The sequence below is a fragment of the Actinomycetota bacterium genome (genome assembly GCA_041658625.1).
Taxonomy (GTDB): Bacteria; Actinomycetota; JAHEXW01; order JAHEXW01; family JAHEXW01; genus JBAZZW01.
In genome coordinates, this window is sequence record JBAZZW010000001.1 from 573,101 (window position 1) to 629,219 (window position 56,119).

67 protein-coding genes and 1 tRNA gene (2 of these 68 cut by a window edge) are annotated in these 56,119 nt (G+C 53.6%); 38 read left to right on the top strand and 30 right to left on the bottom strand.

What is annotated here, in order from left to right:
* The 29 genes from WC891_02920 to WC891_03060 all read left to right on the top strand — a co-directional run.
* Positions 1-34: the 3' end of a hypothetical protein gene (locus WC891_02920; protein ID MFA5866899.1), read on the top strand. It extends 128 nt beyond the left edge of the window; the window shows 34 of its 162 coding nt (coding positions 129-162); the start codon falls outside the window, past its left edge; it ends in the stop codon at positions 32-34.
* A 2-nt stretch (positions 35-36) separates the two neighbouring features.
* Positions 37-366, top strand: coding sequence for an HNH endonuclease (locus WC891_02925; protein ID MFA5866900.1), 330 nt, complete (start codon positions 37-39; stop codon positions 364-366).
* Positions 363-617 (top strand): hypothetical protein, encoded by a 255-nt coding sequence (locus WC891_02930; protein ID MFA5866901.1) that lies wholly within the window; start codon positions 363-365, stop codon positions 615-617. Before WC891_02925 ends, WC891_02930 begins: the two co-directional genes overlap by 4 nt.
* A gap of 602 nt (positions 618-1,219) precedes the next feature.
* Positions 1,220-1,714, top strand: coding sequence for a phage terminase small subunit P27 family (locus WC891_02935; GenBank protein ID MFA5866902.1), 495 nt, complete (start codon positions 1,220-1,222; stop codon positions 1,712-1,714).
* Position 1,715: 1 nt separating this feature from the next.
* Positions 1,716-3,302, top strand: a complete 1,587-nt coding sequence (locus WC891_02940) for a terminase TerL endonuclease subunit (protein ID MFA5866903.1) — start codon at positions 1,716-1,718, stop codon at positions 3,300-3,302.
* Entirely contained in the window at positions 3,299-5,221 is a 1,923-nt protein-coding gene (locus WC891_02945) for a phage portal protein (GenBank protein MFA5866904.1), read from the top strand. Before WC891_02940 ends, WC891_02945 begins: the two co-directional genes overlap by 4 nt.
* Positions 5,221-5,448 (top strand): hypothetical protein, encoded by a 228-nt coding sequence (locus WC891_02950; GenBank protein MFA5866905.1) that lies wholly within the window; start codon positions 5,221-5,223, stop codon positions 5,446-5,448. Before WC891_02945 ends, WC891_02950 begins: the two co-directional genes overlap by 1 nt.
* Positions 5,449-5,486: 38 nt before the next feature.
* The gene (locus WC891_02955; protein MFA5866906.1) at positions 5,487-6,266 is read left to right on the top strand and encodes a hypothetical protein; all 780 of its coding nucleotides are present in this window, start codon (positions 5,487-5,489) and stop codon (positions 6,264-6,266) included.
* A 118-nt stretch (positions 6,267-6,384) separates the two neighbouring features.
* Positions 6,385-7,107, top strand: coding sequence for an HK97 family phage prohead protease (locus tag WC891_02960; GenBank protein MFA5866907.1), 723 nt, complete (start codon positions 6,385-6,387; stop codon positions 7,105-7,107).
* Positions 7,108-7,149: 42 nt separating this feature from the next.
* A complete protein-coding gene (locus tag WC891_02965) occupies positions 7,150-8,376 on the top strand; it encodes a phage major capsid protein (GenBank protein MFA5866908.1) in 1,227 nt (408 codons plus the stop codon).
* 30 nt (positions 8,377-8,406) lie between these two features.
* Positions 8,407-8,823: a hypothetical protein gene (locus WC891_02970; GenBank protein ID MFA5866909.1), complete on the top strand. Its 417-nt coding sequence runs from the start codon at positions 8,407-8,409 to the stop codon at positions 8,821-8,823.
* A 78-nt stretch (positions 8,824-8,901) separates the two neighbouring features.
* Positions 8,902-9,177, top strand: coding sequence for a hypothetical protein (locus tag WC891_02975; GenBank protein MFA5866910.1), 276 nt, complete (start codon positions 8,902-8,904; stop codon positions 9,175-9,177).
* A gap of 8 nt (positions 9,178-9,185) precedes the next feature.
* On the top strand, positions 9,186-9,551 hold the full coding sequence (locus WC891_02980) for a hypothetical protein (GenBank protein MFA5866911.1): 366 nt from the start codon (positions 9,186-9,188) through the stop codon (positions 9,549-9,551).
* 6 nt (positions 9,552-9,557) lie between these two features.
* Complete coding sequence (locus tag WC891_02985) at positions 9,558-9,884, top strand: hypothetical protein (protein ID MFA5866912.1); 327 nt, start codon at positions 9,558-9,560, stop codon at positions 9,882-9,884.
* Between the two features lie 56 nt (positions 9,885-9,940).
* Complete coding sequence (locus WC891_02990) at positions 9,941-10,087, top strand: hypothetical protein (protein MFA5866913.1); 147 nt, start codon at positions 9,941-9,943, stop codon at positions 10,085-10,087.
* Positions 10,068-10,652, top strand: coding sequence for a head-tail connector protein (locus WC891_02995; GenBank protein MFA5866914.1), 585 nt, complete (start codon positions 10,068-10,070; stop codon positions 10,650-10,652). The genes WC891_02990 and WC891_02995 overlap by 20 nt, the downstream gene beginning before the upstream one ends.
* Positions 10,649-10,969: a phage head closure protein gene (locus WC891_03000; GenBank protein ID MFA5866915.1), complete on the top strand. Its 321-nt coding sequence runs from the start codon at positions 10,649-10,651 to the stop codon at positions 10,967-10,969. The genes WC891_02995 and WC891_03000 overlap by 4 nt, the downstream gene beginning before the upstream one ends.
* Positions 10,966-11,352, top strand: coding sequence for an HK97-gp10 family putative phage morphogenesis protein (locus WC891_03005; protein MFA5866916.1), 387 nt, complete (start codon positions 10,966-10,968; stop codon positions 11,350-11,352). The genes WC891_03000 and WC891_03005 overlap by 4 nt, the downstream gene beginning before the upstream one ends.
* Positions 11,349-11,723, top strand: a complete 375-nt coding sequence (locus WC891_03010; protein MFA5866917.1) for a DUF3168 domain-containing protein — start codon at positions 11,349-11,351, stop codon at positions 11,721-11,723. Before WC891_03005 ends, WC891_03010 begins: the two co-directional genes overlap by 4 nt.
* A gap of 17 nt (positions 11,724-11,740) precedes the next feature.
* Positions 11,741-12,472 carry a hypothetical protein gene (locus WC891_03015; protein MFA5866918.1) on the top strand — a complete coding sequence of 244 codons (732 nt, stop codon included), beginning with the start codon at positions 11,741-11,743 and terminating at the stop codon, positions 12,470-12,472.
* Positions 12,473-12,562: 90 nt separating this feature from the next.
* Complete coding sequence (locus tag WC891_03020; protein MFA5866919.1) at positions 12,563-12,982, top strand: radical SAM protein; 420 nt, start codon at positions 12,563-12,565, stop codon at positions 12,980-12,982.
* A 13-nt stretch (positions 12,983-12,995) separates the two neighbouring features.
* Entirely contained in the window at positions 12,996-13,424 is a 429-nt protein-coding gene (locus WC891_03025; protein MFA5866920.1) for a hypothetical protein, read from the top strand.
* Between the two features lie 156 nt (positions 13,425-13,580).
* Complete coding sequence (locus tag WC891_03030; GenBank protein MFA5866921.1) at positions 13,581-15,797, top strand: phage tail tape measure protein; 2,217 nt, start codon at positions 13,581-13,583, stop codon at positions 15,795-15,797.
* Positions 15,790-17,622 (top strand): hypothetical protein, encoded by a 1,833-nt coding sequence (locus WC891_03035; GenBank protein ID MFA5866922.1) that lies wholly within the window; start codon positions 15,790-15,792, stop codon positions 17,620-17,622. The genes WC891_03030 and WC891_03035 overlap by 8 nt, the downstream gene beginning before the upstream one ends.
* Entirely contained in the window at positions 17,623-19,200 is a 1,578-nt protein-coding gene (locus tag WC891_03040; protein MFA5866923.1) for a hypothetical protein, read from the top strand.
* Positions 19,201-19,830 (top strand): hypothetical protein, encoded by a 630-nt coding sequence (locus tag WC891_03045; protein ID MFA5866924.1) that lies wholly within the window; start codon positions 19,201-19,203, stop codon positions 19,828-19,830. It begins immediately after the preceding gene.
* A 50-nt stretch (positions 19,831-19,880) separates the two neighbouring features.
* The gene (locus WC891_03050; protein ID MFA5866925.1) at positions 19,881-20,168 is read left to right on the top strand and encodes a hypothetical protein; all 288 of its coding nucleotides are present in this window, start codon (positions 19,881-19,883) and stop codon (positions 20,166-20,168) included.
* A complete protein-coding gene (locus WC891_03055; protein ID MFA5866926.1) occupies positions 20,168-20,941 on the top strand; it encodes a M23 family metallopeptidase in 774 nt (257 codons plus the stop codon). The genes WC891_03050 and WC891_03055 overlap by 1 nt, the downstream gene beginning before the upstream one ends.
* A 347-nt stretch (positions 20,942-21,288) precedes the next feature.
* Positions 21,289-21,597, top strand: coding sequence for a hypothetical protein (locus WC891_03060; protein MFA5866927.1), 309 nt, complete (start codon positions 21,289-21,291; stop codon positions 21,595-21,597).
* Positions 21,598-21,741: 144 nt separating this feature from the next.
* On the opposite strand, the gene WC891_03065 is transcribed toward WC891_03060, so the two are convergent.
* The 14 genes from WC891_03065 to WC891_03130 all read right to left on the bottom strand — a co-directional run bounded on the left by WC891_03065 (position 21,742) and on the right by WC891_03130 (position 32,928).
* Positions 21,742-21,818 (bottom strand) — tRNA-Ile (locus WC891_03065).
* Between the two features lie 104 nt (positions 21,819-21,922).
* Positions 21,923-23,128, bottom strand: coding sequence for an ABC transporter permease (locus WC891_03070; GenBank protein MFA5866928.1), 1,206 nt, complete (start codon positions 23,126-23,128; stop codon positions 21,923-21,925).
* Entirely contained in the window at positions 23,121-24,326 is a 1,206-nt protein-coding gene (locus tag WC891_03075; protein MFA5866929.1) for an ABC transporter permease, read from the bottom strand. The genes WC891_03070 and WC891_03075 overlap by 8 nt, the downstream gene beginning before the upstream one ends.
* Before the next feature lie 7 nt (positions 24,327-24,333).
* Entirely contained in the window at positions 24,334-25,263 is a 930-nt protein-coding gene (locus tag WC891_03080; GenBank protein MFA5866930.1) for an ABC transporter ATP-binding protein, read from the bottom strand.
* A 171-nt stretch (positions 25,264-25,434) separates the two neighbouring features.
* Entirely contained in the window at positions 25,435-26,073 is a 639-nt protein-coding gene (locus WC891_03085; GenBank protein MFA5866931.1) for a hemolysin III family protein, read from the bottom strand.
* 3 nt (positions 26,074-26,076) lie between these two features.
* Entirely contained in the window at positions 26,077-27,276 is a 1,200-nt protein-coding gene (locus WC891_03090) for an ABC transporter permease (protein MFA5866932.1), read from the bottom strand.
* Entirely contained in the window at positions 27,273-27,965 is a 693-nt protein-coding gene (locus tag WC891_03095; GenBank protein MFA5866933.1) for an ABC transporter ATP-binding protein, read from the bottom strand. The genes WC891_03090 and WC891_03095 overlap by 4 nt, the downstream gene beginning before the upstream one ends.
* Positions 27,966-27,970: 5 nt before the next feature.
* Positions 27,971-29,302, bottom strand: coding sequence for an efflux RND transporter periplasmic adaptor subunit (locus WC891_03100; GenBank protein ID MFA5866934.1), 1,332 nt, complete (start codon positions 29,300-29,302; stop codon positions 27,971-27,973).
* Positions 29,303-29,410: 108 nt separating this feature from the next.
* Entirely contained in the window at positions 29,411-29,614 is a 204-nt protein-coding gene (locus WC891_03105; protein MFA5866935.1) for a transcriptional coactivator p15/PC4 family protein, read from the bottom strand.
* A 4-nt stretch (positions 29,615-29,618) separates the two neighbouring features.
* Positions 29,619-30,656, bottom strand: coding sequence for a hypothetical protein (locus WC891_03110; protein MFA5866936.1), 1,038 nt, complete (start codon positions 30,654-30,656; stop codon positions 29,619-29,621).
* Positions 30,657-30,883: 227 nt separating this feature from the next.
* Positions 30,884-31,933: a peptidoglycan DD-metalloendopeptidase family protein gene (locus WC891_03115; protein ID MFA5866937.1), complete on the bottom strand. Its 1,050-nt coding sequence runs from the start codon at positions 31,931-31,933 to the stop codon at positions 30,884-30,886.
* Between the two features lie 52 nt (positions 31,934-31,985).
* Positions 31,986-32,357: an Rv3654c family TadE-like protein gene (locus tag WC891_03120; protein MFA5866938.1), complete on the bottom strand. Its 372-nt coding sequence runs from the start codon at positions 32,355-32,357 to the stop codon at positions 31,986-31,988.
* Positions 32,354-32,758 carry a TadE/TadG family type IV pilus assembly protein gene (locus WC891_03125; protein ID MFA5866939.1) on the bottom strand — a complete coding sequence of 135 codons (405 nt, stop codon included), beginning with the start codon at positions 32,756-32,758 and terminating at the stop codon, positions 32,354-32,356. The genes WC891_03120 and WC891_03125 overlap by 4 nt, the downstream gene beginning before the upstream one ends.
* A complete protein-coding gene (locus tag WC891_03130) occupies positions 32,755-32,928 on the bottom strand; it encodes a DUF4244 domain-containing protein (GenBank protein MFA5866940.1) in 174 nt (57 codons plus the stop codon). The genes WC891_03125 and WC891_03130 overlap by 4 nt, the downstream gene beginning before the upstream one ends.
* A gap of 173 nt (positions 32,929-33,101) precedes the next feature.
* Here WC891_03130 and WC891_03135 point away from each other — a divergent pair, with 173 nt between their 5' ends.
* The 7 genes from WC891_03135 (at position 33,102) to WC891_03165 (ending at position 38,171) form a co-directional block, all read left to right on the top strand.
* Positions 33,102-33,869 carry a class I SAM-dependent methyltransferase gene (locus tag WC891_03135; GenBank protein MFA5866941.1) on the top strand — a complete coding sequence of 256 codons (768 nt, stop codon included), beginning with the start codon at positions 33,102-33,104 and terminating at the stop codon, positions 33,867-33,869.
* A 5-nt stretch (positions 33,870-33,874) separates the two neighbouring features.
* Positions 33,875-34,165: a hypothetical protein gene (locus WC891_03140; GenBank protein MFA5866942.1), complete on the top strand. Its 291-nt coding sequence runs from the start codon at positions 33,875-33,877 to the stop codon at positions 34,163-34,165.
* Positions 34,166-34,243: 78 nt separating this feature from the next.
* Positions 34,244-34,549, top strand: a complete 306-nt coding sequence (locus WC891_03145; protein MFA5866943.1) for a metalloregulator ArsR/SmtB family transcription factor — start codon at positions 34,244-34,246, stop codon at positions 34,547-34,549.
* On the top strand, positions 34,549-34,941 hold the full coding sequence (locus tag WC891_03150; protein ID MFA5866944.1) for a DUF2703 domain-containing protein: 393 nt from the start codon (positions 34,549-34,551) through the stop codon (positions 34,939-34,941). Before WC891_03145 ends, WC891_03150 begins: the two co-directional genes overlap by 1 nt.
* A complete protein-coding gene (arsB, locus tag WC891_03155) occupies positions 34,934-36,010 on the top strand; it encodes an ACR3 family arsenite efflux transporter (GenBank protein MFA5866945.1) in 1,077 nt (358 codons plus the stop codon). Before WC891_03150 ends, arsB begins: the two co-directional genes overlap by 8 nt.
* A 38-nt stretch (positions 36,011-36,048) precedes the next feature.
* Complete coding sequence (gene arsD / locus WC891_03160) at positions 36,049-36,360, top strand: arsenite efflux transporter metallochaperone ArsD (GenBank protein ID MFA5866946.1); 312 nt, start codon at positions 36,049-36,051, stop codon at positions 36,358-36,360.
* Entirely contained in the window at positions 36,357-38,171 is a 1,815-nt protein-coding gene (locus tag WC891_03165; GenBank protein ID MFA5866947.1) for a TRC40/GET3/ArsA family transport-energizing ATPase, read from the top strand. Before arsD ends, WC891_03165 begins: the two co-directional genes overlap by 4 nt.
* Before the next feature lie 3 nt (positions 38,172-38,174).
* Here the strand turns inward: WC891_03165 and WC891_03170 are convergent, their stop codons facing one another.
* The 4 genes from WC891_03170 to WC891_03185 all read right to left on the bottom strand — a co-directional run bounded on the left by WC891_03170 (position 38,175) and on the right by WC891_03185 (position 41,443).
* On the bottom strand, positions 38,175-39,623 hold the full coding sequence (locus WC891_03170; protein MFA5866948.1) for an RtcB family protein: 1,449 nt from the start codon (positions 39,621-39,623) through the stop codon (positions 38,175-38,177).
* Entirely contained in the window at positions 39,616-40,029 is a 414-nt protein-coding gene (locus tag WC891_03175) for an archease (protein MFA5866949.1), read from the bottom strand. Before WC891_03175 ends, WC891_03170 begins: the two co-directional genes overlap by 8 nt.
* Before the next feature lie 86 nt (positions 40,030-40,115).
* Positions 40,116-40,247 (bottom strand): hypothetical protein, encoded by a 132-nt coding sequence (locus WC891_03180; GenBank protein ID MFA5866950.1) that lies wholly within the window; start codon positions 40,245-40,247, stop codon positions 40,116-40,118.
* An 80-nt stretch (positions 40,248-40,327) separates the two neighbouring features.
* Positions 40,328-41,443 carry an AAA family ATPase gene (locus tag WC891_03185; protein ID MFA5866951.1) on the bottom strand — a complete coding sequence of 372 codons (1,116 nt, stop codon included), beginning with the start codon at positions 41,441-41,443 and terminating at the stop codon, positions 40,328-40,330.
* Between the two features lie 199 nt (positions 41,444-41,642).
* On the opposite strand from WC891_03185, the gene corA reads away from it, so the two are divergent.
* Both corA and WC891_03195 read left to right on the top strand, forming a co-directional pair.
* The gene (corA, locus tag WC891_03190) at positions 41,643-42,596 is read left to right on the top strand and encodes a magnesium/cobalt transporter CorA (GenBank protein ID MFA5866952.1); all 954 of its coding nucleotides are present in this window, start codon (positions 41,643-41,645) and stop codon (positions 42,594-42,596) included.
* 242 nt (positions 42,597-42,838) lie between these two features.
* Positions 42,839-43,108 carry a hypothetical protein gene (locus tag WC891_03195; protein ID MFA5866953.1) on the top strand — a complete coding sequence of 90 codons (270 nt, stop codon included), beginning with the start codon at positions 42,839-42,841 and terminating at the stop codon, positions 43,106-43,108.
* Positions 43,109-43,680: 572 nt separating this feature from the next.
* Here WC891_03195 and gyrA read toward each other — a convergent pair.
* The 12 genes from gyrA to WC891_03255 all read right to left on the bottom strand — a co-directional run.
* Positions 43,681-46,203 (bottom strand): DNA gyrase subunit A, encoded by a 2,523-nt coding sequence (gyrA, locus tag WC891_03200; GenBank protein MFA5866954.1) that lies wholly within the window; start codon positions 46,201-46,203, stop codon positions 43,681-43,683.
* A gap of 111 nt (positions 46,204-46,314) precedes the next feature.
* Positions 46,315-48,219 (bottom strand): DNA topoisomerase (ATP-hydrolyzing) subunit B, encoded by a 1,905-nt coding sequence (gene gyrB, locus WC891_03205; GenBank protein MFA5866955.1) that lies wholly within the window; start codon positions 48,217-48,219, stop codon positions 46,315-46,317.
* A 115-nt stretch (positions 48,220-48,334) separates the two neighbouring features.
* Positions 48,335-48,637: a DUF721 domain-containing protein gene (locus tag WC891_03210; protein ID MFA5866956.1), complete on the bottom strand. Its 303-nt coding sequence runs from the start codon at positions 48,635-48,637 to the stop codon at positions 48,335-48,337.
* Complete coding sequence (gene recF / locus WC891_03215) at positions 48,624-49,739, bottom strand: DNA replication/repair protein RecF (protein ID MFA5866957.1); 1,116 nt, start codon at positions 49,737-49,739, stop codon at positions 48,624-48,626. The genes WC891_03210 and recF overlap by 14 nt, the downstream gene beginning before the upstream one ends.
* A 39-nt stretch (positions 49,740-49,778) precedes the next feature.
* Complete coding sequence (locus WC891_03220; GenBank protein MFA5866958.1) at positions 49,779-50,246, bottom strand: YbaK/EbsC family protein; 468 nt, start codon at positions 50,244-50,246, stop codon at positions 49,779-49,781.
* An 18-nt stretch (positions 50,247-50,264) separates the two neighbouring features.
* On the bottom strand, positions 50,265-51,137 hold the full coding sequence (locus WC891_03225) for a mechanosensitive ion channel domain-containing protein (protein MFA5866959.1): 873 nt from the start codon (positions 51,135-51,137) through the stop codon (positions 50,265-50,267).
* A gap of 8 nt (positions 51,138-51,145) precedes the next feature.
* Positions 51,146-51,547 (bottom strand): arsenate reductase ArsC, encoded by a 402-nt coding sequence (locus WC891_03230; GenBank protein ID MFA5866960.1) that lies wholly within the window; start codon positions 51,545-51,547, stop codon positions 51,146-51,148.
* The gene (locus WC891_03235) at positions 51,544-52,314 is read right to left on the bottom strand and encodes a phosphate ABC transporter ATP-binding protein (GenBank protein ID MFA5866961.1); all 771 of its coding nucleotides are present in this window, start codon (positions 52,312-52,314) and stop codon (positions 51,544-51,546) included. Before WC891_03235 ends, WC891_03230 begins: the two co-directional genes overlap by 4 nt.
* The gene (gene pstA / locus WC891_03240; GenBank protein ID MFA5866962.1) at positions 52,311-53,150 is read right to left on the bottom strand and encodes a phosphate ABC transporter permease PstA; all 840 of its coding nucleotides are present in this window, start codon (positions 53,148-53,150) and stop codon (positions 52,311-52,313) included. Before pstA ends, WC891_03235 begins: the two co-directional genes overlap by 4 nt.
* Positions 53,147-53,998, bottom strand: a complete 852-nt coding sequence (pstC, locus tag WC891_03245; protein MFA5866963.1) for a phosphate ABC transporter permease subunit PstC — start codon at positions 53,996-53,998, stop codon at positions 53,147-53,149. The genes pstA and pstC overlap by 4 nt, the downstream gene beginning before the upstream one ends.
* Positions 53,999-54,005: 7 nt before the next feature.
* Positions 54,006-54,845 carry a phosphate ABC transporter substrate-binding protein gene (locus tag WC891_03250; GenBank protein MFA5866964.1) on the bottom strand — a complete coding sequence of 280 codons (840 nt, stop codon included), beginning with the start codon at positions 54,843-54,845 and terminating at the stop codon, positions 54,006-54,008.
* Positions 54,846-54,961: 116 nt separating this feature from the next.
* Positions 54,962-56,119: the 3' portion of an ATP-binding protein gene (locus WC891_03255; GenBank protein MFA5866965.1), read on the bottom strand. It continues 21 nt past the right edge of the window; only the last 1,158 of its 1,179 coding nucleotides appear in the window; the start codon falls outside the window, past its right edge; the stop codon is at positions 54,962-54,964.

The following is a 56,119-nucleotide window of genomic DNA, read 5'->3' on the forward strand; positions in this document are numbered from 1 at the left end:
GGTTGAGGACAACGCTGACCCGTTAGTCGAGTAGATATGCCAAACAAACTGAAGAAGCCATGCCGGCAGCCGGGTTGTCCTAACCTGACACACGACGGCTACTGCGAAGATCATAAGGATCAAGGCAGACAATACGACAGAGACCGCGGCGGATCCACAGAGCGCGGTTATGGGTCACGCTGGCAACGATACAGACGCTGGTATCTGAGGCACAACCCGATATGTGTTAGGTGTGAGCATCCAGCAACGGTTGTAGACCATATCATCCCTTTTAGACCTGGTGATGCTTTCTACGATCCAACTAATCACCAGGCTTTATGTACTACCTGTCATAACAGGAAGACGGCAACGGAGGATAGGCGATGAGTAAACTCGTTATCAAAGGTAAATCACTTACGGCGAACGGTCTTACATTTGAACTGGATGGCGTGCCTTTGAAACATTTAAGGGAACTGGACTTATCTATGAGTACTGAAGATGTGAATACTGTGACCCTAAAGATCCTTATAGACGAAATAGATTTTGATGCCGAGGCGCTTATTACCTTGCAAGCGTTGGTTGAAAAGAAGATGAAAGCCGATGAGGTTGTTAAGGTTTTCGGCATCAAGAAGCCATGAGTGATCTGGAGATTCGATTGGAAGCAAGAGTGAGACGCATGTGGTTAGTCCAGACGTTGATGTCTGTGGCTGTTGTTGTAAAACCATTTCTCAACAAATGTCAGACAACGTGGTTGGTCAATCGGATTGTAAATCTATTAGTAATGGAGATAAGAACAGGTAATACATGGAAGAGGCTAGACAGGCAATGAGCAAGCTGGAGATATTTAATAGAATCTTTCAAATAACAAGCTTCCGTTTATTCAAAGGCTGGAACGATGGCGCTCCTGACAGGATTGTCGTTTGGGGATTACAAGGGCCAGTGGTTCCAGGTACCGGTTGGACAAATGATTATTGTCCAATCTTTGGGCTACCAATAAAGCAGTACATCATATGGAAAAGCAAAGATGTTCTTCTCACACCATAACCAACAGGCGCTAGTCGCCTTAGAGATATAGAGAGTAACAAAGGATATAAGGAGCTGTAGCAATAACGGGTTAGGACAAACCTAAAGGTCACGTAATATAGGGGGGCGGGTAAAATACCTCCTGACCTGCTAACCCTAGACCGTTGGGCAGCTTCGCGCACTAAATCGGGAAATTGAAGTTTCTGAAAGGGATAGAATGAAGGGTCGCAAACCACTACCTACCAAGCTTCATGTGATTAATGGGAATCCATCAAAACTAAAGCTCAAAGAGCGAGAAGAACCAAAACCGGATACTACGATCCCGGCATGCCCGAGGTTCTTGTCAGGACCCGCAAAGTGGGAGTGGAAACGGATAGTACCTGAACTTGTTCGTTTGGGTTTACTTACGCAGGTAGACAAGGCCGCACTCGCCGCATATTGCGAGTCATGGGCTGTATGGAAGAAAGCAACAGATTACCTGGTCAAGAAGAAATGTCAAACGTACCCCATTTATGACGAGTTTGGTCAAGTTAAAGCCTTAAAGCCTTTGCCACAGGTTAAGATCGCCAACGATGCTCTTAAACAACTCCGCGCATTTTGTACTGAATTTGGATTAACTCCTTCAGCCAGAACAAGGCTCGGAACGTTCAACCCGCAGGAAGGAGTCGACCCGCTGGAAGAACTTATGAAGCGAAAGAGGGCGAAGCAATGAGATGCAGTATCCCTATCAAGATGACCCTCGTTACGACAAGGAAGTCGCGGACCATGCTGTCGACTTCATATCTTGCCTGACCCACACGAAGGGCCAATGGGCGGGTAAGCCGTTCAGGCTTCTCGACTGGCAAGAGCATTGTGTCATAAGACCTTTATTCGGGATTCTGAAGTCAGACGGGTTTCGACAATATCGAAAAGTCTATATCGAGATTCCTAAGAAACAAGGCAAAACTGAATTAGGCTCCGCCATCGCTCTTTACTTGTTGGCTGGTGATGGCGAAGAGGGTGCAGAGGTTTATTCCGCGGCCGCGGATCGAGAACAAGCGAGTCTGGTGTTCCGGCCGGCAGCTAAGATGGTGCGGAATTCGCGGTATCTTTCAAAACAGCTAAAGGTCCTTGATTCGCAACGGCGCATTGTTTATTACGGTGCCGATTCGTACTACCAGGTGCTGAGTTCGGATGTTAGGACAAAGCACGGTTTTAATGTCCACGGCTGCGTCTTTGATGAACTTCACGCCCAGCCGAACCGGGATCTGTATGACGTCCTGAGTGACGGGGCCGGCGACGCAAGACGACAGCCGGTGATGGTCTATCTCACTACGGCCGGGTATGACAAGAATTCGGTGTGTTGGGAAGTCCACGATTATGCGATTAAGGTCCGCGACGGGATTATTGATGATTCTGAATTCTTACCCGTCATATTCTCCGCCGGCGAACAAGACGATTGGTCGACTATTGACTGGACCGATGAAGAGATCTGGAAAAAGGCAAATCCGTCTTTAGGGCGCACGTTTGACATTGAGCGTTTAAGGGTCGCGTGCGAAGAGGCTAAGCAGGTCCCTTCGAAAGAAAACATATTCAAGAGGCTTCGTTTGAACATTTGGACCAGCCAAGAGACGAAATGGCTACCGATGAAACTGTGGGATGAGGCGGCCGGGGAGATAGATCTCGATAAGCTGAAAGGGCGGACGTGTTATGGAGGTCTTGATCTCGCATCGAGCATCGACATCGCCGCTTTCGTCCTGGATTTCCCGCTCGATGAGAACAAACATGCATGGCTACCGTTCTTTTGGATCCCGGCTGACAATATCGCGGACCGGGTCAAGAAAGACAAGGTCCCATATGACCAGTGGGTCAAGCGCGGATTTATCAAAGCAACCCCTGGCAACGTCATCAATTACGACACTATCGAAGCTGACATAGCGAAAATCGGCGAATTATACAAGATCAAAGAGATACCTTTCGACCGCTGGGGCGCTACGCAGATCAGTCAGCACTTAGACGATGCAGGATTCACGATGGTCCCGATGGGACAAGGGTTCGCGAGTATGGCTTCGCCAACCAAAGAAGTTGAGACGATGGTCATGCAGAAGCGTCTCATCCACGGCGGTCACCCGGTTCTGCGCTGGATGGCGTCGAACGTGGCCATAAAACAGGACCCGGCGGGGAACATGAAGCCCGACAAGAGCAGATCGAGAGAGCGGATAGATGGTATCGTGGCCGGCATCATGGCGGTCGACCGGGCACTCAGGCACAAGAACAAGAAGAGCGTCTATGACACGCGAGGCGTAAGGAGTATTGGGTGAGAATACAGGTCGGAAGATTCAGTCTCGAGATGCGCAGCCATCCGAGCAACCCGGATGCTAGGCTCTTGGAAATATTAGGATACGCACCATCCGCGTCCGGCAAATCAGTAACCGTCTCGAGCGCGATGGCTCATGCTGCTTTTTCTGCGGGCATCCGGGTTCTCTCCGAAGACATAGCGAGCTTGCCTGTCATAACCTATCGCCGACTCAAGCCTCGAGGCAAAGAACGCGCCTATGACCATCCGCTATATCCAATTCTGCATGATCAGCCGAACCCGGAGATGGACGCGTTCGTATTTCAGCAATTAAAGATTACGCACCTCAACCTTTGGGGCAATTTCTACGCTCAGATTATATGGGGCCGGGACGGATACCCGGCGCAGCTCTGGCCCTTGATGCCTGACCGGATGGAAGTCCGGCGAATCGGTGGGGAACTGACCTATTTCTATCAAAAAGACCCGGCGACAACGACCTATGTTGATCCGAGGACGGGCGAGAAGGTAATAGCTGACCCAAAGACCAGTATTGTTCCGCTACCAGCTGCGAATGTCTTCCACGTGAAGGGGCTGTCTTACAACGGGCTTATCGGGATAAGTCCGATCGGCTTGGCGCGTGAAGCGCTAGGACTGAGCATAGCGGCCGAGGAATACGGGGCGCGTTTCTTCGCCAATGACGCAAGACCCGGCGGTTATCTTGAAACCCCTGAAGCTTTATCTGACGAGGCCTATGAGAGATTGAAAAAAAGCTGGAAGGAGAGCCACGAGGGTTCGGAGAAAGCGCATACCTTCGACATTCTTGAAGAGGGCACAAAATTTCAAGAGGTCGGGATGCCCCCCGGGGATGCCCAGTTTATCGACACACGGCGTTTTCAACTTGAAGAGATCGCTCGGATACTCCGCATCCCGCCTCATCTCTTGCAGGATTTAGAAAGGGCGACCTTCAGTAATATCGAACACCAATCAATAAACTATGTAGTCTATAGCATCCGACCCTGGGCGCGGCGCGACGAGATGGCTATCCTGACCCAGTTGGTGCCGAAAGAACAGCGGACACAGATATTCGCCGAGCTCCTGGTCGATGGGCTCTTGCGCGGCGATACGGTAAGCCGCTATACCGCCTATGCACAAGCTAGGAATGCTGGTTGGATGAGTGCGGACGATATTTGCGAGATCGAGAATAGGAACCCGCTGCCGGATGGCCAGGGGAATATTTATCTCGTGCCGCTCAATATGGTATCGGCTGCCGATCTAGCGAATCCTCCGCCTCCGAAAGCGTCACCCAGTGCCGGGAGGGATGTCCGGAACATCCGAGCTATGACGCCCGATGACTGGGAGGAGCAATATAAAGAGGGAGCTGCTCATTGGGCTACTGATTTGACGCCATCCCTTTTCGCGCAAGAGTATGTCGAAAAGCTAAAAGACGAAGGTGTTAACGGCAAACTCCTGGAAATCGGCTGTGGCAATGGACGCGACTCTATTTTCTTTGCTCGGGCTGGATTCACGGTTACGGCCATCGATGTGGCGCCCAGTGCCATAAAGCTGGCAAAAGACAACGCGAAAGAGGCTGAAGTGGATATAAACTTCCAGGCAGCCAACGCGGAGGACCTGCCATTCGAGGACGGTTCCTTCAATGCTTTGTTCAGTTTGTCTACCTTACATGCCTCGAATTTGGCCAGGAGCATACCGGAAACGGCCCGGGTTCTGGTGAACGGTGGCCTGATGCTGGTTTATATCTACGGTAATACTGAGTCCGTTGACAGTAGTATTGAATTTTATACCACCGCTGACGATTTCATTAACCTGCTAAAGGCTTCCGGCTATGAAATCCTGGACTTCTATTCCGAGCAGGAAGACGAGTACGATGAGGCTGGCGAGAAGCATCAAATCCTGGTCGCACTAGTCAGAAAGGCGGGAGCCTGATGGGTCAATTCTGCAAGCCCAAAAAGGTTGATGGCCGTTACGTCTGCCAGGCGAAAAAGTGTCCGCACCGCATCCAAGACGGGGGCTGCTCGTTGGGCAAGGTATCCTTAAGCTGCGATAACGATTGGTGTAAATGGAACTTTGAGATTGCGCCCGGCAGGGGCGCCTGCCGGTCTATGGTTGCCCATCTCGACGCAGACGGCAAATGCCTGGGGGCCGAGCATTGAACCTGAGGAAAGCAACAGCCCAATTAAGGGTTGCCCGGATGAGTCGTAGGTCGGACACGGCAACCAGAGCCGAGAAGAGAAGTCGCGGCGCGCGCACGCGGTTGCGAAGTGCTTACAAGCCGATGTTCGTTGATGCGGTTACTCGTATTATCAGCCGCGAGGTAAAAGACCTTCGGGGTCTGGCCAAGAAACATCTGTTAAGAGGGAATATCGACGAATTCGACAAAGCATTGAGTCCCTACTATGACGATTTCCGCTCTCATATCGTCAAAGTCATGCTACCGGTCATGAGTTCTTATGGCGAAGCGATCCACGTGGAGGCGTCGGACGAGATAAATTCCGGCGTGAACCAGGGCGAAATCAACACTTTTGTCAGCAAGTATGCGGACATGTATGCGTCTCGTCATGTCGGTCGAAGTATCAAGAAAATACGGACGATACTGGACGATCATAGGAGTATTAGGGCTTCGGTCGATGACCTGAGTGCGATATCAGACGAGCTTGATGGCGAATTCGACGATTGGGAAGAAGAGCGGCCAGACCAAGACGCGATGAACGAGACAGTCCGCGAAGACAACGCCATCGCTAAAGAGACATTCGTCTTGGGCGGGATAACCACACTTGTCTGGCAGGCGAATGCTAACGCTTGTCCGATATGCCAGGAGATGGACGGGAAAGTCGTCGGTATCGACATGAATTTCTTAAGCGCCGGCGACGAGATGGATGTACCCGGCCTGGATTCACCGTTCGCGATAGAGAGTGACGCGGGTCATCCTCCTTTGCATGGAGGTTGTGTTTGTGAAATTTCTCCTGCTTAGAGCAGGGTATCTAGTATCAAAAACCACATAAAAGTCGCTTAGGAGCGATTCTGAAGCGAGTTAAAACGGCCTCTTATCAGGCCGTTTTTATTTTGCCAGGTCAGACAAGGAGGCAGATATGCCTGAATCAAGAAAAGCATCACCAAAAGGACAGATTGAGCGTCGGTTCTTGCCAGCGACTGAAGCCAGGCTTGTCACCGATGACGGTGGCAAGAAGATTATGGGTTATGCGGCCGTATTCAATCAGCTTTCAGAAGGTTTATATGGCTTCAAGGAAAAAATCACTCCCGGAGCATTCGCCAAGACCATCCAGGAAGCCGATATACGCGCCCTTTGGAATCACAATTCCGACAAAGTCCTGGGCCGGAACAAATCGGGGACATTACGGCTGGGCGAGAATGCTCACGGGCTTGCCATCGAAATTAACCCGCCCGAATCCGCTGCGGGCTATGTCGAGTCTATCGAGCGCGGCGATGTTTCACAGATGAGTTTCGGGTTCAGGGCGGTCAATGAGAGCTGGGAGGGTGATCAAGATGAGACGACCCGAACACTTCTTGAGGTCGAATTGTTCGATGTTTCTCCTGTCACTTACCCAGCCTACCCGCAGACGGACGTTGCTGTCCGTAGCAATCTGAAAGAAGTCGGCATCGATCCCTCGATGTTGTCCGGCATAATCTTCCGGGCCGAGAAAGGTTTGGAACTAAGCGATACCGACCACGACATCATCCAGGCTTCGATCGATGTCTTATCCCGCTATGTCAGGCACGAGCCGGGGAGGACTCCACTCGTACCCTTGAGCGTATTGCGGAAGAAGCTCGATTTGATCGAGCTAGACGTCTAGGTCGAGGCAATGATCATGAAAGACAAACAATAAGGAGGAACGATGGACGTAAAAGAATTAAGACGGAAGCGCGCCGGTCTCGTAATCGAGGCTAGGAAACTACTCGACTTGGCCGAGACAGAGAAGCGGGAACTGACCGCTGAGGAAACCGGCAGCTACGACAAGATCATGGCCGACGTGGGTACTATGCGTGCCAAGATCGACCAGGAAGAGAAACTTGCAGATGCCGAGCGTAGCATCGAAGGCATCGATGACAGGCAACCCGCCGTGAAGCCAGACCCGGAGGGTCGGGATGCTGACGGTAAAGGTGAGGTCGAGATGCGGGCGAAAGCCTTGCGCGGTTTCTTCCGTGGCGGCCTCCCGGTACTAAGTTCCGACGAACGTCGGGCGTTAGAGGCCGGTTCCGACCCGGCGGGTGGATATATCGTCACACCGCAACAGTTCATGACCACGCTGATCAAGGCGGTCGACGATGCAGTGCAGGTTCGCTCTCTGGCGACGGTCTATCCGCTCGCAAATGCTGAGAGCCTGGGCGTCCCTACATTGGATGCCGATCCGGCTGACGCGGACTGGACGACAGAGCTCGCAACGGGGTCTGAGGACTCCACGATGTCTTTCGGTAAGCGGGAACTCAAGCCGCATCCGATGGCCAAGCGCATCAAGATCAGCAACAGGCTGCTTAACGTAGCTGCACTGCCGGTCGAGAATATCGTAAGAGACCGGATCGCCTATAAGGTCGGTATCACCCAGGAGAAAGCGTTCATGACCGGGACTGGCGTCAGTCAGCCTTTGGGTCTGTTCACAGCATCGGCTGACGGCATCACGACCGCTCGTGACGTTTCTACAGGCAATACGGCGACTTCGATTCAGGCGGACGGGCTGATCGAGGCCAAATTCAAGGTCAAGGCGGCCTATCATCCGAAAGCGACCTGGCTGTTCCATCCTGACGCGGTCAAGCAGATCACGAAGCTCAAGGACGGAGACGGAGCTTATATCTGGCAGCCGGGGCTTCAGAACGCCCAGCCTGACGTGATCCTGGGACGTCCGTATGTCATGAGCGAATACGCGCCTAACACGTTCACGACCGGTCTGTATGTCGGACTGTTCGGCGACTTCTCTAACTACTGGATCGTCGATGCTCTGAACATGCAGATTCAGCGTCTGATCGAGCTCTACGCCGAAGCCAACCAGGTCGGCTTCATCGCTCGTTACGAGGGTGACGGTATGCCGGTTCTGGCCGAGGCATTTGCCCGCGTCAAGCTGGCATAAACGAACACCCCCTAAAGGAGGGAAAAGAAGATGGAACTTCACGACAATGTAAAAATCCTAAGGGCTATCAGCCCCGTATCCGGTGGTGCCAATGACACGGCATCTGTTAGTCAGGTTATCGACCGGGCCGGGTATGACGGGCTTGAGTTTGTTATTGCTCTCGGTTCACTGGCTGATGTCGACGCGACGTTTACAGTGCTCATCGAAGATGGGGCGACAACGGGTGTCACCGATGGCGCGGTCGCGGATGCATACCTGCTCGGCACAGAAGCCGGAGCCGGTTTTACGTTTGCAGACGATGACGGTGTCCGCAAGATCGGCTACAAGGGCAACAAGCGGTACGTCCGGCTGACGATCACCCCGGCTACTAACACCGGCGCGTGGCTACATTCGGCGGTCGCTGTTCTGTCCGAGCCGAGGAAGGCTCCTATCACGAGTCAGTCATAGTCCGTGCTCAAATGAGCTAGGCGGGGGCGGGGTTTGCCATAACCTCGCCTTCGCTGCAACCAACGGGAGGTAATAAAAATGGCGGATCCAACATATCAACCGAAAGTCTACCGCACCAACAACGGAGACAGGCAGGTCATCGCCAGCGGCGGCGAGCTTAAGGTCGAGACCGGCGGTAAGGTCGTCCCGAACTCGGGGACTCAAGCATCTCATGTTGCGGATGCGAGTGTGGCTCACGCTCTTAATGTGACCTTCAGCGATACTGAGGTCGAAGCGGCTCTCAATGCTCTGGGAACGAACATCAACTTTATCCTGGCTGCTCTTGAGGGCGCCGGCATCTTAGCGTCGAGTTAGGAGTCATCATGACAGTCCAGATAATAGCTAGTCAGCACCGACAGGTCGCAGTCGATATCGTCGAGCCAGCCGCCCAAACAAGCGCGAATGCTTATGCCGCGATCACTGGTGGCGATGTTGACGCCAGGATGTGGAGATCGGTCGCTATGACTGTCTTGGTCGCGACCAACACCATCAAGTGGACGGTCTACGGCGCTAATGCGTCCAACTTTTCTGATGAGGTCGTTGTTCAGGCCGAAGCGGTAGTGGCGGTCGGCGCCGCGGGAACTTACGCGGTAGCACAGGCTCCGTATTCCTACTATAGGGCGAAGATCGCGAGTAATGTCGCTGATACCCACGGCGTTGTGACTTATCGCGCAATCCTGAAAGGATGATGTGAAGTGAAAGTAAAAATGAGGACATTGGCTGCCGGGCCGGACGGTGTCAGACCGGCTGGTTCTGTGATAGATGTCACAGGAGCTGAAGGCCAGTCGCTTATAGATGGCGGCTACGCCGAAGCTCTGAACAAGGTAGTCGAGACCGCAACGGTATCGGCGCCAGAGAACCAGGACCTGCTCGACAAGCTGGAGAAGATGCGGGGCGGCTACTACAAGCTGCCTAACGGCGAGAAAGTGCATGGCAAGCGCAAGGCACTAGAGGTTTTGAGCGACATGGAAGCCGAATCGGTAGAGGAACCAGCCGAGCCGGAAGACGCTGAGGGCGAATAAACAAGTGCAGAGGTAATCGGGAGGGGGCCTAAGGCCCCTTTCCTTTTGGAGGCGATATGCGGATTAAAATGCTGACTACCGGCCCGAACGGTAATTATCGAAAGGGTCAGATAGTCGAGGTCGATGATAAACGAGCGGCTGTCCTGGTCAAGGCGAAGGCCGCAAAATATCTGGACGAGGATAATGAAGCCGACGGCAAGTAGGCTTATCACCGCGCCGACGATCGAGCCGGTCACGCTGATAGAAGCTAAAGCACATCTGCGAGTCACTACGACTGACGATGATACTTATATTTCCAGCCTGATCTCTAGCGTGAGAAGCTACGTCGAGACGACCGCGATCCGCCGCGCTCTTATCACTCAGACATGGGAAGCATATTTCGACGATTTCGACGATGAACTCCTTCTGCCATATCCGAGGTTGCAGAGCGTCACGTCTGTCAAATACAAAGACACCGCCGGTGTCGAAACGACTCTGGCTGCCACCGAATATATCGCTGATATACTTACGGAACCCGGGCGGGTCGTACTTGCTTATGGCAAGAGCTGGCCGAGCACATCGCTCTATCCGGTCAATCCGATCACCATACGATACGTGGCCGGATACGGTGTTGCTGCTACTGCCGTCCCGGAAGAGATCGAGCTGGCCATCAAGATCATGGTCGCCCATTTCTACGAGGCGAGAGAACTCTTTGCGGTCGGGACGATAGTCAGCAAGATCCCATTCTCGGCCAGGAATCTACTGGCGCCCTATAGGATACCGTCGTGAGAGCAGGGCAACTACGTCATAAAATCGTCATCCAGCAAGTGCTCTTATCACAAGACGCCTACGGGGCTTCGGTCGAGACGCTATCTACATTCGCTACAGTCTGGACTTCGATCGAGCCGATAAGCGGACGGGAGTATTTCGATTCCGCGAAGCTGAATGCCGAGATAACGCACCGCATAAGAATCCGTTATACGGCGGGCATCACTCCTGACATGAAAGTCCTTTTCGGAAGCCGGACATTCGACATCCTTAGTATCATCGACCGCGAGGAGCGGAACCGCGAGATGGAACTGATGTGCGCGGAGGTCGTCAAATGAGCACCCAGGTGATAGGCGAAGAGAAGCTGCTTGCTCAGCTGGCGGATATCGCGAAAGCTGTTCAGGGTGACGACTTAGAAGAGGCCGCTCAAGCAGGCGCCGATGTCGTCGAGGCGGGGGCTAAGGGACGTGTACAAGAACGGACAAGAAGGTTGAAAGACAGTATCCACACAGAAGTCTCGAAAAAGACGGAAACGCTCGTCGAGGTCGATGTAGCGCCAGACAAAAAAGAATTCTACGGCCAGTTCGTCGAGTTCGGCACGTCGAAGATGGGGGCCAAGCCTTTCATGCGCCCGGCCATCGACGAAAACGAGGATAAGGTCGCGGAGGCCGTCAAGACCACGCTTAAAAGCAAGATAGACGGCATAGGTGAAGGTTCATGAGCATCGAAGAGACACTTTTTACTCGTTTATCCACACACGCCGGTCTGATCGCGTTGGTGGCTGCGCGCATCTATCCGCTCGTCGCACCCGAGGGCGTAGCAGCCCCATTCGTCATCTACCAGCGGATATCTACCAGGGTTGTCCATGCGATGAGCACCGATCCCTCATTAGAATCTCCGCGCTTTCAGGTGTCGGCACGCGGGTCTAGCTACGCGAGTGCCAAAACGGTTGAGACACAGATACTTGCAGCCCTCAGAGACTACACGGATGCGACTATCCAGCGGGCGTTCTATGAGAATAAGGCTGATCTATACGAGCCGGATACGAAACTCTACCATATCCCGGTTGATTTTATTATTTGGCATATCTGAGAGGAGGTTAGTTAAGTATGGGTTCACCATACGTCCTAAAGAATTGTAAGCTTTATGTCGGCGGATTCAACCTGAGCGGCGACATGAGCAAGATGGCCGTTTCGTCGGGCCGTGATGCAAAAGACAAGACGGTTTTCACTCTCTCGACGAAGATCAGTGAGCCGGGCCTGTTCGAGAACGGTTTCTCGCACGAGGGATTCTGGCAGGCAGGCGACAACCCAGACCTGATAGACCACATTTTGTGGGACAAGATGGGTCTGGCCGACCAGGTCATGACCGTCTGCCCGACGGACGGTGCGCAGGGAGACCCGGCTTTCGTCATGAAGACGCTCCAGGCTCAATATGCTCCGGGTGCATCGGTCGGTGAGATGTTCAACTTCAAGGTGGCCGGTAAAGGCGACGACCTGGTCCGGGCGACTGTTATGGAGACCGGAGCCAAGACAGTCACCGGGAACGGTACGGCCCGGAATCTTGGAGCGGTATCGGCAAGCCAAAAGCTTTATTGTGCGATGCACGTCACGGCGGTATCCGGGACAACTCCGACGCTGAATGTGGTTATCGAATCCGATGACGCGGAGGCATTTACGACACCGATAACACGGGCAACATTCACGCAGGTAACAGCAATAAGCGCCGAGATGTTGGCGGCTGTAGTCGGGCCGATTACGGACACCTGGTTTAGAGCAAAATGCACCATCGCCGGCACGACTCCGAGCTTTACTGTGTTAATCACCGTCGGTATCCAGTAGCCCGAAATAGAACAGGACAAAAGAATACAAGCCAAAGGCACCTGATGGTGTCTTTTTTATTACACAAAAACGAGATGAGGAGGTAAGGAAATGCCAAGTCCATTCGTACTAAAAGACGCGAGCGTAGTCCTCAACGGCGTGGACTTAAGTGACCACGTAAAGCAGGTGGAGACACCTTACGAGGTAGCGGCGCAAGACGCTACCGCGATGGGCAGTAGTACCAAGAAGTCCATCCCCGGGCTCAAGGACGCGAAAGTCTCCCTCACGTTCCTGCAGGATTTCGCCACGGCCAAAGTAGATGCGACTATATGGCCGCTCTACAACGCTGGTACGTCCTTTGTGCTGGTCATCAAACCGACCAGCGCAGCGGTCTCTGCGACCAACCCGAGCTACACGCAGACCGTGTTCGTCAAGAATTACAACCCGATTTCGGGCGCGGTCGGCAGTATAGCCGATGTCAAGATTGATTTCGAGATTTCAAGCGGCGATGTCGTCCGGGCAACCACTTAAGGAGTGAGTGAATATGGCAAAGGTGAAATATCTCACCCGTGAGGATATCCTGGCGGCTGATGACATTCAGATCGAGGAAGTTATTATCCCCGAATGGGGCGGGAAGGTCAGGGTACGCGGGCTTTCCGGTACGGAGCGGGATGCTTTCGAGGCGACAATCCTGGACAACAAATGCAACGTGACAAAGAAGAACATAGAGAATCTTCGCGCGAAACTCGTCTCTCTCTCGGTAGTAGACGAAGCGGGGAATCGCTTGTTCTCCGATAACGACATCGTCGCATTAGGGGCAAAGAGTGCTCGTCCCGTCCAGCGCGTATTCAATATAGCGCAAAAACTCTCAGGGATATCGGAAGAGGATATCGAGGAACTGACAAAAAACTCCGAGAGCGACCAGAACGTATCTTCTATTTCCGACTCGCCAAAGAAATCGGATGCACAGTAGCGGAGCTTCTTGGTCGCATAAGCAGCCGTGAACTCACGGAATGGATAGCGTATCTCAAGCTCGAAGATGAATTAAGGGAAGATGCCGAACAGGACGCACGCCTGAAAATGGAAGCTGAACGGAACGCGAGAGGATAAGTGACTTAAAATCGCCACGTTGGCTACGCTAATTGTGAGGATAGCAGCAGATTCATCGGCATTTCAAACCCAGATGGCTAGCGTCGCCTCGACGACGAAGGCCGTCAGCGCGGGTTTTGCGACCGCCGGCGGTACCATGACCAAGCTTTTCACAGTGCCTCTAATAGCGGTCGGAGCGGTAGCTCTTGCCTCTGCTGTCGATATCGACAAAGCCAACGACATAATCCGCATAGCCACCGGCGCGACCGGGAACGACCTGAAGAAATTGGAGGACTCTTTCAAGACTGTCTTCAAGGGCGTGCCTAATGAGGCCGAGGCGGTAGGTCGCGCCATAGGGGACTTAAGTGTCCGGACGGGACTGACCGGCACCGCACTCGAAGGCATGGCGACACAGATGCTGAACCTGGCTACTATCACCGGGACTGACGTGAACACACTCATCCCGTTGACGACCCGCCTGTTCGGTGACTGGTCAATCGCTACCGAAGACCAATCCAAGACCCTTGACATGCTCTATAAGACCAGCCAGCAGACCGGCATCGGCGTGGCCTCTCTTGCCGAGACGGTCGTGCAGTTCGGTGCGCCTTTGCGCCAGCTTGGGTTCACCATAGAGCAGTCCACGGCGATGCTCGGCAAATGGGAGAAAGAGGGCGTCAATGTATCGACGGTGCTGACCGGTATGAAATTCGCATTGAAGACGTTTGCTAGAGAGGGTATAGACGCGCAAGAGGGCATGAAAAAATATACGCAGGCCATCAAGGATGCCGCGACCCCCGCCGAGGCTACGGGTATCGCCATGAAGATATTCGGGATGCGCGCCGGGCCGGACATGGCGGCGGCCATCCGCGAGGGGCGGTTTGCGACCGACGACCTGATTAAAAGCATAGCCGCCAGCCCGGATACGATAAACAAAGCGGCCTGGGCGACCTTCGATTTCGGCGAGAAGTTCGCAATCCTTAAACATAAGGCAGAGGTGGCCTTAGAACCGATCGGGAAGAAGCTTATGGATGTGCTGGCGTCTCTCGCACCGAAGCTCGAGAAGGCGGCTAAAGGGCTAGAGGGTATCATCGATGCGTTCTCCAAGATGAGTCCGAAGACACAGAACACTATCCTGGCAATCCTCGGAGCGGTGGCTGCTTTTGGGCCGCTTCTTGTGATAATCGGCAAGGTAGCTGGTGGAGTCAGTGTTCTATCGACTATTATCGGGGCCCTGTCGGGTCCAATCGGTTGGGTCATTCTAGCGATTGCTGCTTTGGTCGCAGTGGGTGTTCTCCTTTACAAGAACTGGGACAAGGTCAAGGAAGCGTTAAAGCCGGTCATCGACATGTTCAAGACGTATGTCCTGCCGGTACTCCAGCAGGTATGGGCTGTGATAAAGGGAAGTCTGTTGGCGGCCCTGGACAATCTGAAAAAAGCCTGGCATGACCTACAACCGGCATTGAAGCCATTGTTGCCGGTCCTGAAAGCCATTGCGATTGCCATCGGTATCGGACTGGTAGCTCCCATAGCGATCGGTATCGCCGCCATCATAGCGATCGTCGTGGTGTTTGCGAAGATCGTCGAAGCGGTCACCTGGGTCATTGCTCAGGTCACATATTTCTGTACACATTTCAGTGAGATCATGAATAGCCTGCCAGGGCTGATCGGCGAAGCTCTCGGTAACCTCGTAAGATTCATCATAGAGAAATTCACAGAGTTCGTGGCCGGCGCGATAAATATAGTCAGAAATCTACCGGGCCAGTTCAGCGATTTTATAAACCAGCTTCCTGGTATGGCAAGAGATGCCGGTAGCCAGCTCGTCGAAGGGTTTATGAGCTTTATCTCCTCTCTACCCGACAAGATAAGCGGCATTTGGAGCGGGATTGTGGATACCATTTCTGGCTGGGGTTCGGCTTTGTGGGATTTAGCTAAAGATGTCGCTAGCTCGTTTTGGGAGGGTTTTAAGAGCGGCCTCTATGGCTCACCAAAGACCAAGATCGAGTATGCACTCATCGATATGATCAAGAACAGCGGCAATCTTCTCGAGGGCTTCAAGGCGGACATGACAACGCGCTTTGTAGACTTGAACTTCCCGACTCCGGCATATGCTGGCGGGACCTCGACTATTCGGACTGACCGCGAGATCACTCGTGAGACATTCCCTGTAGACATATCTCTTGAAGTCGATGGGCGGGTGGTCTTGCAAAAACAGGTACAGCGGGCCGACCTCTTAAGGCGGGTGGGTTACCGTGGCTAACCAATATCTGAAACTCGGAGCCATCGACCTGACCCCTTTTATCGACGCTGATAACGGTATCTCATTCCCGGAACCGCCAAAAGTCGTCAACCGTTTTAAATACATCGACGCGCCCGGAAGTAAGGTCGTGAGTTGGTCTTACGACAATGCCGTCCGACAAATCAAGCTCATCCTCTCCGCCAATAGTTCCACGGCACTACTGACTCTCATCCGCTCGATCCTCATTGAGCTTGAAAAAGAGACGACGACATTATACTTCCGCCCGCAAGGGGCAACGGACAGCTACCAGACGACTGTCTATGGTTCTTCGACCTCGATGACTCGATACGATTATTTCTTTGTCAAGGCGAACCTAACTAAGATGGACTTGGTTCTCGAGACCGAACCGTTCTGGCAGATCCCCGATTCCTGGGAGACCCTCCACCCCGATCTCGTAGTACTAGGCGACTTCGAGGCCGGATATGGGTTTGCTCCGTTCGGCTGGAGCAGTTACGGTGCAGGCAACCCCTCGGAGAGGATCCAGACGAGCGGGGCGAAATACGGGGATTATTGCATGAAGATGACCTGGGTCGCGCAGACCGCCGAGAACGGGATGCAGCCGCAGATACAGATCCCCGCCACGAATAATTTTGCCGTCGGTGACACGCTCCGACTCTCCGGGTGGATCCATACGAACGGACTCTCGAACATCAAGGTCGTCCTCTATGTCCTTTTCGACAACCCTGGTGCGACGCGTGCCTACGCCGCGAACATCACGGCCAACGTGGCCGACTGGACTCAATACTCGGTCGATGTCGTAGTCCCGACCGGGGCTACGGTCGTGGATGTGCGCTGGGGCATGGAGCCCAACCCGACCAATGCCAGTGGCACCGCCTATTTCGACCGGGTAAAACTCATCAATCTGACCCAGAACTACTGGCGCTTCGACGACTCGCCGGCGCAGATCAATCTTAAGGACCTGACCGGGGACGGTGACTCATTCCCCTTGGTCCGTATATGGATAAAACCAAGGACCGGGCAGGGCAGCGTCTGGAAGGTCGGGACAAGGTCTGTTTTCAACGATGCTTTTCAAGGAGTCCTGAACAAGAGCATGACCTCAAGCGGGGTCGTAACCGATGTCACCTGCCATAGCGACGACAAGGTCGGCTACGGCGTGTTCGGGGACACTGTCGTGCCTAACACCGGGTTCGTCACCGTCTTCGACGCGAACCCGGATTATGTCTCCGACCGTTTCGGGCTCGAGACGCTGAAAAGCGTCTATCATGTATATGCCCGTCTCAGGTCCGCCGACACGGACCCGGACGGCGTGACCGTGAGATTGCAGCATCATTATAATCTCGACGCGTCGAACTATCTACCCAGCTCGGCGGGGAAACTGCTGGCGAACACGAACGAATGGCAGATCGTCTATCTCGGCCAGGTGGGCCTGCCGACCCCGGAGGGCCCGGTCACCGACAAGATGTGGGATGACTACTACCTGTGCCTCGAGGCCAAAGGCAGCGCGTTAGGGGCGGCGGGCACCTTTTATACGGATTACTTGCTTCTGATGCCGGATGACCGCTCATACCTCGAAGCCGCGCATGTCCTGGTCGCCGCCGGGCGGGCCGTACTGATCGATTCTCAGACCGCCAAGGCATACGACGTGAGCAATCTCGGCATGAACGACGGCACGGCCAAACCCATCGTCGTCGGGAACTTCCCCGATATGGGGCAGCAGGATGCCCACGTCATCATCCAGAGCTACGCCGCCGAGACCGCCGTACATGGGATCGACGTGATGATCAAAGTGGCCCGGCGCTTTGTCGGATTCAAGGGCGTGATCTAGGTGGCCCTGTCTGTCCAGGTCACAGGCATAGATGGGCGGGTATATCGCTGGGAGGAAGAGATATCGACCCTGAATTTCAGCAAGGGCGTCCCCGGCGGCTGCCTGACCGTCACGGCCGACCTACCTATCGCCAAACTTGCGAGACGTGATGATGCCCGCCTGTTCCAGGAGCTCAAGATATCCGAGGGAGCCGATTCCGTCTGGGAGGGCCGGATAGAGGGCGTGCCCCGGACATCATCGGCCGAGAACAGGAACATCACGGTGAACGCGCTCGGCTGGTGGGCGCACGCGAAAGACGAGATGGCGCCGAAGCGATACCTCGACGCGGATCTCGAGCACTGGGAGGACACCGGCTATGCGTCGGACTATTTCGGGGTCGACAAGGGCGACGACGACGACCCGATGCTGAAGATATGGCTGAACGGCGGTGTCACACCTCCGAACCTGTCAGCCCGGTCATACCGCTATCAGATGCCGAAATATTACTACAGCGACACGTTCCCTTCAGAGGAATGGCCGCGGTCCATCTCGTTCGACTACGTGACTAATTACGACAACGCACGGGTGACACTCCGTCTGATCGCTCTCCGCCCCGGTTATTTCTCGACGGAGGTCTGGCGTAACAACGTCTACGGGTCCTCGTCGGGGTCGGCCACGGTCGCCCTGCCGGATCACACGCGCCAGATCTGGGTGGAGTTCTTTGTCCACAGTGGCTCGTTCTTGTACCCGTATCCAACGGGCGAATGGTACGGGCTCATCAAGAACGTCAAGGTATGCGGCCTGACTACGGGTGCGACGACAACAGTCTCCAACGTCATCTCGAACCTTCTGGCGCTGTGCCCGAAATGGTCGACCGACTACTCGAAGATCGCGAACATAACCCGCGTGGTGAACAACCTCGTCTTCGACGACCCGAAGTACGCCCAGGATATGATCCTGGAGACTATCGGGCTGGACAAGGGCATGTGGAACATCGGTATATGGAAAGATAAGATGTTGGAAGTCGCGCTGCATGACCAGTTGACGGTCCATTACAACATCACGACCGCCGAGGCTGAAATAAGCGACACCGGCGAGAGCTCGGAGCAGACGTACAATAAAGCCTACTGCTCCTTCGAGCATCCACTTTTCGGCAAGGTCTACGCCAAGGCGACGCAGGCACAGCCCGACCTGGATACGCACTCAACGACCCGGGCGGGCATGATATCCAGCTCCTCTCACCTGGCCAGCGAGGTCGCGACCGACTTAGCGACGTTCCTGGCCAATCACAACAGACCCCGCTTCATGGGAGATATCAGCGTCCCCGGGGTGCGAGACGCGAACAACAACTGGGTGCCGTTCTCGAGAATCGAGGTCGGTAGGAACATCAGGATAACCGATCTGGACATACCCGAACCGACCGCGACAAGCGTGCTGGATGGGAAGACGACGTTCCGTATCGTGTTCGCTGAATACGACTATGTGAATCGACGTGTAAAACTCTCACTAGATACTCCGCCGCGATTAGGCATGGGGTTCGCGCCTGTCGCGCCGGACCCGTGGCAAGAGAAACAGGGGTGGCCGTGGTGGTTGTTGTAGATGGCTGATTATATCCATAAGGGTCTTACGATAACGCCGCTGGGCGGGCTGAAAGCCCACATCGAAGCGGGCCGGGTCGTCATCGGCGGCACGGGCTACGATACGGCGGTCGTCCGCGATAAAGTCTTTACCGCGAGCAAAGACATCTATGTCGATGTCGGGACTGATTCGGTCATCGACTACAACGAGGTCGTCAACAATGCGGCTGCGCCGTCGCTTGCTGCGAACCATATCCGCATAGCCAGGGTCGTCACGGGTGCGGACGCGATAACCTTAGGCGGGGTCGTCTATCTTGCGGTGTTGGCCACTGAAGCCTGGATAGCCCCGACACTTACAAACCTCTGGGTTAATTATGGTGGTGGGTTTGCTCCCGCAGGGTTTTATAAAGATGGTTTCGAGAGAGTTTACCTTAGGGGATTGCTAAAAGCCGGGACTCTTGGCCAGGCCGCCCTCACTCTACCTGCTGGTTGCAGGCCGGCCTATGACGAGATTTTAATGGGAGTGTCTGATACTGGCGCGACAGTCGGCTACGGTGAGGTCAGGATTTATACCACAGGTGCCGTTGTCCCGCAGTCAGGGATGGGGAATACCTGGTTTTCGTTAAGTGGCATAACTTTCAGGGCGGCGTAATAACAATAGTCGGGATGGTCATAACGACCGACGCATAAGGGAGGCATCGGATGGCAGAATTCGCAACGATAGCAAATCTAGGTAGTGCCGGCGTCCTGGCTGTCATCTGTTGGATACTCGTCAACGCGAGCATCAAGCGCGAGGGGCGGTTGCAGGAACAGGTGGACATAGCGCAGAAACAGAATGCCGTTCTGCAGGCGACCAACGCCACACAGGTCACCGAGTTCAAGGCGTTCATGGCAGAGCAGTTGGCCGTCACGCGGGAGATGACGGACAAGGTAAGCAAACTCGCGACCTGCATAGATAAGTTGGAGCGCAAGATGAGCAGGGTGGCCTGATGTACCCGCCAGTCACCGTAGCGGTAGACGCTCGATATCTCGCAGAGGTCAACGGCTTCGACAGTAATGGCCGTTCCGACCACGGTGACGGCTATTCTTATGGGCCAATCGAGGACAGGCGGGGCCACGAGGTCTATATCAAAGGCGGGGACGCGCTAGACGTTTATGTTCCGGCTGGTACATTCATTCAATCCGCCATATCCGGCGTCGTCTCAAGCATTGGCATCGACCGCTACGGGACTATGTATATCATCATCGCCGGAGACGAAGGCGAGACGGTCGACGCGCATCTTATGAATCTTACGGTGAACCAGGGCGACACAGTTACCGCCGGTCAGATAATCGGCCAGGTGTCCGGAAAGCTGAACAATCCGCACGACCATGCGGAACGGTTTATAAATGGGCGGTCGCTGATGGCCGCAGAGATATTGGCAAATATAGGAGGAGGAGGAGGAGGAGGAGGAGGAGACATGCCTATTGGCGAAGCAACAATCCGAGCGTTAGCGCGGGAGGAAGTCGACAAGTTCCTCGACGAACCGAACCTCGAGATGCCAAGGAACCCCGATGGCTCTTACAGGAGCATCCGGCAGACAATCAACGATATTCACAATTTCCTCGGTGGCTTGGTTCAGCAGGATAAGAACTTGGCGAAACTCATCGCCGAGGCCGCGGCAAGTCCCGGCACGGTAGACACGGCGGCTATCGCAAAACTCGTCGCCCCGCAAGTGGCGCCGGATGTGCTCTCACTCATCATTAAAAAACTCGGGGTTTAAACCCTCATGGAAAGCGAGGGCGAGATCGATGTCATTATCATCACTTGCCCCGCTTGCGGCTCGAAACTGTTCCGCGAGGTAAGCCCTAGAGATTCCCGCGTCAAGACTTACTATTGCGTCAAATGTATGGAGCTCAACAACCAGCAACGCACATTCCATTTAACGACCGTCGACCCGGAGGACGAGGCCTATGGTCTACCATTGCAAAAAACACGACCAAAGGATAGGTGACGATAAGGCAATTCCGTACTGTACAGTGACGAGAGGATGTCCAGAATTAAGAAAACGTCCCTGGTCACAGAAAGGAAAATGGGGCGATAAGTCTCATCTGAAAAGGAGGTAAAACCATGACCAATGTACAAGCATGGGCGTTCATCGTGGGCTTTGTGTTGCCCTACGTGATCGTGTTCCTCAATCAGGCCGGCTGGTCGAAATGGGCCAACTTCGGCGTGACACTCGTCGCGTGTGTTCTAGCTGGTTTGGGGACCGTGTACTTCGCCGGATCCTTGAGCCTGGCACATCCTGATGTCGGGACTATCGTGCAGACGATCGTTATTGTTCTAACCGCCTCGCAAGCGGTCTACAAAATGTATTTTAAGAATGCCGTCGATTCCTGGCTCAATGTGCCGACGTCGTTTATCAAACCGCCCGGATAGAACATAGATTATCAACGAATCGCGCCCGTCTTTGGTTTCGGCCAGCGGCGGGCGCTTTTTGCGTTTTGAGGCCGCCTTGCATTTACATTGCACTTAAGTTAGTGGCTTCATCGAGGCCTCTATCTTACTTTATGGCCTCTGAAGTGGTGGGCCCAGGTGGACTCGAACCACCGACCTCACCCTTATCAGGGGTGCGCTCTAGCCAACTGAGCTATGGGCCCGCAAGGCAAGATTATAGCATATGGAGTGGGGATTAGGCCTATCTTGCAAGCGGCACCCTCCCTATGTTCCCTCCCCTCAAGGGAGGGAGATTTCTTTATTTCTGTTATTCGAACTTCAGGCGCCAGGCTCCGAGAGAGAGAAACACAGCGGTAAAACCGAGCAGAACGGCAATGGGTAGAAGGACCGCGTCCCAACTATGGCCGCGGATAATCAAATCAACCAAGCCTTGCATGACCCAACCCGTCGGAAGCAACTTCGCGGCGGTTTGCATAAACGGAGGCGTAATCTCGACCGGCCAATAGCAGCCGCCGACCATGGCCATGCTTATGATCAAGATCGGCGCGATGCTCTGCAGTTGCGCATTTGTCCTGACGATTGAGGCTATGAAAACGCCTAGCGCGGCGCCGCAGAGCAAGTAGACGGCCATCAGCGCGATCAACGGCAGGGGCTCTCTGCCCCAGTTGACCCCGAACAGAAAAACGCCCGCGGCGATGAGTATCGTCGCTTGAATAACCCCCGACAAATATATTCCAGTTATCTTGCCGCCAAGAATCGTATATTTGCCGGTCGGCGTGGATAATAGCCTGTAGAGCGTGTTCTTGTGCCGTTCTTCCAGAATCGAAGCACCGCCTTCCACGAGCAAGAAGAGTAGGAACGTCACGGCAAAACCGAGCGACGCCTGGCGAAACCCGAAACCCAGGGTTTTCTTACCGCGCACTCCCGACGCCTTAAGTTCTTTGGCGACGACTTCGACCGGAGGGGGATCCCATTTCTTATCGGCTTCGGTGAACACCTCTCCCCAGGTCTTATCGGCCGAACCCGGCGCAAGCCGGCCGTAATTGTCGAGCTGTTTAACCGTAAGTGAGGCCGCCGCGCTGTCGGTATTATAACGGTTGGCCAAACCGCCGATGATCTCTTGCAACGCCGGGCCGTTCGTGTCTCCCGCGACACTGATTACTTCGATTTTGGTTTTCCCACCGTCGCGAAGAGTTTGTCCGTATGCATTCGGGATTATGACGGCGGCCGTTACCTTGCTGGTCTTTACTAAATCTCTGGCTGGCGCCTCTTCGTACGACTTTATCGAAAAGGATTTCTCCTCCTTGAATTTATCGACGAATTGTTCCGAATACGTCGATTTATCCAGGTCGGCCAGGGCTAGTTTTACTTTGGGCTGAGTCGTACTTCCGCCGAACGCGGCGCCCATGATAAAAGTCAATCCTATCGGCAGAAGTATCAGAGACAACCAGGTTGACCGGTCCCTGGCCATTTCAATCATGAAAACCTTAGCGACGGCGAAGGCCTTACTCATACGTAAACCTCCAGACGCCCAAGGCCATAAAAACGGCCGCGATGATTATTAGAATCAGCGCGGGCTGAACAATCGACTCAAAGCCTTTACCCAGCATCAGGTCGCGGAAACCCGAAATCGCCCAGTAGTTTATCGTGAACTTGCTAACCGTCTGCAGCCAGGGCGGGAAGGCAATCAGGGGAATCATGCTGCCACCCAAAACGGCCATCGGCTGGATGATGAGTTGCGAGATGCCGGCGACGGCGCCTTGCGTCTTGCCGATCGTCGATATGAATATGGCCAATCCGGTTGTCGCCAAGACCGTCGCCGCCATTAATGTCGCAACCTCCGGTAAAGGCCCCCATTTGACGCCGTAGATAACCCTGGTAATCAGAACAAGGACTGAAAACTGAAGAACGCCGATCAAGAAAATGCCGGCCAGCTTGCCTCCCAAAATCGTCAACCGGCTTGTCGGCGTAGACATCAACCGCATCAAGGTGAATTGCCGCCGTTCATCCAATAGGCTAAAAGCGCCGTACATACTGCCGAACATAAGGAACATCACGCTCATGCCGGCGGAATAATACTCGATCGCGGTTAGCTCGCGCTCTCGAGACAGTGAGCCTTTGGCGACGGTGATTTGAGGATTTTCCGACGCTTTCCTGGCCTCCGTAGCCAGCTCCTGGCCGAGGGCGACGGCTCGGTCGGGAGGGACCGCGCCGGCTTGGATCAACGCCCCGACCGGTACGGACGCGCCGATCATTACGGAAGAAAGGCGGCTCGCGTAAGCGTTGGCGATGCTTCGTATGATTCCTGCCCGAACCTCCTGGCCGGGGTCGCCGAACACCTCCATAGTGGCGTTCTGGCCGCTCATAACCTTCTTGGTGAATCCTTCCGGGATTATGACAGCCGCCGCCAAGTCGCCGCTTTCTATCTTGGTGCGCGCCTCCGATTCCGAAACCTCGCTGACGTTAAGCATCTTGGCCATGTCTGGAGACTTAAGTACGTCCGTGATGAAAACCTTGGCGAGCTCTCCTTTGTCCGCATTAACCACGCCAACGTCGAACTTCGAGATGCCCGACTCGCCGGCCCAAACGCTACCTAAGGCCATGCCGAGCAAGCTGATCAATATAAACGGCATCGCGAGCAGGATGGCCAAAGCCTTCCAGTCACGGATAAGGACTTTCGTGTCTTTGATGGCAATGGAAAAGAGTTTCATTATCTGCTTAGTCTCGCAGGCTGCGGCCGGTCAGATGAAGGAACACGCTTTCTAGGTCCGGCTCTTGTACTTCGACGGACGCGATTTTGACGTTGTCGTCGTTCAGCACGGATATCACGTCCGCTAAAACCTTCCGGCCATGCGCGCTTACGATGTCGACTTCCTCTTTCTTCACGACCACGCTGTCAATGTCGCTGAGTTTCTTAACCTTATCGGCGACTGACTGTGAGACTTCAGGCGCCGATACCCGGATCGTATCCTTATTGCCGACAAGCAAACGCAGTTCCTCTTGCGTGCCTTCGGCGATGACTTTTCCATGGTCGACAATGGCGATCCGGTCACAGAGAAACTCGACCTCTTCCATGTAGTGGCTGGTGTAGATAATCGTTAATCCATCCGCGTTAAGCTTCTTCACCATTTCCAGGATGTGGTTGCGGCTTTGCGGATCGATGCCGACGGTCGGTTCGTCCATAAAGAGAACCTTGGGGCTATGCAGCAAACCCGCGGCGATGTTTATCCGTCTTTTCATCCCGCCGGAATAGGTCTCTATCTTCTCGTTCGCCCTGTCGGTCAAGCCCACTATATCCAGGACAGCCGCTTCCCTTTTCTTGATTTCCGAAGGCGACAAGCCATACATAGAGCCCCAGAATCCTAGGTTTTCGCGGGCGGTAAGCGTAGGGTAGAGGGCGATTTCCTGCGGGACGACGCCGATGACCTTCTTGACGACCATCGGTTCTTTGATGGCACTATGGCCGTCTATCATAACGTCGCCCGAAGTGGGCGTAAGCAGGGTTGAAATCATGCCGATCAGGGTTGATTTGCCGGCGCCGTTCGGTCCGAGGAGGCCGAAGACCTCTCCGGCTTCGACCGAGAAACTGACGCCGTCAACGGCTCTATTGGTATCGAAAACTTTTACGAGGTTCTTGACTTCGACAATGGACATGATTGCCTCCGGGACTTCTCGACTCGCTTTACTCGCTCGAAGAATAAAAGGATATATGGAGAGTTTACCGAAACAAAGCCTAAATCACTAGCTGTCTTTAGCTATCCACAAATCATTTTCACTATTCACTTCAACTGTTCACTAATCACTTTTCACTATTCACTGTCAGATTACATATATCGCTATTGCCAGGAAATGAAGCAGGCTTCCCATAAAAACAAAGCCGTGCCAGACTGCGTGAAGATAGGGTACTCGCTTGGACATATAAGCAAGCGTTCCGATCGTGTACGAGAGTCCGCCGGCGATCAGGAGCCAGATTGCCTGCGGGGCAGCCAGGGCCAGCATCGGCTTGATCATGACAACTGATATCCATCCCATGCCCAAGTAGATAATAACGCTCAACCATCTGGGGCGGTTTGCCCACAAGACCTCGGAGAGGATACCCGCAATGGCGATCGTCCACAACAAGGCACACATCCATTCGCCGCCTGAACCGCGCAAAGTAACCAGAGCAAAGGGCGTATAGGAACCGGCTATGAGGACGTAGATTGCGGCATGATCTAAGGTTTGAAAAACAGCTTTGACGCGAGGCCAGGTGAAACTATGATAGAGCGTAGAAATCGTGTAGAGGAGTACGAGCGACGAACCGTATACGATACTGGTAGCCACTCGCCAAGGGTCGCCTGAGGAAACGGCTTTAATAATCAGGTAGATCAGACCGCCGAGGAAGAATATCGCGCCGGCGCCATGGGTTATGGCATGCGCGACTTCCTCGCCGACTGAGTATGCTCGTTTATGAGCCATGGTCTATTCGTATCGTAAAGCTTCTATCGGGTCAAGACGGGCGGCTTTCCAAGCCGGATAAACGCCGAAGAAGATGCCGACGCCGGCCGAGAAAAAGAACGCCAGAGAGACTGACCAGGCGGTAATCTGGGCCGGCAACCAGTTGTTCAATATTAAAGCGATGCCGATGCCCAGCGCGATTCCTACCAGTCCGCCCAAAGCGCTGAGCATGACCGCTTCGATGATGAATTGAATCATGATATCGGTCGTTCTGGCGCCGACTGCTTTCCTGATCCCGATCTCGCGTGTTCGTTCGGTGACGGATACCAGCATGATGTTCATGATCCCTATCCCGCCGACCAGCAACGAGATACTGGCGAGGCCCGCCAGCATTAGTGTCATGACATTGAGGATGTTCTTTAGAAGCGACAGCGTTTCCCCCTGGGTGAATACCGTAAAATCGTCCTTAGTGAATTTCTTTAGCAATATGTTCTCTATTTCTTTCTTGGTTTCGTCGACCCTGTCCGGGTCACTGGCTTTCACAACGATCTCGCTTATTCTTTCATGGCCGACCAATGTATTGGCCAGTGTTATCGGCACCCAAACACCGTCGTCAAAGTCCTGGCCCATCATCATACCTTTGGTAGACATAACCCCGATTACTACGAATTTCTGGTCGCCGACTTTTATCTGCTTTCCAATCGGGCTGGTGCTGCCGAATAGCGCGTTGGCCGTGGTCTTGCCAAGAACAGCGACGCGCCGCCCTGCTTCCAGTTGGGACTTGGTAAAGAAGCGTCCTTCCGCCAAGGGCCTTTCCATGACGATCGGATAAGTTTCGTTGGTGCAAACGCCAATTGTCCGCCGGTTACGGTTCTTGTATGTTACTTTCGTCGGCGCCTCGACAATCCCGATAACGCCGGCCGCAAGGGTGGCTCGTTTCTTGACAATTTCGACGTCCGCCGGCCGCAGTTTGTAGGTCGGTATACCGTTGCCGCCGCCGGAATCACTGGCTGTAAAATCAAAGCGTCCCGGCATAACGAATAGAAGGTTTGAGCCCAGGCCGGAGACTTGGCCCGTTATGTCCTCCTTAACGCCCTGACCCATGCTTATCAGCAAGATAACGGCCATGACCCCGATAATAACTCCGAGCATTGTCAACAGAGCCCGCATTTTGTTGGCCACCAAGGCGTCGAAAGCCAGCCGGAAACTTTCCAGGATACTCATTCGCGCTGCCCGTTCTTCGTTAACGAGTCTTCAACGATTTGACCGTCCAGGAGCCGGATAACACGATCTGTGTAGTCCGCGATATATGGCTCGTGTGTGACCAGAATAATCGTCTTGCCCTGTTTATTAAACCCGGCCAGAATGCCCATGATCTCGTCGCCGCTTTTACTGTCCAGGGCTCCCGTAGGCTCGTCGGCCAGGATAAGAGACGGATTTACTGACAGAGCTCTCGCTATGGCCACGCGTTGCTGTTGTCCGCCGGAAAGCTGATTGGGCCGGTGGTGCAGACGGTCTTCCAAGCCAACGGAGACCAAAGAGGCCTCGGCCCGTTCTCGACGCTCATGCGGCGAGACTCCGGCGTACACTAACGGCAATTCGACATTCTTAAGCGCCGAAGCGCGAGACAGAAGATTGAAATTCTGAAAAACGAAACCGATTTTTTCGTTTCGAACCTTGGCTAGCTGGTTATCGTTTAGATCAGAGGTGAATTGCCCATCCAGAATAATCGCTCCGGCTGTCGGCCGGTCAAGGCAGCCGATTAGATTCATAAGGGTGGATTTGCCGCTGCCCGACTGGCCCATTACTGCCACGAAGTCGCCGTCGCCTACCCGGAAAGAAACTCCGCGGAGCGCTTCGACGTCGATTCCTTCAAGCCGGTAGGTTTTTATCAGGTTGTCTACGACAAGCATTTAGGCTAGGTGCGCTTGGCCTTGACGTCGGCTTTTGTTCTGCCTTTCAGCAGGTCCAATCCTTTAACAACGACCTCATCGCCTTCGGTTAACCCGCCGAGGACCTCATAGTATTCCCCGGACAACAAACCGAGCTTGACGGTCGTCTTCTCCGCGACGTTGTTCTTAACGACGTAAACGATGTCTTTGCCATTATCGGTCGTTACCGCCGTAACCGGCACGCGTAGCGCGTCCTCCTTGGTTTCGACTATGACCTCGACATCAGCGCTCATGCCTAAACGAAGATCGACGTTCTTGGCCTGAGTAACCTGGATTTTTACGGGGAAAGCGGTGCCTCCGGTCGCGGTAGTTGTGGCCACGACGCCGATTTCCTTGATATCGCCTTTCAGTTTCTTGGTAGGATAAGCGTCCAGGACCATTTCCGCTTTCTGCGCGACCTTGATCTTAGAGATATCGGTCTCATCCACGCTGGCGATAACATACGTTGGGTTCATATCGGCAATCGTCATCAATACGGTCGCTACTTGGGTTTGCGCTTGTGCTTGAGTGATCGTTGTCGACGGAGTCGTTGTTGCCGGGGTTTGCGTCTGATCGGTCGGGGTTGTGGTCGTTGGCGCCGTCGGCGTTGTTGGCGTTGTTGGCGTCGGAGTTATGACTGGCGGCGTCGTCCCCCTTACCTCGTCATTGACTTTTACGGTGACATTCACGACCCGGCCGGCAATGGGCGCCGTGACAAAACCGTTGGTCGTCAACTTGACCAGGTTTTGTCCGGCTGTGACCTCGTCGCCTTCGGCTACCAGAACCTCGATGACGGTGTCGTTCTTGACCGGCGTAACCGGAGTCATTTTATTCGCTTCGACCTTCCCGGTGGCGCTGACGACATCCTTAATCTCGCCCCGCAACGACATAGTCGTCGACACTGCGATCGGCTTGTTCTTCAGATAGATATAATATCCGATACCGCCGCCGATAAGCCCGGCCAGAAGGATCAAAGGGATGAGTATCCCGAAAATTCTCTTCCAGGGTATTCTTCGTTTCGGTTTGATGACAACGGGGCCGATATCGGCAAATTCGTCGTGGGCAATTTCTTCCGGCGGAGTGGCGCCCTCATCGGGTTCAACGATATTGAACTCGTCTTTTAATAGATCATCTTGCGTAGCCTGTTCCAGCGATGCCTCGACCGCTTCGATTCCCGGCTCGACTGGCTCGTCTGGCGGCAGCTCGTCGGGCGGCAGCGCTTCCGGTATCAGGTCATCCGCTAGCGGCTCGTTTATCTCTTCTTTCTGCTGCTCGAGCTCGCCATCTTTAGGTTCTTCCTTGCTTTTTCCCTTAGCCATGCTTTCACCTTTCTTAGTTCAAGAAAAATGCAGTTTTGCCAGAGAGATTCATGACCCCCTCTGGCAAAAACCTTACTATCCAGCCAATATTTTATTTTAACATACGAGCTAGCCTTTATTAAGCTGGCCGACTAGTTCAGCGTAAAGATCCGCGGGAATCCTTATCCCTCTTTTCGTAAAACCCTCGAAGGAATCAGCCTTCAGATACTCGCGAATATCGACGAAACTCTTACCCATGAATTCCCCGCGCCGAATGACAATATCGACTTGGTCGTCACGTTTGACGCGTCCTATTTCTAAAGCATTATCCATTAACTCACCTCCCATGTATGATTTTTTTGGACAGCCATACCCCGCCTGACAATATCAAGGCAAGCAGGATGGCCGGCGGTAAATAAGGAAGGAATGCGGCGCCGGTTTGGCCGCCTGATGCGCCTTTTTTTGACGCCGATTCCTTCCCGTAGGCCACCACGTTCCGTTCAATCGTCTGAAAATCACGGTTGTGGTTGACGGCCATTTCTTGCGCGGCTTTGGCCCATACTCTCTCTTGGTCATTCAGCTCGTTCGCCTTCCCCATTTCCGAAACAGCCAGCCGCACGGATTCCTTGGTTATCTTGCCCCGGCCGATCAATCGCGCACGCTCGGAAAGTTTCATGATGAAACTGAAATATGAGCCGCGGTCGCCTGAGTTGTCGTCCGCAGCCAGGGCGGTAGCCGCAGGTAAAAACAATGAGGAAAACCGATCGAGGATATTCGCGAGTTGTCGGCTGGAAGACAACGCGCCGCTCGCAAGTTCGCCGCCAGCCAGCGCGACAGATCTATCAAAAAGGGGACGATAGTCTAGATATTCGTTTTTGACCCCGTCGAACCAAGGTTCATCCCGCATCAATTCCGCTAGATATAGGTTTGTTATCAACCAACCTTCCCATTTCGCGGTCAGGGTTTCCGCGAGCCGGCAACTTATTATGGCGCGCCGCGGAATTCGGCCGCCGGCCGAATTGAAACAGTCAACCGAGGTTTCATGAATCAGCCTGCTCTTATCAGGATTATAGAAATCCGTCTGTCCGCCGAATTCTTCACCGAGAACAATCGCGTCGACGATCAATTCGGTCGCGCCGTGGCCCAGATCGGCGCGATACCTATCCGGTAAGCCGCTGAAGACCGTCTTTGTTACCGAGTAACCTCCCGATCCGTGAACCACGCTGTCGGCCAATTGATGCGCCAGCCAGCCGCGGCCAAAATCCCCGCCTTCTCGGGAAGCCATCAGCTGACCGAACGCGCCCACCGGACCGTTTAGATTGTGCGCGTAATCATAAGCGTCGCTCCCTGTCGTAACGCTGTTTAGCGCAATCATGTCCGGCGAATGGCCGCCCGCTTGAAACTCGGCAGAGGAACTGACATGACGACAAATGGCGACGTGGGTTATGGAACCCCAAGCTTGGGCTTGAGGAGGGCGTATTAGGAGTACAGGGATTACAAGAAGCAAGCAGATGAAGATACGGCACGATGAGATTGCTTCGTCAGAAAAAATCTTCCTCGCAAAGGCAGGTTTCATGTTTCTTATTTTTGATTTCTTATTTATTAGAGGTGCCATCGGACCTCCGCAAGGATGGTGCGAGTGTCACCATCGACGGACCTTATCATGATGCTATAGAGACCGGGTTTAACGATCCGTCCGCTATTGTCGTCGCCGGACCAGTAAACTCCGCCGGCAGGCTGGCTCCATCCCTCAAGCCGTCTTACTAAAACCGCGTTATCGTTGTAGATGTCGATCATTAGCGCGGTCCGGCTGTCCGCCAGTGATATATAGAGACAATTATCGGGGTCGGTGCGGTCGCCGCTCGGATCAAAAACGACTATCTGTCCCGTCCCGATGGTAAGCGGACGACGAAAACCCGAGGTAAACGCGCGGAGAAATGACGGCAGCCGCCATGCCGTCATCCCGCCGCCGAAGCCGCCTATTCCTTTTTTGCCAAACCGCAAGCCCGTTTGGAGCAGGAAGTCAGCCTGGTTCTTTAAAAACGAACCCGTCTTGCCCAAAAAACCCCAAAACCTGGAAAACAGATCGGCGCCGCCGTTTAAAAACCCGACGATCACTGAGATAAAAGGCCAAGTCGATGACTTGCCGGCCGCCGCAAATCCCGAAACATCGCCGACGGGAGGAATGTTGCCGCGCCTTATCAACTTGGTAAGATCCGCTTTATAGTCGCCTGCCAGCAGCGACTCAGGGTCGATATACTCACCGGCAAAGATCGCGCCTAAATGCAGGTGAGAAGCTGAATACGACATGTCGCCTTCGGCCGCGGTCGTTCCAATGGTTTGACCTTGAACCACGGCCTCGCCTCTCGACACTTTGACGGATTCCAGCGGCAAATATGTCGTTTTTATTCCGTTCTTGTGCAGAATGGCGACACACAAGCCGATCGGCGTTTTACCAGCGAAGGTGACTTTACCGTCCGCGGCCGCTTTGACGCGTAATCCGGCCGCGGCTGCGATGTCTATGCCATGATGCGTCCTGGTTTTTCCGGCCGCGTTGTCTCGATACCGGGCGGCGAAACGCACGACAACCGCGCCGGTGACCGGTTTTAGATAATCCAAGCCGGCCGCTGAAGCGCTACCGGCAGCTGCCATTCCGAAAATAATAAAGGACATGACAAGCCAAACAGCGCCGGCCTGATTAAGTTTAGTAATCAAGGCCGGCGACATTTTTCAACTCCGCTTTGCCCTGTCCGCGAACCGGACCTATTTTTATCCCGAACTTGTCGACAAAGGTTAACCGGCAATCAACGGAAGCGGTAATCGTGACCGATTCTTGTTCTAAAACCAAGCCAGCAACATCCGCTCCGTTAAGGCCCGCGTATTTCGCGGCCGCAGCCGAGGGATTGCCGCCGCTGACAAGTTCCTGGGCCGCCGCCAGCGCAGCCGCGTCGGCCGCGTTATGGGCTTTTGCCCTGGCCATGACAACGGCGCCCATATCGATAACAGCAGGGACCATGATCAAAAGTATCGTCATCGCGGCTACGGCTAAAACGCTGGCGCTGCCGGACTCCCTCATGTCCGGTCCTTTTCCAGGCGCATGGTCGTCGCTTCCGATAAACGAAAGCCTTGCGGATAGACAGAAGTCAAACCGGGAAAGAGACAAGGAACTTCGTACGATGCCGTTACCGTTACGGGATTGCCTGCCCGCCAACCATCCGACGCCGTATAGCTAATTGACAACGAGTCGCTATCGATACCGCCCGCGGCACGGCGTGCCGCCCTTTCAATCTCACCATAGTTGTCCGAAGTCGTCGCCTGGCGCGCGCCCTCCCTGGCGGCCTGGGTGACCAGGACGTTTGCCCTCGCGACTATGCCAGCCTGTAGAACAGCCAGCAGAACCAGACAGAATAACGGCATTGTCAAAGCGAATTCTACCGTCATCGAGCCGCGTTCAGCCGCATAGCCGCGCCGTGTCACTTGACGCCCGCCGCGAGTTTGGCGAATACGCCGCTAAGGAATTCCGTCATGCCCTTAACGCCGACCGTGCTCAACACGCCCGCTAAGGCCACGACGGCCAACAAAACTAAGGCGTATTCCGTAGTGCTCTGTCCGATTTCACTCTTTACAAGCTTCTTGAACCTATCCATGTTTGCCACCCTCCCGGGGCGCCCCCTTTACCGGTCAGGGAGCGCCCCCAGCTATATATCTCTTTGGTTTTCCCAAAATATCAAAAGATTTCCAATATGTCAATATATATTTGGCAATATTTGAAAATAAATGAAAAGATTCGTCGGAATCTTTAACTGTTATAATTGTGGGTATGTCTGAACATGAACACCTGAAATGGCAAAACTTCTGGGACGAACAAGCCAAGGTCGACGATTCCTACCAGGCGGTGCGAGGGGACAAGATTATACCCGACGCCGTCCAGGAGTATCACGACCGGAAACTTGTCGAGATGCTTAATCCCGAACCTGGCGACAAGGTTCTGGACGCGGGCTGCGGAGTAGGCGATCAAACCATGCTGATCGCGGGGTTTGTCAATCAGGTTACGGCGATCGACTTCTCCCCCGTCATGGCCGAGCGCTGCGGCGCGCGTTTGAAGCAGGCGGGCGCAACCAACGCGACAACGGCAACAGCCGACGTAACTTCCCTTCCCTACGCGGACAACACTTTTGACAAGACCATGTGTATCGCGGTCCTTGCCTATCTGAATCCTGAAGAAGTGGACCAGGCTATCGCTGAGCTGGCCAGAGTCACCAAGCCGGACGGTTTGCTTGTCCTTCACATCAAAGACCTGTGGTCGGGAACTGGTATAATCGTGACCTTCGGCCGTTTCTTAAGGGCTCTTATTAAAGGTCGCCCGGAGCTTGAATATCAATACCGCACGCATTGGTGGTACAAAAAGAAGTTACGTCTTTATGGGATGATAGAAGAGTCGTATGCTTACGGTACCTGGACGCCGTTCATGCCAAAGAAAATGATGTCGTGGATCGCGTCCATGGAAGTCAGACACCGGTTCTTCCAGAAGCGCTGGCCGCATGGCAAAGAGTATTTTATCCGCACGCGGATTAAAAACGGAGGTTGATTTACATGGTCGTAAAGAAACCGAAAGCCAACGACGAAGCCCCTGACCTTAAGGAAATCGGCGAACAGCTGAAAGCGTTGGGTCAGCGGCTCCTTAAAGCTGTTGACAAAGCAGGGAAAAGTGAAAAGGCCAAACAAATAAATAAAGACGTCGCCGACGCGTATGAAACTTTGAAAACAAGTGTGAAAAGCGGCGAGATGAGCGACAGCGTCAAGCGCGAAGTCAAAGACGCGCTCGTTTTCTTCAACGCCAAACTCGACGAATTCCTCAAAGAAGAGAACGGCAAGAAGAAATAGATAATCACTGAATTTAAATTGACGAAGACCGTTTAACAAGCTAATATATCAACATATGTTGATACAACAGAAGTCGATATGAAAACTGTTGCCGCGTCACAGGAAGACACCGAATTAGCTGACTTCCTAAAAGCCGCCGGCGATCCGCATCGGCTGCAAATTCTCCGCATGCTCCAAAATGGAGAACGGTGCGTTTGTGAAATACACGAACCGTTGTGTCTGCCGCAGAATCTTGCCTCTCATCACCTGAAAGCCTTGAGAGATGCCCGCTTGGTAAAAACCCGAAGAGACGGCCGAAAAATCATCTATTCCTTGAACGCCGCCAGATTCAAGATCATTGCGAAATTGATTGACGACATGGCAAAATGCGAAGGAACCGACTGATGAAGAACCTTGTCATGGAATGGCGGCATTTGGATCTGGAAGGAAAAACATGCGTCCGCTGCTCGGCGACCGGAAAGACTTTGCTTGATGTCGTAGATGAGCTGGCGACGGAGTTAAGGCCGCTCGGCATTAACGTCAGCTTGAAAGAAGTCTTGCTTTCTGAAGAAAAGCTGAACGAGTCAAACATGATCCTTATAAATGGAATTCCGCTGGAGAAGTTGTTGCCGGACGCGGGAACGTCTGAGACCTGTTGCGATTCGTGTTCTTGTTTGACGGGATCAGACGTATATTGCCGCACCGTGGAGTACGGCGGCGTCTCCTACGAGGAGATTCCCGAGTCACTTATCCGGCAGGCAGTCAAGCAAGCGCTAGAGAAAGAGTCAAATGGCTAATAAACAATTGTCTTTTCTCGACCGGTTTCTAACAGTTTGGATATTCTCGGCCATGGCTATCGGCGTGGCCGCTGGCTACTTCTTCAAGGGCGTTCCGTCGCTCATCAATTCATTCCAGGTCGGAACGACCAATATCCCAATTGCCATCGGTCTTATTTTGATGATGTATCCTCCGCTGGCGAAGGTGAAATACGAGGAATTGGGCGAGGTCTTCCGGAACAAGAAAGTTTTGACACTCTCGCTCGTTCAAAACTGGATTGTCGGGCCGATTCTGATGTTTATTCTGGCCATTGTATTTTTGCGAGGTTACCCCGCATATATGGTCGGGTTGATTATGATCGGCTTGGCCCGTTGCATCGCCATGGTTATCGTCTGGAACGATTTGGCTTGCGGAGACAGAGAATACGCGGCCGGACTGGTCGCTTTTAATTCAATCTTCCAGGTTCTTTTCTTTTCAATATATGCCTATGTCTTTATTACGGTCCTGCCTCCGCTGGTCGGTTTGAAGGGCATGGCAGTAAACATCACCGTCTGGCAGATAGCCCAAAGCGTATTGATCTATCTTGGCATACCGTTTTTCGCCGGGATGATGACGCGATTCGCTTTGGTTAAGGCAAAAGGCAAAGACTGGTACGACAACGTTTTCGCGCCGAAAATAAGCCCGTTGACGCTGGTCTTTTTACTTTTTACCATCGTTGTAATGTTCGCGTTAAAGGGTGAATACATCGTCAAACTGCCGCTGGATGTCATACGAATCGCCGTACCCCTGCTTATATATTTCGTCACGATGTTCCTTATCTCTTTCTATATGAGCAAGAAGGTCGGCGCGAATTATGAACAATCGGCAACATTGTCATTTACCGCGGCCAGCAACAACTTCGAGCTGGCCATAGCTGTCGCTGTTGCTGTCTTCGGCATCAGTTCGGGGCAAGCTTTTGCCGCGGTCATCGGCCCTTTGGTGGAAGTACCGGTCTTAATCGGATTGGTCAACGTATCTTTATTCTTCAGGAGGCGATACTTCCCGGCAGATATTTGTGAGATTGAAGAGATTGACGCTGCGCAGGCTTGAGCTGACCATTGCGGCCGACAAAACAAGGGAGAGATGATATGAGAGTTGAGATCTACGACCCGGCAATGTGCTGTTCGTCAGGGCTGTGCGGACCTGGCGTTGATCCTATATTAGTAAAAGTCTACGACACCATGCTGGCGTTAAAAGAACAAGGTGTTGAGATAACGCGGTTTAACCTGGCGCAACAGCCGAAAGAATTCCTCGACAACAAACAAGTCGCGGACCTTCTGCAGGAAAAAGGGAACGACGTATTACCGGTTATTTTCGTTAACGGAAATATCTTTGAGACCGGCGAGTATCCGTCATACGAGGATTTCTGCACGGCCTTAGGCATAGAGCCCTTAGAATGACAAAATATTTATTATTTTCCGGTAAGGGCGGCGTTGGCAAAACCACGATGGCGTCAGCCGCCGCTATTCACTATGCCATGCAAGGCAAAAAGACATTAATCGTGACGACCGATCCGGCGTCGAACCTCGCGGACGTGTTCGAGCAAGAGATTGGTCACAAGATTACACCGATTAAAGGAATACTGGGCCTCTTTGCCATGGAGATCGATCCCGATGAGGCGACGAATGACTATAAAGAACGGATTATCGGCCCTTTCCGCGGAATTATGCCGGATGACGTGATAGCCTCGCTCGAGGAGCAGTTCAACTCACCTTGTACGACCGAGATAGCGTCGTTTGACAGATTCGTTGATTTTATGGAGAGCGACGACTCTGACGTGGTGATATTCGACACCGCTCCGACGGGACACACCATTAGGCTTCTTGAGCTCCCTGTCGATTGGTCAAAGCATATCGAGGAGTCCGCTAAGGGTAGCGGGCAGACTTGCCTCGGACCCGTTCAAGCTATTCAGGAATCCAAAGAAAAGTATGACCGGGCAACTGCCTTACTTAAAAACAGCGACAGGACAACCTTTGTGTTTGTAATGCGCCCCGAAGAACTCTCGCTTTACGAGACAATCAGGGCATCAAAGGAATTGGAAACAATAGGGGTCACAACAGGCGACATCATAATAAACGGCATTCTGCCCGAGGACGTTTGCGAGCTTGAGTTTTTCAGGAAGAAGTACGAGGCGCAGCAAAGAGTAATAAAGCGGGCGCAAGAGACTATTGATATGCCTGAGCAATATATGCTCTTAAGGGACAACGAAGTAAAGGGAGTCGCCGCCCTTCGAGCCGTTGCGGAGGAACTTTACCACGGTGTAAAACCCTCGTTTGCAAAGGCAAGCGAGGCGCCCGATTACATTGATTACCCGAAACCAAGCGCCGGCGAGATAGATAGCCTTTGGCTTCCCGACAAGCAGTCGAAAGCGCTGTTTTTCACCGGAAAAGGCGGAGTCGGAAAAACCACTGTGTCATGCGTTGCCGCATTGTATGTCTCGCAAAAGGAGTTTAAGACGCTCCTGGTCACGACTGACCCCGCGGCGCATGTTGGCGAGGTGCTTGATATAGAGGTCGGGAGCGAAAGGACGAAAATAACCGACAACCTGGATGCCGTCATGATCAATCAAGTAGAGGCGACAAAACAGTATAAGGAAAAAATACTTGATGACGCTCGGGGGAAATATTCGGAGGATATGCTGGCGGCGATGGAAGAAGAGCTGAATTCGCCGTGTACGGAAGAGATGGCCGCGTTTGAAAAGTTTGCTCAATTCATAGAGAGCGAAGATTACGAAGTTCTCGTCTTTGATACCGCGCCAACAGGTCATACCTTGAGACTTCTCGACCTTCCTTTTGACTACGCGAAACAGGTCGAGATGATGATCGACGCGAATGAATGCCAGGATGAAAAGGAAGCAACAGAAGATCGATTTGAAGGCATAATCGATATGCTAAGGGACCCAAACCGCACAGTTTTTAATCTTGTCCTTTACCCTGAGTCCACCCCTATTATGGAGTCTTATCGAGCTATGCTTGACCTAAAAGAAGCAGGCATTGAAACACAGCTGGTGATCGCGAATATGGTTCTGCCAAAGGAGGTCAGCACAAACAGCTTTTTCAAAAGTAGAAGGCGGATGCAATTGAAATATCTGACGGATATTCAAGAACGGTTCAGCCTTCCCGTAATGCAAATCCCTTTGATGCAAGATGAGGTTAAGGGTATAGAAGCCTTGATTGCTCTAGGGGCTTTGTGCCTGCCCTTATCAGTTTAGCTGCTAGCCCTTAACGACGCCGTGCGGTCGGACCTTGGCAACTTTCTTGGAGAGGCCTGCCTCGTGACATACTTCCACAACACGGCTGGCGTCTTTATAAGCGTAACTTGCCTCTTCCGCCAAAGTCTTGATGTTGCCGGCGATTACGATTATCCCTTGTTTTGCCAGCTCATCACGGACTTCCTGGCCCCTCATGATCCTCTTCGCCTTAGCCCGGCTCATCAAGCGGCCGGCGCCGTGGCAAGTGGATGCGAAGGCTTCGTCCTCGCCGGTCTCCGCTCCAGCCAGAATGAACGACGGGCGGCCCATGTCCCCCGGAATCATCACGGGTTGTCCCGCGTGTCTGTAGGCCTTGGGGACAGCCGGATGGCCGGGCCCGAAGGCCCGGGTCGCGCCTTTGCGATGGACGCAGATCAGTCGCTCCCCGCCGTCGACCCGATGCGTTTCAAATTTGGCGGTGTTGTGCGAGATATCGTAAAGGAGCGTCATACCCATTGCCTCTGCGCTTTTCTTAAAGACGAACTCGAACGACTGCCTGGCCAGATAGGCAAGGCACTGCCGGTTGACCAAAGCGTAGTTTATGGCCGCGGTCATCGCGGCCAGATAATCGCGGCCGGCTTGAGAGTTGATGGGCGCGCAGGCGAGCTGACGGTCGGGCAAGTTGATGCAATATTCGGCCGACGCCCGCTCCATGACTTTCAAATAGTCTGTGCAGACCTGGTGGCCCAAGCCGCGGGAGCCTGAGTGGATCATGATGACAAGTTGGCCTGGGAATAAACCGAACGCGGCCGCTTTTTCTTGGTCGAAGATCTCGACGACCTCCTGGAGCTCCAAAAAGTGGTTGCCGGAGCCTAACGTGCCTTCCTGGTCGAAGCCGCGCTCGTAAGCCCGCTGGCTTACCTTGGTCGGGTCGGCGCCCGGCACGCTGCCTTTCTCTTCAATGTGATCCAAATCATCGGGCCACGCGTAGCCTTTTTTTACAGCCCATTTGACGCCCGTTGCCAGAATTCGCTCCATGTCTTGTTTGTTGGTTTTTATTTTGCCGTGGCTGCCGACGCCTTTCGGAACATTCCGGCCGAGTTCATACATCAGGGGTTCCAGTAGGTTTTTAACCTCATCGAAACGCATATTCGTGCGAAGCATGCGGACCCCGCAGGAGATGTCATAGCCAACGCCGCCTGGCGAGACAACGCCCTTCTCGGCATCCGTCGCCGCGACACCGCCAATGGGAAATCCATACCCCCAGTGGATGTCGGGCATGGCAAAGGAGCCTTTAACGATCCCTGGCAAGAAAGCCACGTTGGCGACTTGCTCAAGCGCCTGTTCCTCGCCGGCGATGTTAAGAAGTTCCTCGTCGGCGTAGACGAAGCCGTCAACCAGCATACCGGGTTTGGCGGATTTGGGAATCCGCCACTTGGTGGGGGATAACTGTTCCAGCTGAATGTTAGACATCAAACACTACTGTGGCGGACCAGCCGTCGTCTTTCTTAACGGACAACATGTGATAGGTGACTGCCTTGATCTCGTGGCGCATCTCGTGGACCTGTTCGTCATAATGCTCGCCGTGCACCTCGGCCAAGAGATGTTGTTTATCAAGCTCAAGCACTTTAAAGGATGAAGGGACTAAGTGTTGGGTGTCGAACAGATAAATCAAATCGTTCAACCACTCGACCAGCAATTCCTCGACGTCCTCGCCTTCAACTTCGACGTTCAACTGCCGGACGGGACGGACCGTGCCGGGGTCGACCATGATGTCGCGCATACCGCGGGCGGCGTTCTCAAAAAGCTCCGGCAGCGTATCGCCATAAGCCTTTATCCCGGTGTCAGCCGTATGGTTGATGACCTCGTACGTCTTCATGCCAATATTTTAACACTTAGAAAGAGGCAGTTCAAAGCCACTACATCGCTACGTAGCGATGTAGTGTTGCCTGGTAAGCAGGGCTCTTACTTTATAAAGACCATGACCGCGGCGAGAAGCAAGAAGCCGACGCCGAAACCAAGAAACAATCCGGCAGGGATGAACAAGGCGCCGGCCCCCCGAGAATCTGTAGTCTTATCTGGTTCTTTTTCAGCCATTGCTCCTCCTTTGCGTTTATGACAAGACTATCTTGCCGATGACTATGCACACGGAATGGTTATAATTTCCGATGGGTAGATTACCCAATCGACTTTCGCCATCCCGGAGGACTACAAATGTAGACTTCGATTCCAAAGACCTTTTTCGCGTATCCATTGCCAGATATGGGGCTTATGACATAATTATTTCCGCGGGGATACCTTGAGCGAAAGGCTTTGATTCCCGCCGCGCTAAAGTCTTTAGGATCCCATTTACACTCGACCGCATCGATAGTATTTCGCTTCCTCGGCATCACAAAATCTACCCCGTGTTCGTCTTTATCTCTCCAGTAACCAACAACTGTATCGGGGGCGTTGGTCTGCAGGTATTCTAAGACGACATGTTCCCATAACTTACCGTTATCTTCAGGCCGCAAAGGATCCCAACCTCGCGCAAAACTTACGAAGCCCGTGTCGAAGCCATATACCTTGGGCATTCTTAGAAGCTCTCGTTTTCCACCAGAATGAAATGGTCGCACCAGTGTGACAGCATTGGTTATCTCTAAAGCTCTCAGATGGTTCTCAATGGTCGGCCGGCTTATCCCTAATGCTCTCGCGGTACGCGTTATCTCGAACATGCCCCCGCTCTGCTTCAAAAGATACTCAAGCACCGAATTGAACTTCTGAACGTCTCGAAATGAAAAGAGTTTTTGAACGTCACGAGCAAAGAATGAATCCATCCATTCCCTGTAAAATCCCGGATCTTTTTTCTTAGCCAACAAGGCCTGCGGTAGACCTCCGTGAAAGAGGCGTTTCGCCAAAGTCGCATCGAAAGCGTCGATTTCGTCATATAGTACAGGAGTAAGATGGACCGTTCGCTTGCGTCCTGTGAGCGTATCTTTAAACCGATAACTCGCCGCGAGTGTCGAAGACCCGGTTGCCAGGATCTTTATATCCGGGAAAACGTCGGCGCCGATTTTCAGCAATTTGCTTGGATCCGGCAGTTGGTGGATTTCGTCGAAGATAATTACCGGGCGCTCAGCATTCTTATAAAACAGTTCCGGATCTGACGTCATATCCGTCACGACCGGTAAATCGCAATTTACATACTGCGCTTTATCGCCGAGACTTTGAGCCAATGTTGTCTTACCAACACGCCGCACACCCGTCAGCCAAACAATCGGAGCTTCACGCCACTCGTTTTCTATTCGGCTCATCCAAAAAGGTCGCGATATCATGTAACCATACTTATCATATAGTCCGACTTTTTGTCAAGTTTGATTACGTAGGTTGGCCGCCGGGGTCGGGTCGCGAACCTAGAAAGTCAAGAAACACAGAATTCAATCCCTGGCCCTCTTGTCTTGTGTATAATGACCTCGTAATTATTAAAAATCCAGAAAGGAAGGGATTCTCGAAATGATGAAAGCATATCTCTTCAACGCGGATAAAAACACCGTCACTGAAATTTCCCCGGAACGCGCAGTGGTGCAGGCAGCGAAAGGTAATTATTGCTGGCTGGACATCGAGTCACCGGTTGAGGACGACTTTTTAGCGTTAACCAAGCGATTCAAAATACAACCCCTAGCCATGAAACAAATCAGAAACGCGGCGGGCGTCCCGGAGATAATAACCGGAACAGAGCTTAGCTATATATGCTGGTACGGGCCCGAGAACGGCGTGTCCGGCCAAAACAAACGGTTCAGCTGTGTTTTCGGAGAAAGCCTGCTTATTACAATCCGGGAGGGCCGGGTGCCGGCGATAGACCGGAATCTGGAAGTGCTTGCGGAAGAACCTGAAATCCTGGGTCGGGGCATCGGGATCCTTTTATACAATATTTTGGACGCTGCCGTCGACGACTATTTCCTGATCATTGACAGCCTGAGCGACCGGATAGACCAAATCGAAGACGCAATGTTCGCCCATCCGGGCGCCGATGACGTCAGACATCTATTTGATTTAAAGAGGCAGATGATCGATTTGCGTCGGGTAATCGAGCCAGAGCGCGAGGTGGTTAACTCGCTGCTTCGAAGAGAGTTGAATTTTCTGCAATCAAATAACGAGGTCTACTTCCAAGATCTCTATGACCACCTGGTCCGGATCATTGATCTAATCGACACGCTTCGCGACGTCACCAGCGGCGCGATGCAGATTTATCAAGCTACCATCTCGAACAACCTTAACGCCATCATGAAACAACTGACCATCATCGCGACCATCATGATGCCTTTAACCTTGATATCCGGTATTTTTGGCATGAACGTGGCCTTCCCGGGCAAAGAAACGCCGGCCGGCTTCTGGATAATCATGACAGCGATCGTCGCCATAGGCGCGGCGATGCTCGTATGGGTCTGGAAACGTCACTGGATTTAGGACGAGCGAAACGAAATAAGCGCAGTTAGGCAACGGCCGCCATTGTCATTGTTGGCTGGGTTGCCGTGATAAACCGCCTCCAGGTTATATGAAAAGCCAAGAAATGAGCTAGGTGTGATTTGACCTAGGTGATTACCCTGTTTTGCCATGTCTTTTAATACCAGCCTCGAGAATGTGCCCAGCTGTCTTAGGTAGTGGTATGGTTTTGGCATAACCTTCGCGGAAAAGCCTGGGGAGAATCAGTGAATCCTGGCGAATCTTCGCAAAAACCATACCAGCGCCGTTATCGCTGGTCAAATGGCAAGCTAGCGGAATACCTGGCCGTCATAACCGCGGCTTCCAGCCTGCTAGTCGTCTTTGAGGAACAGATCCCCGCTCCGCCCTTTGGTCTGGACTGGGGCGACTTCCACTTAACCTTAGGCCTCATGCTGCTCGTGGCGATGCCTGTCCATTTCTACACCAGGCGCCGCGCCTGCAAAGCCTTAGCCCAACAACCCAGAGCTGACAAATAAGAAGCTAAACAACCTGTAGGATTCGCATTTGCGCAAATTCCGTATTTGCGCAAATGCGTAAATGGATGTTTTTATCAGGACACATTCTCGAGAATGTGTCTCGCACCCCGGTGCCCAGGAATACGGGGAAGGATTGCGCAAAAGTCGGGCGATTCCGTCATTGCGAGGAGCAAAGCGACGAAGCGCCCTCCGAAAAAACAGAGCTGAAACATGTCCATTAAGCCCATCCTGGGATTCGGCCCATTAAGTCGAATCGCAGGAACTGACACGAGGCTTTCTTTACCAGCTAGTTCTCATGCATGGTGGATCAGAAACTGAAACCTGATAACAAAAGCCTTTGCCCTTTCCCGGCATTTAATTCTTAATTGATAATCCCACTCATTATGATTGCGCCTGTAGCTTCTTTTGGATTATTTCAATTACTTCTTCGATTCTTCTTGACGAAGTAGTCCTTCTCTTTTTGTTATGACGTGTGGCCCCCTCACCTAACCTCTCCCCGTAGGGGAGAGGGATATTAGGATCGAGCATCCTTATCGGCGAGTCTATTGCAGTCTAATGCGGGTCTATTCTGGTTATTTCTTTTTGGGGATGGTCTTGGTTTTTGTGCCGGGGAGCGGCTTTGCTTCGACTTCTGGGACGATTTCGCCATTGTCGGTCTTGTCGACGGCGATGCGGGCGAGCGCGGAAACCATGTCGCCTTTCTTCATCTTCATAACGCTGACGCCGCGGGCTGACCGGCCTTGCTTGGAGATAGCCTGGCTGGGCGTACGGATAACCGTCCCTTGGGCGGAAATGATCATAACTTCCTGGTCTTTCTCGACGACCATGGCCCCGGCGACCTTGCCCTTGGGCGTTAAACGGATAGCGATCATGCCTTTGCCGCCGCGATGGTGATGTGTAAATTGTTCTATCGGGGTTCGCTTGCCTATACCTTGCTCTGTGATGATGAACAAATACGTGTCAGGCAGGGTGATGCCCATGGCTAGAACGGAGTCGTCCGCGCTTAGGCGCATGCCGATGACGCCGGCGGCCGCGCGGCCCATCGGCCGGGCGTCCGCTTCCGGGAACCTGATGGCTTGGCCTTTTTGGCTGACAAGCATGACATGCAGGTCGCCAGTGGTCATCTTGACGCTCATCAATTCGTCACCTTCGCGCAGTTTAAGAGCGATTAGGCCGCCTCTCCGCGCCGTCGCGTAATCCTCAATAGGCGTCTTCTTGACCAGACCTTTCTTCGTCGCCATGATCATATAACGGCCCGGCTCGAAGTCTTTGGTCGCGATGACCGCGGCAATCTTCTCTTCCGAGGCGACCGGCAGAAGATTGACAATATTCTGTCCTTTAGCGGTCCGCCCGGCCAGCGGCAGTTCATGGACCTTTAAGCGGAATACCTTGCCGTAGGTCGTAAAGAACAGAATGTGGTGGTGGGTGCTGGCGACAAACAGGTGCTCGACGAAGTCCTCTTCCTTAAGGTCCATGCCGATGACGCCCTTACCGCCGCGGCCCTGGCTCTTATAAGCCGTTACCGGCTGACGTTTGATGTAGCCTGTATGGCTGACCGAAACGACCATGTCCTCCTCGGCGATCAGGTCTTCGACGTCGATGTCCGTCGCGGCCGACGAGATTTTGGTCCGGCGCGGGTCGGCGTACTTCTCCCGGATCTCGCCCAGCTCGTCCTTGATAATCCCCAGGATCTTCTTGGGATCGGCCAGAACCGATTTCAAGTAGTCTATGAGCTTCTTGAGCTCGTTATATTCGTCTATGACCTTCTGCCGCTCAAGACCCGTCAGTTTGGCCAGCCGCATATCCAAGATAGCCGTCGCCTGTTCGTCGCTTAGCTTGAACTTCTTCATCAAACCGTCATGAGCTTCCTCAACCGTTTTGGAGCCACGGATGAGCGCGATGACCTCGTCCAAATGATCGAGCGCGATAAGCAGGCCTTCCAGGATGTGAGCCCGTTTCTCCGCTTTGTCGAGTTCGTATTTGGTGCGCCGGGTGATGATCTCCACCTGATGGTCGAGGTAGTGCTTGATCATATCCGGCAGGCTTAAGGTCCGCGGAACACCGTCTACCAGAGCCAGCATGATGATACCGAAGGTCTCCTCAAGTTGCGTGTGCTTGTAAAGTTTGTTCAGGACGACCTGCGGAATCACGTCGCGTTTTAGCTCTATGACCAGGTGCATGCCCCGGCGATCCGACTCGTCGCGCAAATCGGAGATTTCCGTTATCTTCTTATCCCGCACGAGTTCTGCGATCTTCTCGGACATGCGAGCCTTGTTGACCATGTAAGGAAGCTCGGTAACGACGATGCGTTGCTTGCCGCCCTTGCCCTCCTCAACCTCGGCCACGCCGCGTACTCTAATAATTCCGCGGCCCGTTTCGTAGGCTTTCCGGATTCCGTCGCGGCCCATAATGATGCCGCCGGTCGGAAAATCAGGTCCCTTGACGATCTTGTTCAATGTCGCCGCGTCGATATCGGGCGTCTCGATCATGGTGACGGCCGCGTCGATGACCTCGCCAAGGTTGTGCGGCGGGATATTGGTGGCCATACCGACCGCGATGCCGGAACTACCATTGACCAGGAGATTCGGGTATCGCGACGGGAGAACAGACGGCTCTTCCAGAGACTCGTCGAAGTTAGGGATAAAGTCGACCGTTTCTTTGTCGATGTCGCGAAGTAATTCCTGGCTCAACTTACCGAGCCGGGCCTCCGTATAACGCATGGCCGCGGCCGAGTCGCCGTCGACCGACCCGAAGTTGCCGTGACCGTCGATTAAAAGATAACGCTGGCTGAAGTCCTGAGCCATTCTGACCATGGCGTCATAAACCGCGGTATCGCCGTGCGGGTGATATTTGCCCAGCACTTCGCCGACGATGCGAGCCGATTTTTTATGCGGCTTGTTCGGCTGCATGCCCATGTCGTGCATGGCGAACAAGATACGCCGGTGCACGGGCTTCAGGCCGTCGCGTACGTCCGGCAGGGCCCGTCCCACGATAACGCTCATCGCGTAATCAAGGTACGAGGACTTCATCTCGTCCTCGATCTCTACGGGAATTACGTTTTTAGCTGATAACTCTAGTTTCTGTTGGTCGGTCAATGCACCCCCTGTTGCTTCTCGATTCGGCCGTTACGCGGCCTCACTCGAAGAATATTTATTGGCTGTATCCTAAGAACAGACTAATCTCTAATCACTACTCACTAACCACTATCAAATGTCCAGGAACCTTACGTCTTTGGCGTATTTTTGGATGAATTCGCGGCGCGGTTCGACCTTTTCACCCATCAACTTGGTGAATATATCCTCGGCCATCGCGGCATCCTCGATCCCGACTTGCAGAAGCGTCCGCTCGGACGGATTCATCGTCGTATCCCACAGCTGCTGCGGATTCATCTCGCCTAAGCCTTTATACCGCTGGATACTAGGCTTCTTGGCTTTGACTTCTTTCATGATTTCGTTCAATTCCTTGTCGGCGTACGCGTATTGCTCTTTGCCGTCCGCGCTGACCTTATAAAGCGGCGGTTGGGCGATATAGACGTAGCCGGCTTCGATCATCGGCAGCATATAACGGTAGAAGAACGTCAAAATGAGAGTCCGGATATGGGCGCCGTCGACGTCGGCGTCGGTCATAATAATAACCTTATGATACCGGGACCTTTCAATGTCAAAATCTTCATCTATGCCGGCTCCAAGCGCGGTTATGAGCGCCTTGATTTCCTCACTGGCCAGAATCCTGGACAGGCGCGCCTTCTCGACATTCAGAATCTTGCCGCGCAAAGGCAGGATGGCTTGGAACGCCCGGTCGCGGGCTTGCTTGGCCGACCCGCCGGCGCTGTCGCCCTCGACGATATAGATCTCGCTGGCGGCCGGATCGGTATTCGAACAGTCGGCCAACTTGCCGGGCAGAGAGATGCTTTCCAGAAGACTCTTGCGGCGCGTCAGTTCGCGCGCCTTACGCGCAGCCTGACGGGCCCGGCTGGCGCTGATGGTTTTGGTTATGACGAGCTTGGCCTCGTTCGGATTTTCCTCGAGGAATTCAGCTAGTTTCTTGGCGACTACGCCGTCGATAAAACCGCGCGTCTCAGGATTGCCCAGTTTGGTTTTCGTTTGTCCCTCAAACTGCGGTTCCTTGATGCGTAGGTTTATGACCGCCGTCAGGCCTTCCCGGCAATCCTCGCCGGACAGGTTGTCTTCCTTCTCCTTCAGCAAGCCCTTCTTTCGCGCGTAGTCGTTGATGACGCGTGTTAAGGCGGCCTTAAAACCGACCAGGTGGGTGCCGCCTTCGTGCGTGTTGATATTATTGGCAAAAGCGAAGATGCTCTCGGCGTAACCGTCGTTATATTGCATGGCCACGTCGACTTCGGAATCCTCGTCTTTGCCCTCGAAATATATGACGCTATTGTGGACCGGCGTCTTGTTAGCGTTTAGGAAATGGACAAAATCAATGATGCCGCCGTCGTATTTGTAGACCTCTTCGACCTTGGGTTCCTCGCGCTCGTCGACAACCGAGATTGTCAGGCCCCTGTTTAAGAAAGCCAGCTCGCGCATGTGTTGCCCGATGAGGTCCATCTTGTAATCCAGCGTCTCGAAGATCTTGTCGTCGGCCAGGAACTGGACGATGGTGCCGGTCTTGGTGGTGTCGTTGACGACGGTCAGTTTGTCCACGGGAACGCCGCGTTTGTAGTGCTGGCGATGCACTTTGCCTTCCCGACCGACGTCGACCCTGAGATCCTTGGACAACGCGTTGACGACCGATAAACCTACGCCGTGCAGCCCTCCGGAAACCTTATAGCCGGTTCCGCCGAACTTGCCGCCGGCATGCAAATAAGTTAGAACGACCTCAACCGCCGACTTTTTGTATTTCTCAACCGTATCAACGGGTATGCCGCGGCCGTCGTCGATGACCGTAACCGAGTTGTCTTTATGGAGTTTGACCCAGATGTTGTGACAGTAGCCGGCGAGGCATTCGTCAATCGAGTTGTCGACTACTTCGTAAACGAGGTGGTGAAGGCCTCGGCTCCCTGTGGAGCCGATGTACATACCGGGGCGTTTCCGGACGGCTTCAAGCCCTTCCAGGACTTGTATCGCGTCAGCGTCATATTCCCTTTTCGGCAAGAAATCACCTCACCACAACGGTCTGGAAAAACGGGGTTTTTACCTCTCAGATTATACCATAACGGACGAGGCTAATGTCGGGGTTTAACTGCTAAAATATAATATTTTACGAGGGTTATAATTGGCCGGTTTTGAAGTGGATATCTGTGACGATTCCGGGGCCGACACGAGCCCTTACCTTCTTTAATATCGTTGGCTTTAATAGGCCCAATTCCTGCGCCCACATCGGGCTGGAACATGTTACAAAAAGGATGGTGTTGCGGATCCGGTCTGGTCTGGTTTCGTTGGCGATCCGCTCGCCGACGATCTCCGGCCAATGGCTGATTACCTCGGCCCGTTTAAGCGGTTTCTTGATTCCCCAGCGAGAGATGAGAGTGTCTATTACCGAACCGATGGGCGCAGCGTTACCCCGCGTCAATGATCTCTCCGTTGTTGATCCGGATAACATTGTGTCCCGACAGGTCTTCCCCGGCGAAGGAATCAAGATGCGTCGCGGTTATCAAAACCTGGGAGTTGCCTTTGACCATCGCCATCAGATAGTTCTGCCGATCCTCGTCAAGCTCGCTCATGACGTCGTCCAATAGAAGCAAGGGTTTGGCTCTGACTTCCTTCTCTATCAATCGAAGCTGACCGAGTTTTAACGACAAGGCGACTGTCCGTTGTTGGCCTTGCGAGCCGAACAGCCTCACGTCGTTTCCGTCGACGTTCATAACCATATCATCCCTATGCGGACCGACCAAGGTTACTTTCCGGTCAAGCTCTTCTTTTCGGCGGCGCATAAGTTCCTTGATGAACCGCTTTTCTATCTCTGCCGCGCCTTCTACGCCGCCTTCAGCCACCCGACTGATATAAGAGACTTCCAGTTTTTCCTTTCCTTTAGTGATTTTTTTGTGAGCCTCCGCGGCGTACTTGGACAACCTTTCGGTAGCCGTTATGCGCTCGACGATAATTCTCGTGCCGATCTCGGCAAGATTGCGGTCCCATAGGTCCAGACCTTCCCGACCGACGTCACGAGTCATGGTTTTCAATAGGATGTTCCGCTGGCGCAAAACGCGGTCATACTTACGTCGCCAGTAATGGTAAGTCGGATTGAGCTGGACAATCGTATCGTCTAAGAAAGCCCGCCGCCGCTCCGGTCCGCCCTTGATGATTTGCAGATCCTCCGGACTGAAGATGACGGCATGCAAATTGCCTAAAAGGTCGTTGAATTTATGCTTCTCGACGCCCCCGACCTTGACGCGTTTCTTGTCCGCCGGCGATAGAAAAACTTCCAGCGTCAGCTTGCGGCCGTTCCGGTCGAGATGCGACCGAATACTGGCCATGTTTTCGCCTTGTTTTACGAGTTGGTTGTCGCTGCCGGAGCGGTGTGAATTACCGGCCGATAGAAAGTAGATGGCTTCGAGAATGTTGGTTTTGCCCTGGGCGTTGCCGCCAACGATGATATTAATGTCAGGGCTGAAATGAAAGGTTGTTCCGCTATAGTTACGGTAGTTGGTGAGCTCAAGCGTTTCCAGATACATGCTAAGGTAATAGTATCACGAAACGGAGGGACTTAACGTCTATTCGCCGATATCAGCAACAGTGGCTTCGGTCACTTCCAAAAGATCGGCAACGCGGATTTTCAAGACTACGTTAGGAGACCCGCCGGCCGTATAGACAATATCTCCTGTCTTGATCCGCTTGTCGAGAATCGTAGTCACCGGCTGTTTCAGGCCGACCGGCGGGAGGGCTGTCGCCAGATAGTCCGCTATCGTTCTAATATCGTTTTCAGACGCGAACGTAACCTTATCCACTTTTAGATGCTGTTTTAGTTTAGCCTTGTCGGCCTTACGGTCCCCCGGGATCATCGCCATAACAGGTTTACCGTCAGCCATAAACAGCAGTGTCTTGATGACGGCTTTTGGTTTAAGGCCCAGGATCTCGGCCATGTTGGAAGCGTTCTTAACAGGCCCTGATAACGTCACTAGCTCGTGCTGGACATCCTTGGATTGAAGGTGATTGCAGACATCGACGCTGCTTCTCATCATTGCCACCCCCTACCTTTATTATGTCATTATCTCAGCCGGAGCGAAAACACTCCGATACTTCTTCAATGTGCCTTCGCTTAGCTCGCTGGCGACCGGTTCAGGGAGTTCCGTCCGGAACCTTTCTTTGAAATGATCCTTGATTTGCTCGATCATCGGACCGATCTCGCTCTCCTTGCTCGGAATCACATGGATTTTCAACCGGGCAACGATTCTTCCGTCGCTTAAGACGTCCGGTTCGACGACGCGCGGTCTTTCCACGATTATTTTCGACAGGTGCTCCAAATCCACGGCCAGATCGTCCAGCCAGCCTTTCAGTGATTTGCGCCCGAGTTCGGCAGGCAATGTCAGGTTGAGAAATAGGGGAACGTAACCGAGCGGGTACCTGGTCACATTGATGATGATTCCGTTTGGCACCGCCACATTGGCCCCGTTGATCAGCTGGACGCGGGTGGAGCGCAGGTTGAGGTCCTCGACCAGCCCGACGGCATCCGGCGCGCCGTTAAGATGCAGCATTACGAAATCCCCCGCCGAGTAGACGCCCTCAAGCAGAATGAAAAAGCCGCTGATAATGTCCTTGACCAGGCTCTGGGCACCAAGGCCGAGCGCAATGCCGATCAAGCCCATGCCGGCGACCAGTGAGACAGGGTTTATCCCCAACTCCTGAAGAATCATCGCTAAAGCGACAAAAAATACCGTGTACTTGAGAAGAGGGGTCAGGGCGGCCCGAACCGTCTGGGCGCGCTTTGGCGCCGCTTTGATGGGGAAGACAGCGCGGCCGATAATAATCTTACCGGTTAGGTATAAAACGGCGGCCAAGACGGCAATAAGAACAATCCGTCCGCCGTGGACGGCCAAAGTATCCGTGTAGAGTTTAACCGACCCGATATTCATAAGACCGATTATATCAATGAGCGTATCCTTAATAATAGGGCGTCGCGAACGTCCCGGAACGCCGTCAACCGCTCTTCTTCAGAGCCCTTGGCGGCGGCTGGATCGGGTTGCGGCCAATGAAATCGGGTGGCTTGCCCGGGGAACGTCGGGCAGATAATGTCACCTTCGCCGCATAGGGTTATGACGTAGTCGAATTCCAGGTCGGCTACCTCGGCAAATGATTTGGAGGCTTGGCCGGAGATGTCGACGCCGATCTCCCCCATAACCTTTACAGCCAGCGGGTATACCTGTGTCGGAGTCGAACCGGCGCTCCAGGCCCTTAATTTCCCGCCGCCTAAAGAGTTGGCCAGCCCCTCGGCCATCTGGCTCCGCGCCGAGTTATGCACGCATACAAAAAGAATCTTTTTCATCCGAACCTTCCTGTGATATAAAGCTCCGTCATTTCTTCTTGGGGATTCGTGAATATCAGGTCTGTCGGCCCAAATTCCACGACTCGGCTTGACCGTCCCTCGTCTGCCAGCAGAAACAGAGTATTGTCCGAGACGCGGGCTGCTTGCTTCATGTTGTGCGTCGCGATCAAAATCGTCGTTGTTTGTTTCAGCTTAAACATCAAATCCTCAATCTTCTGTGTTGAGATCGGATCCAACGAGGCGGTCGCCTCGTCAAACAGAAGGATTTCCGGTTTAAGCGCCAGCGCCCGGGCGATGGCCAGCCTTTGCTTCTGACCCCCAGATAACTTCTCCGCGCTCTTATGAAGCCTATCTTTAAGTTCTTTCCATAATGCCGCCTGTACCAGACTGGACTCGACGATCTCGTCAAGTTTCTGTTTTCGCCGGACGCCGTAAAGCCGCGGCCCAACCGCCACGTTCTCATAAATCGTCGACGGCAGAACAGACGGTTTCTGGAATATCATACCGACCCTGGCGCGCAAATCAAGGGGATCCAGCTCGTTAATGTCCCGGCCGTCCAGGAGAATTTCGCCTGTCCGGACGGTCTTCGTTATCAGTTCGTTGGTTCGGTTGAGCGAACGCAATAGCGTCGACTTGCCGCAACCGCTCGGCCCGATAATCGCCGTAATCGTATTTTCAGGAGCGATGAAGTCTATATTCTCTAAAACGCAAGACGCCCCGTAAGATAAGGTAACGGCGGTGATTTCCAATTTAGTTGTTATGTTCATATAAGCTCGCTTGAGAATTTGCGGCGGTAGCGGTTCATAACCCAGTTCGAGGTTAGGTTAAATCCAAGGATAATCACCAGCAAAACCACCGCGACCTGGAATGATTTTTCTATATTGCCGGTTGTTGCCAAAAGATATAAGTGAACGCTCAAAGTCCGGCCGCCTTCCAGCGGCAGGACCGGCGTTTGCGGCGCCATGCCGGCCGTGTATAGAACGGCCGCCGTTTCCCCGAAAGCCCGGCCGGCCGCCAGAATGGCTCCCGTTAATATACCGGCGATAGCCGTTGGCAGAATGACACGAAAAATCGTTTGCTCTTTAGTCGCGCCCAACGCCAGACTCGCCTCTCGATAAGCCTGGGGAACCGCCCGAAAAGACTCCTCACTGATTTTTAAAACAATGGGCAGAACCATCAGCGTAAGCGTTAGCGCGCCGGCGATCATGGAGTATTTCAAACCCATAAGCTGTACAAAAAACACCAGTCCGAAGAGGCCGAAGACAATTGACGGCACGCTGGACAAAAGATCGATGGCAAACCTGATGGACTGGACTATTCGACCCTGCCCCGCGTACTCGGATAGATAGATGCCGCCGCCGACACCCAATGGCACCGCGACTAGCAGCGTAAGCGCTGTCAGATATACGGAAGAAACGATCATCGGCCACACGCCGCCTTCCATCTTGATGCCGCGCGGGGCGGTTGAGAGAAACTTCCAGGAAAAAGCGGTATAGCCGCGGGAAACGATGTAGAGAATAAAGTAAATCAAGAAGGCTGTCGTCGCAATCGCAAAAAACAGGAATACCGCCAGCATGAGCTTGTCAATGATTTTCCTTGTCATTGACGCACCTTGCCGATTCGACGGGCGGCGAAAATCAGCACAGCGGAAAAGACAAGCAGCAACGCCCCTATAGCGAATAACGCGGTCCGGTGGTCGCCGGAAGCATAGGCCATATCCAGGGCGATCGTACTAGGTAAGGCGGCCGCCGGTTGGTTAAGCGCCTTCGGCATTAGGGGCGCGTTACCGATGACCATCAATACCGCCATTGTCTCGCCGATGGCCCGGCCTTCCGCCAGGATAACTCCAGTTAGAATACCGCGCAAGGCGGGCGGCAGAACACCGCGCCGGACAACCTGCCACCGTGTACCGCCTAAGGCGAAGATAATCAAACGGTTTTCCCTCGGCACCGCCCGAATGGCATCGGCCGAAACGGCCGTAACCGTCGGCAAAATCATAATGGCCAGCACGACCATTGCCGGTATCAACCCGAAACCGCTGCCGCCGAATATCTGCCGCGTCAATGGAATTAGTACTATGATGCCGAAGAAACCAAAGATAACCGAGGGTATGCCGGCCAGAAGCTCGACGATTGTCTTAAGCCAACGCCGGATTAACCTCGGCGCGTATTCGACCATGTAGACGGCCAGGCCGATACCTAACGGTGTCGCCAAGAGAACTGAACCTACTACAATGATCAGGCTGGCGGTGATAAGCGGCAAGGCTCCGAATTTGCCCCTCGTCGGCAGCCATTCCCGTCCGAAAAGAAAGGCTTTCAGACCTACTTTCGTGAAGACCGGATAGCCTTCCCTGATGACGAAGACAAAAATCAAGGCGAGCCCCACGACGCTCATTAAGGTCATGATAAAGAGCGCTATTTGCGTGGGGCTCGCCTTGCGTACGCGTTTCATATCCTGCTTATTCGGTGATTGTGTAGAATTCCTCGGACACGGTGTCCTTTTGGAATCCGCTGCTTAACACGAAGTCGATATAGGCCTTAGCCAATCCCTTCGCTTTCCCCTTGGTGAACATGTGGAGATAACGCCAGTATTTATAAGTCTTGTCCTTTACGGTTTTTGGCGACGGTTTGACATTGTCGACCTTTACCACTTTGACGGTTTCATCAGCCTGAGCGGCGCTTATATAGCCGACCGCGTCGGGCGTTTGGGCGACCGCCGCTTTCAGCTGGCCGGTACCCGGCATAGCCAAAGCGTCCGCGGGGAACTTGGCGTCCTTACCGATGATCTCCTTCTGGACGTAGTCCCTGGTCCCCGAAGCCTCATCGCGGCCGATGACCTGGATCTTCGCGTTCTTGCCGCCGACGTCCTTCCAGTTGGTGATCTTCCCCGTCAGGATGTCCTTGACTTGGGCGTCCGTTAAACCGCTAACGCCGTTAGCCGGATTGACGATGATCGCGAGGGCATCGACGGCGACCTGGTGGTCGACCAGGCCGGTTTCTTCAGGCTTTAACTCCCTTGACGAGTTTCCGATATCCAGCGTTCTCTCGGTCAAACCGGTTATGCCTTCGGAGCTGCCGGTGCCCTGAACTTCAACCTTTACGTTAGGGTTTTTGGCCATGAACTCCTCCGCGGCCGCTTGCGCCAATGGCAGTACCGTCGTCGAGCCGCCGATACGCAGACTTCCCGATAGTCCTTTGTCCGTGCCTGTTCCATTATTCGACTTGGAGCTACAACCCGCCGTCAGTATTGTGATTGCCGTTAAAGCTGCGATAAGAAAAATAATGATAGATTTACGCAACTGCAACACCTCCTTTCATAGGTTCGTTTGGACAATGTTAACGAACCTGAATTTAAGGATAGAAAAGAAATGTTAACGGGGCGGTAAAGGTTTGGTTAATTTTTGGTTAACGGCTTCTAGGCCGCGGGGATGGTAATTATGAAGGTCGTACCCTCGTGGAGCGTGCTGGCGACCTCGATTGTCCCGCTGTGGGCCTCCACGATATGTTTGGCAATCGCCAGGCCCAAGCCAGTGCCGCCGGCTTCGCGCGACCTGTGTTTGTCCACCCGGTAGAATCGTCCGAAGACTTGGTTGACGGCCGCTTTCGGAATGCCGCGGCCCGTATCGGTGACTGTGAACTGGACGCTGCCCTTGTGGCTTTCGGCGGCGGATACGCGGACCAGCCCGCCTGAGTCCGTATACTTGACGGCGTTGTCCAGCAGGTTGATGAGGGCTTGAACAAACAACCGCCGGTCGGCCTTCGCGGAAATCCCGGACGGCGCGGCGGTTTCAATCGCGACGCCTTTAGCCTCGGCCAGAACCGCTACGGCTGCGACGGCCTCTTTTATCAAATCCTTTGCCTTCTCTTTCTTGGGTTTGGCAATCGCGTCCCCGGTTTCCAGCCGGGAAAGCTGCAACATCTCATTCACTAAGTTAGAGAGGTGCTCTGTTTGAACCCGTAGGTTTTTTAGAAAACGGCGGCGTTCGCCGGCTTCGTTGTCGGCTCCCATATCCAGCAGCGCTTCCAAAGTCGCCCGATTGGCGGCGATCGGCGTCCGAAGTTCGTGGGAAAAACTGGTAACCAGCTCCCGGCGCGCGGTCTCCAGCCGTCTAAGTTCGGTTACGTCCTCCAGAACAGCCACGACCTCGTTCTCCGCCCCGGCCGCTTCAATGGGTTGAATGGCCGCCCTGATCGCCCTCTCGAACGGTTTCTTTATGTGGATTTCTTTGATGACGCGCCGGCCTTTCAGCGCTTCGGCCATTTGCTTGGCCAGCTCAAAATCCACCGAAAACCGGGACAAGGGAGAGGTCTTGACGTCGCGCTTGGAGGTGATAAGAAGACTTTCCGCCGCCTTGTTCGCGTATCGAACTTTGCCGGAGGCGCCGATGATGATAACCGCGGCGGGAATCCGATCAAGCAGGTCGTCATAATACGCTCGGGCGGTCCGGACGTCGTCATCGGCGCGGATTCGCGCGTCCCTGGCGGCGGCGGCCAGCTCGTTGTTCTCACGCGCCGCGGCCCAAAGCTTCAGTCCCAAATAAACCGCCGCGACCAGGCTTATGATTGCGACGAC

What these genes read in the sequence shown, in the direction of transcription:
- WC891_03225 (MFA5866959.1), bottom strand. Translation starts at nt 51,137, where the DNA reads ATGAATATCGGGTCGGTTAAACTCTACACGGATACTTTGGCCGTCCAC.
- WC891_03010 (MFA5866917.1), top strand. Translation starts at nt 11,349, where the DNA reads ATGAGCATCGAAGAGACACTTTTTACTCGTTTATCCACACACGCCGGT.
- WC891_03120 (MFA5866938.1), bottom strand. Translation starts at nt 32,357, where the DNA reads ATGAGGGAGTCCGGCAGCGCCAGCGTTTTAGCCGTAGCCGCGATGACG.
- WC891_03150 (MFA5866944.1), top strand. Translation starts at nt 34,549, where the DNA reads ATGAAGAACCTTGTCATGGAATGGCGGCATTTGGATCTGGAAGGAAAA.
- corA (MFA5866952.1), top strand. Translation starts at nt 41,643, where the DNA reads ATGATGAAAGCATATCTCTTCAACGCGGATAAAAACACCGTCACTGAA.
- WC891_03115 (MFA5866937.1), bottom strand. Translation starts at nt 31,933, where the DNA reads ATGGCAGCTGCCGGTAGCGCTTCAGCGGCCGGCTTGGATTATCTAAAA.
- WC891_02980 (MFA5866911.1), top strand. Translation starts at nt 9,186, where the DNA reads ATGACAGTCCAGATAATAGCTAGTCAGCACCGACAGGTCGCAGTCGAT.
- WC891_03005 (MFA5866916.1), top strand. Translation starts at nt 10,966, where the DNA reads ATGAGCACCCAGGTGATAGGCGAAGAGAAGCTGCTTGCTCAGCTGGCG.
- WC891_02965 (MFA5866908.1), top strand. Translation starts at nt 7,150, where the DNA reads ATGGACGTAAAAGAATTAAGACGGAAGCGCGCCGGTCTCGTAATCGAG.
- WC891_03100 (MFA5866934.1), bottom strand. Translation starts at nt 29,302, where the DNA reads ATGGCTAAGGGAAAAAGCAAGGAAGAACCTAAAGATGGCGAGCTCGAG.
- WC891_02940 (MFA5866903.1), top strand. Translation starts at nt 1,716, where the DNA reads ATGCAGTATCCCTATCAAGATGACCCTCGTTACGACAAGGAAGTCGCG.
- pstA (MFA5866962.1), bottom strand. Translation starts at nt 53,150, where the DNA reads ATGACAAGGAAAATCATTGACAAGCTCATGCTGGCGGTATTCCTGTTT.
- WC891_02970 (MFA5866909.1), top strand. Translation starts at nt 8,407, where the DNA reads ATGGAACTTCACGACAATGTAAAAATCCTAAGGGCTATCAGCCCCGTA.
- WC891_03075 (MFA5866929.1), bottom strand. Translation starts at nt 24,326, where the DNA reads ATGAAACTCTTTTCCATTGCCATCAAAGACACGAAAGTCCTTATCCGT.
- WC891_03140 (MFA5866942.1), top strand. Translation starts at nt 33,875, where the DNA reads ATGGTCGTAAAGAAACCGAAAGCCAACGACGAAGCCCCTGACCTTAAG.
- WC891_02950 (MFA5866905.1), top strand. Translation starts at nt 5,221, where the DNA reads ATGGGTCAATTCTGCAAGCCCAAAAAGGTTGATGGCCGTTACGTCTGC.
- WC891_03170 (MFA5866948.1), bottom strand. Translation starts at nt 39,623, where the DNA reads ATGTCTAACATTCAGCTGGAACAGTTATCCCCCACCAAGTGGCGGATT.
- WC891_02960 (MFA5866907.1), top strand. Translation starts at nt 6,385, where the DNA reads ATGCCTGAATCAAGAAAAGCATCACCAAAAGGACAGATTGAGCGTCGG.
- WC891_03180 (MFA5866950.1), bottom strand. Translation starts at nt 40,247, where the DNA reads ATGGCTGAAAAAGAACCAGATAAGACTACAGATTCTCGGGGGGCCGGC.
- WC891_03025 (MFA5866920.1), top strand. Translation starts at nt 12,996, where the DNA reads ATGGCAAAGGTGAAATATCTCACCCGTGAGGATATCCTGGCGGCTGAT.
- WC891_03220 (MFA5866958.1), bottom strand. Translation starts at nt 50,246, where the DNA reads ATGATGAGAAGCAGCGTCGATGTCTGCAATCACCTTCAATCCAAGGAT.
- WC891_03145 (MFA5866943.1), top strand. Translation starts at nt 34,244, where the DNA reads ATGAAAACTGTTGCCGCGTCACAGGAAGACACCGAATTAGCTGACTTC.
- pstC (MFA5866963.1), bottom strand. Translation starts at nt 53,998, where the DNA reads ATGAAACGCGTACGCAAGGCGAGCCCCACGCAAATAGCGCTCTTTATC.
- recF (MFA5866957.1), bottom strand. Translation starts at nt 49,739, where the DNA reads ATGTATCTGGAAACGCTTGAGCTCACCAACTACCGTAACTATAGCGGA.
- WC891_03110 (MFA5866936.1), bottom strand. Translation starts at nt 30,656, where the DNA reads ATGATTGCGCTAAACAGCGTTACGACAGGGAGCGACGCTTATGATTAC.
- WC891_03235 (MFA5866961.1), bottom strand. Translation starts at nt 52,314, where the DNA reads ATGAACATAACAACTAAATTGGAAATCACCGCCGTTACCTTATCTTAC.
- WC891_02935 (MFA5866902.1), top strand. Translation starts at nt 1,220, where the DNA reads ATGAAGGGTCGCAAACCACTACCTACCAAGCTTCATGTGATTAATGGG.
- WC891_03060 (MFA5866927.1), top strand. Translation starts at nt 21,289, where the DNA reads ATGACCAATGTACAAGCATGGGCGTTCATCGTGGGCTTTGTGTTGCCC.
- WC891_03070 (MFA5866928.1), bottom strand. Translation starts at nt 23,128, where the DNA reads ATGAGTAAGGCCTTCGCCGTCGCTAAGGTTTTCATGATTGAAATGGCC.
- WC891_03165 (MFA5866947.1), top strand. Translation starts at nt 36,357, where the DNA reads ATGACAAAATATTTATTATTTTCCGGTAAGGGCGGCGTTGGCAAAACC.
- WC891_03050 (MFA5866925.1), top strand. Translation starts at nt 19,881, where the DNA reads ATGGCAGAATTCGCAACGATAGCAAATCTAGGTAGTGCCGGCGTCCTG.
- WC891_02955 (MFA5866906.1), top strand. Translation starts at nt 5,487, where the DNA reads ATGAGTCGTAGGTCGGACACGGCAACCAGAGCCGAGAAGAGAAGTCGC.
- WC891_03095 (MFA5866933.1), bottom strand. Translation starts at nt 27,965, where the DNA reads ATGCTTGTCGTAGACAACCTGATAAAAACCTACCGGCTTGAAGGAATC.
- WC891_02930 (MFA5866901.1), top strand. Translation starts at nt 363, where the DNA reads ATGAGTAAACTCGTTATCAAAGGTAAATCACTTACGGCGAACGGTCTT.
- WC891_03090 (MFA5866932.1), bottom strand. Translation starts at nt 27,276, where the DNA reads ATGAGTATCCTGGAAAGTTTCCGGCTGGCTTTCGACGCCTTGGTGGCC.
- WC891_03085 (MFA5866931.1), bottom strand. Translation starts at nt 26,073, where the DNA reads ATGGCTCATAAACGAGCATACTCAGTCGGCGAGGAAGTCGCGCATGCC.
- WC891_03015 (MFA5866918.1), top strand. Translation starts at nt 11,741, where the DNA reads ATGGGTTCACCATACGTCCTAAAGAATTGTAAGCTTTATGTCGGCGGA.
- WC891_03055 (MFA5866926.1), top strand. Translation starts at nt 20,168, where the DNA reads ATGTACCCGCCAGTCACCGTAGCGGTAGACGCTCGATATCTCGCAGAG.
- WC891_02995 (MFA5866914.1), top strand. Translation starts at nt 10,068, where the DNA reads ATGAAGCCGACGGCAAGTAGGCTTATCACCGCGCCGACGATCGAGCCG.
- WC891_03230 (MFA5866960.1), bottom strand. Translation starts at nt 51,547, where the DNA reads ATGAAAAAGATTCTTTTTGTATGCGTGCATAACTCGGCGCGGAGCCAG.
- WC891_03020 (MFA5866919.1), top strand. Translation starts at nt 12,563, where the DNA reads ATGCCAAGTCCATTCGTACTAAAAGACGCGAGCGTAGTCCTCAACGGC.
- WC891_03185 (MFA5866951.1), bottom strand. Translation starts at nt 41,443, where the DNA reads ATGAGCCGAATAGAAAACGAGTGGCGTGAAGCTCCGATTGTTTGGCTG.
- WC891_03130 (MFA5866940.1), bottom strand. Translation starts at nt 32,928, where the DNA reads ATGGATAGGTTCAAGAAGCTTGTAAAGAGTGAAATCGGACAGAGCACT.
- WC891_02990 (MFA5866913.1), top strand. Translation starts at nt 9,941, where the DNA reads ATGCGGATTAAAATGCTGACTACCGGCCCGAACGGTAATTATCGAAAG.
- WC891_03045 (MFA5866924.1), top strand. Translation starts at nt 19,201, where the DNA reads ATGGCTGATTATATCCATAAGGGTCTTACGATAACGCCGCTGGGCGGG.
- WC891_03135 (MFA5866941.1), top strand. Translation starts at nt 33,102, where the DNA reads ATGTCTGAACATGAACACCTGAAATGGCAAAACTTCTGGGACGAACAA.
- WC891_02925 (MFA5866900.1), top strand. Translation starts at nt 37, where the DNA reads ATGCCAAACAAACTGAAGAAGCCATGCCGGCAGCCGGGTTGTCCTAAC.
- WC891_03175 (MFA5866949.1), bottom strand. Translation starts at nt 40,029, where the DNA reads ATGAAGACGTACGAGGTCATCAACCATACGGCTGACACCGGGATAAAG.
- arsB (MFA5866945.1), top strand. Translation starts at nt 34,934, where the DNA reads ATGGCTAATAAACAATTGTCTTTTCTCGACCGGTTTCTAACAGTTTGG.
- WC891_02975 (MFA5866910.1), top strand. Translation starts at nt 8,902, where the DNA reads ATGGCGGATCCAACATATCAACCGAAAGTCTACCGCACCAACAACGGA.
- arsD (MFA5866946.1), top strand. Translation starts at nt 36,049, where the DNA reads ATGAGAGTTGAGATCTACGACCCGGCAATGTGCTGTTCGTCAGGGCTG.
- WC891_03105 (MFA5866935.1), bottom strand. Translation starts at nt 29,614, where the DNA reads ATGGATAATGCTTTAGAAATAGGACGCGTCAAACGTGACGACCAAGTC.